The following is a 54,789-nucleotide window of genomic DNA, read 5'->3' as shown; positions in this document are numbered from 1 at the left end:
AGACCTGGGACATCACGGTGGAAACCGATGCGGGAACGCTGCGCCTTTCCAAGGGCGGATCCGAACTCTTCATTGACGGCGTGGAAAAGTCTTCTGGACCCGACCGTGAATATGCCGGTATCTACGAGCGCTTCGCCACGTTGATCCGCAATCGCGAGAGCGACGTGGACTACCAGCCGCTCCGCATCGTCGCGGACGCCTTCCTGTGCGGTGAGCGCCGGGAAGTCGAGGCGTTCGAAGACTGAAAGAAACAGCAAGGATACGCGTCATGGCTTATGAATTCACCGGCAAACACCTGATCGCCGGCCGCTGGGTAGCGGGCGACGAAAACTTCGCCTCCTCGCCCGCCGAAGGCCCGGTCCGGCACTATTCGATGGGTTCGGCAGCCTTGGTGGACGAGGCCGTGCGTGCCGCGGAAGAGGCTTTCGAGACCTATGGCTATTCCAGCCGGGCCGAACGCGCCGCCTTCCTCGAAGCCATCGCCGAGGAAATCGACGCACGCGGCGACGACATCACCGAGATCGGCTCCGGCGAGACCGGCCTGCCCAAGGCCCGCCTCGTCGGCGAGCGTGGTCGCACCGTCGGCCAGTTGCGCCTGTTCGCCTCGCACATCCTCAAGGGCGAGTATCTCGACCGCCGCCACGACCCGGCGCTGCCGGACCGCCAGCCGATGCCGCGGCCAGACCTCAAGCTGATCCAGCGGCCGATCGGCCCGGTCGGCGTGTTCGGCGCGTCCAATTTCCCGCTGGCCTTCTCCACCGCCGGCGGCGACACCGCATCCGCCCTTGCGGCCGGCTGCCCGGTCGTGGTCAAGGGCCATGAGGCGCATCCCGGCACCGCCGAAATCGTCGCGGCCGCCATCGATGCGGCGATCAAGCGTTGCGGCATCCACCCCGGCGTCTTCTCGCTGGTCCACGGCGGACGCCGCGAGGTCGGCACCGCGCTGGTCGAGCATCCGCTGATCCGCGCTGTCGGCTTCACCGGCTCGCTCGGCGGTGGCCGCGCGCTCTTCGATCTCTGCACCCGCCGTCCGGAACCGATCCCGTTCTTCGGTGAACTGGGTTCGGTCAACCCGATGTTCATGCTGCCCGAGGCAATGGCCAAGCGCGGTGAAGCGATCGCCAAGGGCTGGGTCGGCTCCCTCACCATGGGTGCCGGCCAGTTCTGCACCAATCCCGGCATCGTCGTTCTGATCGCCGGTCCTGAGGCCGATGCCTTTGGCGCCGCCGCCGAGCAGGCGCTGGGCGCCGTCGGGCCGCAAACCATGCTGACCGAGGGTATGGCCAATGCCTATCGCTCCGGTGCGACGAAGATCGCCGCGGCCGATGGCGTGCGTGCCGTTCTCACTTCCACCTGCGACCTGCGCAATGCGACGCCCTATCTCTTCGTCACCACCGGCAAGGATTGGCTCGCCAACCATGCGCTGGGCGAGGAAGTGTTCGGCCCGCTCGGCATGATCGTGACCGTTTCCGACGGGGATGAAATGCTGGCCGTCGCCCGCAGTCTTGCCGGGCAGCTGACGACCTCGCTTCATCTCGAAGCCGGCGACGCGGCGCTTGCCGCGAAGCTCCTGCCGATCCTGGAGCGCAAGGCCGGCCGACTGCTGGCCAACGGCTTCCCGACCGGCGTCGAAGTGGCTGATGCCATGGTGCATGGCGGTCCCTATCCGGCCTCGACGAATTTCGGCGCGACCTCCGTCGGCACGATGGCCATCCGCCGCTTCTTGCGGCCAGTCTGCTACCAGGACATTCCGGTGGCGCTGCTGCCTGAAGACCTGCGTTAAGGGGCAAGCCAAATGAGCATGCAGGCCGTGGCACTGGTCGACTGGGGAACGAGCAATCTGCGCGTCTGGCTGGTCGATGCCGCGGCGAACGTGCTTGGCGAGCGACAATCGCCGGAGGGCATGGGCACGCTGTCGCCGGATCGTTTCGCCGGCGTTCTGGAGAGCCATCTGGCCGCGCTCGGTGCCGATCGCGATCTGCCGGCGGTCGTCGCCGGCATGGCCGGTGCCCGGGCCGGCTGGATCGAGGCGCCCTATACTGAGACGCCGGCCGGCCTGACGGATCTGCATCTCAAGGCCGTATCCGCCCCTGGCATCGACCGCGACGTCCGGATCCTGCCCGGCGTGTGCCAGCGCACTCCCGGCGCCGAAGACGTCATGCGCGGCGAGGAGACACAGCTTCTCGGCGCCGTCGCGTCCGGGCTCTCCGATGCACTCTTCTGCCTGCCCGGCACCCATTCCAAATGGGTATCGCTCGAGGGCGGGCGGATCAGCCGTTTCACCACGGTGATGACGGGCGAACTCTTCCAGTTGATTAGCCGGCAATCGATCCTGCGGCTGTCGATCGGCGAAGGCCGTGCGACCGCTGACCACCCGGCCTTCGGGCAGGCGGTCGAGGAGGCGCTGGCCGGTGATTTCAGCCTGACCGCCCGGCTGTTCTCGGTCCGCGCCCAGTCCCTGCTCTCCGGCGCCGACGAGGCGAGTGCTGCTTCGCGCCTGTCCGGCCTGCTGCTCGGCGCAGAGATCGCCGCCATGCGGCCGCGTCTCGGCGAAGGCCGGCGCGTGCAGCTGATCGGCAGCGGTGCGCTCACAGAACTCTATGCCGCAGCTCTCAGGCTTGCCGGTGTCCAGACCGTGTCGCTCGATGGCGGCGAACTCGTCCGCAAGGGTCTGTTCAGCGCCGCCAGAGCCCTCTTCCCCCACCGTTTCGCGGAGATCGCGCCATGACCACCTCTCGCATTGCCTGGCCGAAGCTCAAGCGCAACCTCGTCGCCATCCTGCGCGGTATCAAGCCGGAGGAGATCGAGGGCGTGGTCGAGGTCCTGGTCGAAGCCGGATTCGAAGCGATCGAAGTGCCTCTCAACTCGCCGGAACCCTTCGTTTCGATCGAGAAGGCACGGCGGCTCGCGCCGGCCTCCTGCCTCATCGGAGCGGGGACCGTGCTTGAGGTGGACCAGGTCGACCGCCTGAAGGGCGTCGGCGGCAATCTGCTGGTAACGCCGAATGTCGAGCCGGCCGTGATCCAGCGCGCCGTGGCGCACGGCATGGTGACCATGCCCGGCGTCTTCACCGCGACGGAAGCCCTGCTGGCCGCAAAATCCGGGGCAGCCGCCCTGAAATTCTTCCCTGCCAGCGCGCTCGGGCCGGCCGGCATCAGCGCCATCAGCGCCATCCTGCCCAAGGGCCTGCCGATCGGCGCCGTCGGCGGCGTGTCGGACGCTGATTTTGCCGCCTATCTCAAGGTTGGCGTGACCTGTTTCGGTCTCGGCTCCAGCCTCTACAAGCCAGGTGACAGCGCGGCCGCTGTGGCGGAAAAGGCGAAGCGCACAATCGCCGTCTACGATGCCGCCGTATCGGCTTGATCGTTACCCCTTGAAATAGGGCGGCCGCGTTCTCGTCCAGTCCCGGACCGGCAACGGCTTGGCCGTTCAGGTCCACATGCCGCGCATGCGGGCCCCGACATCGAGCCGGATCTGTCGCGCGTCCCGTGTGCCGGGAGCGCTCGGCTGGGCCACCGGCCAGGCGGTCGATTCGAAGAATTGCAGCAGGGTCGCGGGGATGAAGCGCGTGCGCGCGGCATAGACATGCCGGTCGCCCTGCGCGTTCTGCCCGTGGGTGAAGAAGCGCTGCGGCACGGTCAGGTGCAGGCTGTCCTTGGCCCGCGTCATCGCCACGTAGAGCAACCGCCGTTCCTCCTCGATCTCCGCCGTGGTGCCGACCGCCAGATCGGACGGAATGCAGCCGTCGACGCAGTTCAGCACGAAGACCGACTTCCATTCCTGGCCCTTGGCCGAGTGAATGGTCGAGAGGATCAGATAGTCCTCGTCGAGCAGCGGCACGCCCGCCTGGTCGCTGGTGGCGTCCGGCGGATCGAGCGTCAGTTCGGTGAGGAACCGTTCGCGCGAGCCGTAGCCCGAGGCGATCTGACCGAGCTGCAGCAGGTCCGCCTTTCGCGTATCGGCGTCCTCGTGGATGCGGTCTAGGTGCGGCTCGTACCACAGCCTGGCGATCTCGATCTCGCCCGGCCATCCGGCCCGGCCCTTGCCCATCTCGCTCAGCATGTCGACGAACCGGCCCCAGTCCTCGCCGGTGCGCGGTGGTGGCGGGATTTCGGCGAGCGCTGCCAGCGGATGCGGGTCGGCGGCAATCGCGTCGAGGATCTTCGAGGCGGTCTGCGGACCGACGCCGGGCAGGAGCTGCATCAGCCGGAAGCCGGCGACCCTGTCGCGCGGATTCTGGGCAAAGCGCAGCGCCGCCAGCAGATCCTTCACATGCGCCGCGTCGAGGAATTTCAGCCCGCCGAACTTGACGAAGGGGATGTTGCGCCGGGTGAGCTCGATTTCCAGCGGGCCGGAATGGTTGGAGGCGCGAAACAGCACGGCCTGGTCCTTCAGCGTCAGGCCGCGCTCGCGGTTCTCCAGGATCTGCTCGACGATGTAGTTGGCCTGCTCGGCCTCGTCGCGCACGCTGACCAGCCGCGGCCGTTCCTCGGACTGGCGCTCGGTCCACAGGTTCTTGGTGAAGCGCTCGCGGGCAAGGTCGATCACGCCGTTGGCGGCGGCCAGGATCGGCTGGGTCGAGCGGTAGTTGCGGTCGAGCGTTATGATGTCCGCCGGCGGATCGAAGCTCGCCGGAAAGTCGAGGATGTTGCGGATCGTCGCGGCGCGGAAGGAATAGATCGACTGGGCGTCGTCGCCGACCACGGTCAGCCCGCGTCCGCCCGGCTTCATCGCCGTGAGGATCGACGACTGCAGCCGGTTGGTGTCCTGATATTCGTCGACCAGCACATGATCGAAGCGCCCGCCGATCTCGGCCGCCAGGTCCGGGTCACTCATCGTCTGCGCCCAGTAGAGCAGCAGGTCGTCGTAATCGAGCACGTTCTGCGCCTGCTTGGCCTCGACATAGGCGGCAAACAGCGCCTTCAGCTCCTTCTCCCAGGTGCCGCACCAGGGATAGGCGGTGCGCAGCACGTCGGCCAGCGGCGTCTGCGAATTGACGGCGCGGGAATAGATGGCGAGGCAGGTGCCCTTGGTCGGAAATCGGCTCTCCGTCTTGGACAGGCCGAGATCGTGCCGCATCAGGTTCATCAGGTCGGCGGAATCTTCCCGGTCGTGGATGGTGAAGCCGGGGTCGAGGCCGATCTCATAGGCATAGTCGCGCAGGATGCGCGCGCCGATGCCGTGGAAGGTGCCGGCCCAGGTCAGGGCGTCGGTCAGCACGCCGGCATCGTTGCCCAGCACCTTGCGGCAGATGCGCTCGACACGGCGTCCCATCTCGTTCGCGGCGCGGCGCGAAAAGGTCATCAGCAGGATACGGCGCGGATCGGCACCGTTGAGGATGAGGTGGGCGACCCGGTGGGCGAGCGTATTGGTCTTGCCCGAGCCGGCGCCGGCGATGATCAGCAGCGGCCCGTCCGCGGTTGCGCCCCCGGGTCCGATGCCGTGCACGACGGCGCTACGCTGCCGGTCGTTCAGCGCCTCGAGGTGTGTTGCGTTCATCCGCTCCCGAAATCCTTGCTCGTTCTCTCATCCGGTTTGCCCGACATTGCCCGATTTGGCAAGAACAGAGAGTGAACTTGATATTCGTCAAACGGCGAGGTCGCAGAGGAATAACCGTGCGCGCTAAACCGGTTACGGCCGGCGCCGGCAAATCTCCGCACACGCCGCATTTTGGACAAAACAGCGCCCAATTTCAGGGCGAGATTGACGGCTCTTGATTGGCGTCTAGCACGCCAAGAGGGTCCGGTCTGGCGCATTGACCCCTTACCCCCAGCCCCCCAATGCTTTCGGGCCGGACCCGCCAAGATTTCAGGATTTCGTTTCCGTCGTCAGCATCGTTGCGCCGAGGATGGCTGCAGGCTCGCCCTGCGGCCCGCTGGACTGCAGCAGTATGGCAAAGCCGTCCGTCCCCTTGGTCCCGATCATCTTCGCCGGCAGGACGAGGTCGAGCGCGCCGCCGTCCCACATGCCGACAGTCTGCACGTCGGTGACGCTGTTGACGTAGTCGATGGTCTTGCCGGTGTTCTCTCCGTCCAGTACCTCGACCGTCTGCCGCTGACGGAAATAGACGATCACCACATCGGCCTTGCCCTCACCAGCCCCGATCCGGATCGCCAGCTCGTCGCCCTTGCGGCTGGCCTCGACCGGCACGGTCATGCCCTGACCCTTGGCATGCAGCGCCTCCAGGCGGCCGTCGAGCGTTTCGGCGTCGGTGCCTTTCAGGTGATCGCGGCCGTTCAGAACCGCCTGCGGGGTATAGACGCCGCTTCGACGGAGACTGCGGGCATAGGCATATTGCCGGGCGGTGTTCTCCGGCGAGGCCAGCGTGTCGGCCCAGCCGCGATAGTTCCAGTAATCGACATGGTAGGAGAGCGCGACGATGCTGCCCTGGTGGGCGAGCGTCTCCAGCGCCCGGTCGGCGGGCGGGCAGGAGCTGCAGCCTTGCGAGGTGAAGAGCTCCACCACGCCCTTCGGCACGGTCGCTTCGTCGGCTCGTGCCGCGAAGGCGATCGTGCAGCAGAGAGCCAGGCCGGTAACGATCCTCGAGATCATGGAGCTAAACCCGTTCAACGCTTCCCGGAGCACGCTGCGAGGCGGATTTTCCGGGGTCGGTTCCTGAATGACGTACAGAAATAGCCCGTCATCGGTGTCTGTCAAAGTCACGATGGGGTGAAGCCCGCGTCAACGCCGCCGCGGCCCGTCCCCCCATGAAAAAGGCCGCCGGGTTTGTCGCCCGGCGGCCCTGTTTCTAAGCGTGTGCGCTTAAGCCGCGAGATCGCGCAGAACGGTCTGCAGGATGCCGCCATTGTTGACGTAGGTCACCTCGTCGAGCGTATCGATACGGCAGATCAGCGGGATCTCCTTCACCGTACCGTCGGCATAGGCGATCTTGGCGATCTTCTTCTCGCGCGGCTTGATCTCGCCGTCGAGGCCTTCGATCGTCACGGTCTCGTCACCCTTGAGGTTGAGCGAGGCCCAGGTGGTGCCTTCCTCGAAGCAGAAGGGGATGACGCCCATGCCGACCAGGTTCGAGCGGTGGATACGCTCGAAGGACTGGGCGACCACGGCGCGTACGCCGAGCAGGTTGGTGCCCTTGGCAGCCCAGTCACGCGACGAACCATTGCCGTATTCGACGCCGGCGAAGATGACCAGCGGCGTGCCCTCGGCCTTGTACTTCATGGCCGCGTCGTAGATCGACATCTCGTCCTTGGACGGATAGTGGATGGTGTAGCCACCTTCCTTGCCGTTCGGGCCGAGCATGTGGTTGCGGATGCGGATGTTGGCGAACGTGCCGCGCATCATCACCTCGTGGTTGCCACGACGCGTGCCGTACTGGTTGAAGTCGGCGACACCGACGCCGTTCTCCATGAGGTAGGCCCCGGCCGGGGAAGCGGCCTTGATCGAACCAGCCGGCGAAATGTGGTCGGTGGTGATCTTGTCGCCGAACAGGCCGAGCACGCGGGCGTTGACGATGTTCGTCACGCCGGCGCCGGTCTTGCCCATGCCGACGAAGTAGGGCGGGTTCTGCACATAGGTCGACTTGTCGTCCCAGGCATAGGTCTGGCCTGCCGGGATCTGCACGGCCTGCCAGTTGGCGTCGCCCTTGAACACGTCGGCGTACTTCGATTCGTAAAGTTCGCGGGTGACGTATTTCAGGATGAATTCCTGGATCTCGTGCGAGGTCGGCCAGATGTCCTTGAGGAAGACCGGGTTGCCGTTCTGGTCTTCGCCGAGCGGTTCGGTGGTCAGGTCCTTCTGGACGGAGCCGGCCAGCGCGTAAGCGACGACGAGCGGCGGGGAAGCCAGGTAGTTGGCCTGAACGTCCGGCGAGATGCGGCCTTCGAAGTTGCGGTTGCCCGACAGCACGCCCGCGGTGATCAGGCCCTTGTCGTTGATCGTCTTCGAGATCGGTGCCGGCAGCGGGCCGGAATTGCCGATGCAGGTCGTGCAGCCGAAGCCGACGAGGTTGAAGCCCAGGGCATCCAGCGAGGTCTGCAGGCCGGACTTGGCGAGATATTCGCCGACGACCTGGGATCCCGGTGCGAGCGAGGTCTTCACCCACGGCTTGGACTTCAGACCCTTGGCAACCGCGTTGCGGGCGAGAAGGCCGGCAGCGATCAGGACGCTCGGGTTCGACGTGTTGGTGCACGAGGTGATCGCGGCGATCGCGACGTCGCCATGACCGATGTCATAGTCGGTGCCTTCGACCGCATAGCGGTTCGAGAGCTGGCCCGGCTTCTTGTAGTCGTTCTCAAGGGCGACCGCGAAGTTCGAAGCGATCGTTTCGAGCGGCAAACGGCCTTCCGGACGCTTCGGGCCGGCCATCGACGGCACGACGTCGCCGAGGTCGAGTTCGAGCGTGTCGGTGAAGACGAGTTCGGCGCCGTCGCCGTCACGCCACATGCCCTGAGCCTTCGAATAGGCTTCAACCAGCGCGATGCGGTCCTTGGTGCGGCCCGACATCGTCAGGTAGTTGATGGTTTCGCCGTCGACCGGGAAGAAGCCGCAGGTCGCGCCGTATTCCGGACCCATGTTGCCGATGGTGGCGCGGTCGGCGAGCGACATCGAATCAAGGCCGGGGCCGAAGAATTCGACGAACTTCGACACGACGCCCTTCTTGCGCAGCATCTGCACGACGGTGAGCACGAGGTCGGTCGCGGTGACGCCTTCCTTGACCTTGCCGGTCAGCTTGAAGCCGATGACTTCCGGCAGCAGCATGGAGACCGGCTGGCCGAGCATGGCTGCTTCGGCTTCGATACCGCCGACGCCCCAGCCGAGAACGCCGAGACCGTTGATCATCGTGGTGTGGCTGTCGGTGCCGACGCAGGTGTCCGGATAGGCAACCGTTTCGCCATCCTCATCCTTGGTCCAGACGGTCTGGCCGAGGTATTCCAGGTTGACCTGGTGACAGATGCCGGTGCCCGGGGGAACGACGCGGAAGTTCTTGAACGCCTGCTGGCCCCATTTCAGGAAGCGGTAGCGTTCGCCGTTGCGCTCGTATTCGAGCTCGACGTTGCGGGCAAAGGCGGTCGGCGTGCCGAATTCGTCGACGATGACCGAGTGGTCGATGACGAGGTCGACGGGAACCAGCGGGTTGATCTTTTCCGGATCGCCGCCGAGCGACACCATGGCGTCGCGCATGGCGGCCAGGTCGACCACGGCGGGAACGCCGGTGAAGTCCTGCATCAGCACGCGGGCCGGGCGGTAGGCGATTTCGGCTTCAGCCGTGCCCTTGTCGACGAGCCAGGCGGCGATCGCCTCGATGTCCTTCTTGGTGACCGAACGGTCATCTTCGTTGCGCAGCAGGTTCTCGAGCAGAACCTTCATCGAATAGGGAAGCTTCGATACGCCGTTCAGGCCGTTGGCCTCGGCCTTGGGAAGGCTGTAGTAGACATAGTCTTTGCCGTTGACGGAAAGAGTCGAACGGCAATTGAAGCTGTCGATGGATTTTGACACGGATAAAGCCCCGCTTATTCTGATAGCCTACACTTGTCGTGCGGACGCCTATGCACTTCATGCACATCAGGATGCGGGTACGGCCATTTCCGCTGTCCGCACGTGGGTGACGCTTTCGCAACCCCAGGTTCGGCACAAGGATGATATTCACGCCGACCGCTGGCGTGGTTGCAGGTCTTATAGATAATTTCTAAGAAAGGTGCCAGACCAACGAACGGCGAATTCGGACAATTTTTTGGAAGGGCGATGAGGGTATCGCCGGAAGGTTCAAGACCATGCGGCTGATCGCCGAAGACGTTGCCGCCAGGCGCGGCGAAGACCTGATTTTCGTTAATGTTTCCTTTCAGTTGGCGCCTGGCGAGGCGATGGTGCTGACGGGGCGCAACGGGTCGGGAAAATCGACGCTTCTGCGCGTCGTGGCGGGTCTGCTGAGACCCGAGACGGGACGGGTGGAAGCGGTGTTCCGCGACGGTCGCGAACGGCGTCCCGCCCGCGAGGTCAGCCATTATCTCGGCCACCGCAACGCGATGAAGCAGGAACTCACCGTCATCGAAAATCTCGCCTTCTGGCAGGCCTATCTCGGCGACTTCGAAGGCGGCGAGGGCCGCTCGATCGAGGCCGCGGCCGATTCGGTCGGCCTTGGGGGCATCACCCACCTGCCCTTCGGTTATCTCTCGGCCGGCCAGCAGCGTCGATTCGCCATGGCCAAGCTGCTCGTCGCCCACCGGCCGGTGTGGATCCTCGATGAGCCGACGGCCGCGCTCGATGCGAGTGCCGACCAGATGTTCGCCGGCCTGGTGCATGAACACCTGGCCCGAGGCGGCATCGCCATCGCCGCCACCCACCAGCCCCTCGGCCTCAGGGATGCGAAGACCCTGGTGATGAAGGGGTTCGAGTATCGCGAGACGGGGGAAATGGCGTGATGCGGCTTACCCCCCTCTGCCCTGCCGGGCATCTCCCCCTCAAGGGGGGAGATTGGATAAGCGGCACGCGCGGTCTCTCATTCAGCATGCCTCTCTTGGATGACCTCCTGCGGCAGTCAATCGTTCCCGGGCAATCGAACGCCGAGAGGGCCCCCTTGATCGACCACGAGGTTCCGATCTCCCCCCTTGAGGGGGAGATGTCGCGAAGCGACAGAGGGGGGTGTCCCGACACGATTGCCAATCCGAACTTGCCCCTCATCCGCCTGCCGGCACCTTCTCCCCGCAGGCGGGGAGAAGGTCGGTCGCCGCAACGTCTCCGCTTCCCTCTCCCCGCTCGCGGAAAGAGGGCCAGGGTGAGGGGCAATTCCCAAGGTGTTTCCGCATGATTGCCCTCTTCCTCCGCGACCTGAAGCTCTCCGTGCGCGCTGGCGGCGGGGCGCTGATCGGGGTTCTGTTCTTCATGACGGTGGTCGCCGTCATTCCGTTCGGCGTCGGGCCCGACCTCAACCTGTTGTCGCGAATCGGCCCGGCGATCGTCTGGATCGGCGCGCTGCTGGCGGCCCTTCTCGGCCTCGACCGGCTGTTTCAGGCGGAGCGCGACGATGGGTCGCTGGACCTGATCCTGATGCAGGAGACGCCGCTGGTGCTGACCGTCTTCGTCAAGTGTCTGGCGCACTGGGTAGCGACCAGCCTGCCGCTGGTCATCGCCTCGCCGCTGCTCGGCCTGTTCATGAACATGAACGAGGTGGCGATCGGCGCGGTCATGCTGACGCTCTTCGTCGGCTCGCCGGCGATCACGTTCATCGGTGCGGCGGGTGCCGCAGTCGCGGTCGCCCTGCCGCGCGGCGGGCTTTTAGTCTCGATCCTCGTTCTGCCGCTCGCCATTCCCGTGCTGATCTTCGGCGTCAGCGCATCCTACGCAGCCGTCGAAGACCCCGCCCCATTCATGCCGCCCTTCCTGTTCCTGATTGCCATCACGCTGTTCTTCGCGGTGATCGGTCCGCTGGCTGCGGCGCTGGCGCTGCGCAGCGCCTCGGATTGACCGGGATCAATTGCAGAGCGGCTGCTCTCAGGTTAGAAGCATTCCATGAACACCACGAGCCTTGTCCTCTCGAAATTCAGCGAACTCGCCAATCCGACCCGGTTTCTGGCGCTGTCCGGCCGCATCCTGCCGTGGCTATCAACCATCACCACGCTGCTCTTTGCCGTCGGGCTCTACATGAGCTTCAACACCGAAGGCGATTACCAGCAGGGCGAGACGGTGCGCATCATGTATATCCATGTGCCGGCGGCCTGGCTGTCGATGATGTGCTATTCGGTGATGGCCATTTCGGCGATCGGCACGCTGGTCTGGCGCCATCCGCTGGCCGATGTCAGCCACAAGGCCGCCGCCCCGCTGGGCGCTGCCTTCACGCTGATCGCGCTGATCACCGGTTCGCTCTGGGGCAAGCCGATGTGGGGCACCTGGTGGGTCTGGGACGCGCGGCTCACCTCGGTCTTCGTGCTCTTCCTCATGTATCTCGGGCTGATCGCGCTCAATCGCGCCATGGACGACGCCTCCAAGGCCGCCCGTCTCAGCGCCGTGCTGATCCTCGTCGGCTTCGTCAACATTCCGATCATCAAGTTCTCGGTCGAGTGGTGGAACACGCTGCACCAGCCGGCCAGCGTGATGCGCATGGACGGCCCGACCATCGATCCGGAATTCCTCTGGCCGCTGCTGGTCATGGCGATCGCGTTCACGCTGCTGTTTTTCACGCTGCACCTGATGGCGATGCGCAACGAGATCTGGCGCCGCCGGATCGCCACGCAGCGCCGCATGGCGGCCCGCATGGCCGGCCGGGAGGTTGCCTCGTGAGCCACGCTTTCTATATCTACCTTTCTTATGGCATCAGCGCCGTGATCGTGCTTGCCCTGATCGGCTGGACCTGGCTCGACGGCCGCGCCCGCCAGGCGGAACTGAAGGCGCTGGAAGCCTCCGGCGTCCGCCGACGCTCGGCAGCGCCCGCATCCGGGGCTTCCGAATGAGCGAGATCGAAACGAAGGACGGCCCCCGCCGCGGCATCGGCCGCTACCTGCTGGCGATCATACCCCTGGCGATCTTCGCGGTGTTTGCCGCAACCGCCGGCAAGATGCTCTACGAGCAGGAGGTCAACGGCAAGGACGTTTCCGCCCTGCCTTCGGCGCTGATCGGCACCCGGGCCCCTGTGCTTGCCATGCCGGCACTTGACGGCTCGAACACGCAGGCGCTCACCTCCGAGGCGATCGCCGGCAAGCTGACGCTCGTCAATGTCTTCGCCTCCTGGTGCGTGCCGTGCCGGCAGGAACACCCGCTCCTGAAAGAGCTGTCCAAGGATCCGCGGCTTATTGTCGTCGGCATCAACTACAAGGACAGGCAGGACAACGCGCTGCGTTTCCTCGGCGAGCTCGGCAATCCCTACAAGGCCATCGGCGTCGATCCGAACGGCAAGGCGGCTATCGACTGGGGCGTCTACGGTATCCCGGAAAGCTATCTCGTCGCCGCCGACGGCACGATTCTCTACAAGAAGGTCGGCCCCTTCGATCCGCAATCGCTGGAGACCGGTCTTTATCCGGCGATCGAAAAGGCACTCGCGGGATCGTGAGCCCCGGCGCAGTATCATTTGCAGATACGTCCGAATTGACTTTGATTGGTATCTTCGTATGATACGAAATCGGAGGTCGGGTCGATGATCCGTTCGTTCAGGGACAAATTGACCCGTTCGATTGACGACGGATCCGTGCGGAAGGGCTTTCCTGCGGATCTCGTTCGGCGGGCTCAGCAGCTTCTCGTGCTACTCGACGCAGCCAAGGACCTGAACGACCTTCGCTCGCCTCCCGGCAACCGCCTCGAGAAGCTGTCGGGCGATCGGCAGGGGCAGCATTCGATACGGATCAACAGCCAGTGGCGCATCTGTTTTGTCTGGACAGAGGCGGGGCCGCAGGACGTCGAAATCACGGATTATCATTGAGCCGATCATTGATCGGCCGGGAGATCGAAGATGACCATCAGCAAGGCACCTGCCATCCATCCCGGTGAAATCCTGCGCGAGCTTTATCTTGAACCGCTCGACATGACCGCCTATGCGCTGGCCAAGAAGCTGCGGGTGCCGCGGACACGGCTTGAGCGGATCGTCGCCGAGAAGATCGGCATCAGCGCCGATACGGCGCTGCGCCTGGCGAAGTTCTTCAAGACCAGCCCGGAATATTGGCTCAATCTGCAGGCCAACTATGATCTGAAGCGCGAGGCCCTGGTGCTGGAGACGGAACTGGCTCAGATTCCGGAGATGGAAGCGGCCTGAGCTTTTACAGCGCCGCCTGCCATGCCTTGACCGCCTCGACCGGCCAGACCAGCATCAGCACGTTGAGCGTCAGGTTGTCGCGGATGACGATGGCGGTTGCGACCTCGAAGCCGATGGCAAGTGTGACCGTCAGCCAGACCGGGGTACGGGCGGCGAACAGGAAGCCGAGAACCATGGCCACCGTGTCCATCGCCGAATTGAGGATGCTGTCGCCGGTATAGCCGACCGCCATGGTCGCGGTGCGGTAGCGGTCGATGATGATCGGCGAGTTCTCCAGCAGTTCCCAGGCCGCCTCGATGACGACGGCAAGCGTGAGCCGGGCGCCGAACGAGGCGCGGGGCAGGACGACAACCGCCAACCAGTAGAACAGGAAGCCGTGGATGATGTGCGACGGCGTGTACCAGTCGGAAATGTGCTGCGAATTGCCGGCCGTGTTGACGCCCGGCTCGAACAGCTTGACGTAACCGCATTCGCAGATCGGAATGCGGCCCATCAGCGCCAGCGTGACGATCTGCACGACGAGGAAGGCGGCTGCCGCTGCGAACCAGAAGCGCGTCGCGCGATCGTCGGCGGCAAGCGTGATGGGACGGTCGCTCATTCGCCCTTGCCTCCGTTTTTCGTTTCCGTCTCCGCTTCGAGCGAATGGCGCATGATCAGCGGCATCTGGGCAAGGGTGAACAGGATGGTGATCGGCATGGTACCCCAGACCTTGAAGTTGACCCAGACGACGTCGGAGAAATTGCGCCACACCACCTCGTTCAGGACGGCGAGGAACAGGAAGAAGATGCCCCAGCGCAGCGTCAGCTTGCGCCAGCCCTCGGCATCGAGCTGGAAGGCGGCGTTGAAGACGTAGCCGAGCAAGGACTTACCGAAGAACAGGCCGCCGAGCAGCACCACGCCGAACAGCGTGTTGACGATGGTCGGCTTCATTTTGATGAAGGTCTCGTCCTGCAGCCAGATCGACAGCGAGCCGAATACCATGACGACGATGCCCGAGACGAAGGGCATGATCGGCAGGTGCTTGAAGACGATCTTCGAGACGATCAGCGAGACAACCGTCGCCACCATGAAGAGGGCGGTGGCGATGAGCAGCGGTCCGCCGACGGCGGTCAGCGCCGGGAAGGTCTTGGCCAGCCACTCGCCGCGCAGGTTGCCGAAGAAGAAGACCATGAGCGGCCCGATCTCCAGCGCCATCTTCAGCAGCGGATGGTGGCGCTCCTCGGTCGTCGGCTTGGTATCGCTTTCGATATTGCTCATCGTAAGTCTCTCGATTCGTTGTGCTGCGGCGCTTGCCGCTCAAGGCTGCGGCTCAGTGGGGAAGGCCGGCGATGGCATTGGCGAAATCCTCGGCCTCGAAGGGCTCAAGGTCGTCGATGCCTTCGCCCACGCCGATGAAATAGACCGGCAGTTTGTGCTTGGCGGCGATGGCGACGAGGATGCCGCCGCGCGCCGTGCCGTCGAGCTTGGTCATGATCAGGCCGTTGACGCCGGCAATGTTGCGGAAGATCTCGACCTGGTTCATGGCGTTCTGGCCGGTGGTCGCGTCGAGCGTCTGCAGCACGGTATGCGGCGCATCCGGATCGAGCTTGCCGAGCACGCGGACGATCTTTTCCAGCTCCGCCATCAGCTCCGTCTTGTTCTGCAGCCGCCCGGCGGTGTCGATGATCAGCACGTCTGCCTTGTCGGCCCGGGCCTTCTCGAAGGCGTCATAGGCGAGGCCGGCGGCGTCGGCGCCGAGCTTGGTGCCGAGGAAGGTCGAGCCGGTGCGGTCGGCCCAGATCTTCAGCTGCTCGATCGCGGCGGCGCGGAAGGTATCGCCGGCGGCCAACATAACTTTCAGACCGGAGCCGGAGAGCTTGGCGGCGAGCTTGCCGATCGTGGTGGTCTTGCCAGTGCCGTTGACGCCGACGACGAGGATGACGTGCGGCTTGTGGGAGAGGTCGAGCGCCAGCGGCTTTGCCACCGGCTTCAGCACCTTGGTGATCTCGGCCGCCATGATGCGCGAGACGTCCTCGCCGGTCACGTCCTTGCCGTAGCGCTCCGACGAGAGCGTGCCGGTGACGCGCATCGCCGTCTCGACGCCGAGATCGGCCTGGATCAGCAGGTCTTCGAGCTCTTCCAGCGTGTCCTCGTCCAGCTTGCGCTTGGTGAAGAGCGCGGCGATCTGGCCGGTGAGCTGCGATGAGGTGCGGGCCAGGCCCTGGCGCAGGCGCTGGAACCAGGAAAGCTTGACGGCCGGGGTCTCGGGCTCCGGCTCGGGCCGGGATGCCGTTGTGGCGAAGCCCTTGGGCAGGGCGATGTCGACGGGTTGCACCGGGGCTTCGATCGGGTTCTCGGCGGTGCGGGCCGCGACCGGGTCGCCGGACTGGTCATCCTCGGTCTCAGAATGGGTGGTACCCCCCTCTGTCCTGCCGGACATCTCCCCCTCAAGGGGGGAGATCGGTGCGCGGTCGGCGCCTGCAACCCTTTCGATCACAGGATCTGGGGCAGGCCGGCCTGATGACTCCGCAACGGTGGTGCTGGCAGGTTGGGCATCTTCCGTTCTGGCTGGCTCCTTGTCCGAACCGCTCGAAATGCCGGCGGTGTCGGTCCGATCTCCCCCCTTGAGGGGGAGATGGTCCGAAGGACCAGAGGGGGGTGAAGCCTCAGGCTCGGCCCCGGCTTCATCCGCCGCAGGGCCGCCGGCCGTGCCGATTACCTCCGGCGCGACCGGGTCGGCTGCCTCAGGCAGCGCCTCGATCGTTTCACCGGCATCGACCTTTTCGGCGTCGTCCACCAGGTTGGCGAAGGCCTCGCTCTCGGCAGGCTTGTCGGCCGCCGGCTTGTCCTTGCCGAAGGTGAAGACTTTCTTGATGAAGCCGAGCGCCATGAAGCTGTTGTCCGTTCTGTCAGGCGGCCGAGGCGGTCGCCGGTTGCATGTCGAGATGCCGGCCGTTGTGGCCGGTGATCGTCACCGTAACGAGGCTGCGGGGGATAAGGTCCGGTGCCGCGACGAGGGTGAAGTTTTCCGTATGGGCCATCCCGGTCATTTCGACAAGGATGGTCTGGCGCGTGCCGACCATGGAAGCCAGATGGCGCGCCTGCAGCCGCTCCGCGGTTTCGCGCAGGCGTGCGGCGCGCTCCTTGACGAGGCGGCGGTCGAGTTGCGGCATGCGGGCAGCCGGCGTGCCGGGGCGCGGGCTGTAGGGGAAAACATGCAGCTGGGCGATGCCGATCGCGTCCGCGAGACTTGCGGAGTTCTCCGCCATGGCCTCGGTCTCGGTCGGGAAGCCGGCGATCATGTCGGCGCCGAAACTGATCTGCGGTCTCAGGCGCCGGACCTGTTCGGCGAAGGCCAGCGCGTCGGCGCGCGAATGGCGGCGCTTCATACGCTTCAGGATCATGTCGTCGCCATGCTGCAGCGAGAGATGCAGATGCGGCATGAAACGCGGCTCGTCGGCGATCAGGTCGAACAGATGACGGTCGGCCTCGATGCCGTCGATCGAGGAGAGGCGCAGGCGGGCGATCTCCGGGATCTGCTTCAGCAGCGTCTTGGCGAGCAGGCCGAGGGTCGGGCGGCCGGGCAGGTCGGCGCCGTAGCTGGTGGCGTCGACGCCGGTCAGCACCACCTCGCGATAGCCGTTCTCGACCAGTCTGCGGGCCTGCTCGACGACCGCACCCATCGGCACGGAGCGGGAATTGCCGCGGCCGAAGGGTATGATGCAGAAGGTGCAGCGGTGGTCGCAGCCGTTCTGCACCTGCAGGAAGGCGCGCACATGGCCGTCGATATGTCCGACGAGCTGCGGCGCGGTTTCGGTCACGCTCATGATGTCGTTGACGCGCAGCTTTTCGTCCGCCGCGACGCCGAAATCGGGAAGGGCCCGATAATTCTCGGCCTTCAGCTTTTCCTCGTTGCCGAGCACGGCATCGACCTCCGGCATGGCGGCAAAGCCCGCCGCGTCGGTCTGGGCGGCGCAGCCGGTGACGATGATGCGGGTCTTGGGATTCTCGCGCCTTGCGCGGCGGATCGCCTGGCGGGCCTGGCGCACGGCCTCGCCGGTCACGGCACAGGTGTTGACGAGAATGGCGTCGTCGAGGCCGGCCTTGGCCGCCTCGGCCTTCATCACTTCGGACTCGTAGGTGTTGAGCCGGCAGCCGAAGGTGATGACGTCGATGCCGCTCACGAAGCCTGGGCTCCGGTCTCGCTTGCCGGATCGCGCGCGAAGGCGCCGGTGGCCGGGTCGAGCCGGCCGGACCATTCCCACTCGGCGGGACCGGTCATGACGACGCGGTCATTGTGCTCGCGCCATTCGATGATCAGCGGCTGGCGGCTGGGGCTCGAGGCGACGTCGATCGTCACCTTGCGGCCGGTGCGTCCGGTGCGGGCCGCCGAGACGCCGGTAGCGCAGGCGGCCGAGCCGCAGGCAAGCGTCAACCCGGCGCCGCGCTCCCAGGTGCGGGTGCGCAGGCGGTCCTTGCCGGTCACCTGGGCCAGCGTGATATTGGCCCTTTCCGGGAACATCGGATGGTTCTCCAGGAGCGGGCCGAAGCGTTCCAGTTCGTAGTCCATCGGATCGCGGTCGACCCAGAAGATGGCGTGCGGATTGCCCATCGAGGCGACCGAGGGCGAATGCAGGATCGGCGCGTCGATCGGGCCGATCTGCAGCTCGATGCGGCTGGTGTCGTGGAATTCCTCCGCCAGCGGAATGCGGTTCCATTCGAAGACCGGCTTGCCCATGTCGACCGAGATCAGGCCGTCCTCGTGTTCGATGGCATTGAGGATGCCGGCGAGCGTCTGGAAGGTGAAGGTCTTGCGGCCGGTTTCGGCCGACAGCGCCTGCACGACGCAGCGCGTGCCGTTGCCGCAGGCCTGGGCGAGCGTGCCGTCGCAATTGATGATGTCGATCCAGGCATCGGTGCCTTCGGCCCGCGGGTCATGGATCGCCATGATCTGGTCGAAGGCGGTCATCGGATCGGCGGCGAGCGCGATGGCGGCTTCCGGCGTCACCTTGTCCTTGCGGCCGCGCATGTCGACAACGAGAATCTTGTTGCCAAGCCCGTTCATCTTCGCGAATTCGACCATGTCTGCCATTTGACCATTCCTCGACATCTTCGGGCTTATATGGCGGAAACCGGCGGAAATTACCAGTGTGAAGGCATGCGGGTGAGGCCGCGAGGCCGGCATGCAATCTCCCCCCTTGAGGGGGAGATGTCGGCGTCGCCGACAGAGGGGGTGTCTACGAACGCGACGGGAGGGTTTTGGCCGAGTTTGGGGCCCTTCATTTTTCAATGTCAGCGCGAGCTCGCCCCCCTCTGTCCTGCCGGACATCTCCCCCACAAGGGGGGAGATCGGCGTGGGGCAGGCCCTTTGCCCGACCGAATACGCCGGCCGGGCTATCGCCCTCCGGTTCCGCTGCAGTCTCGATGTGTCCCGGCAGGCCGGGACGGACGGGGCGCCTCTGGCTGCCGCGTAAGGTAAAATATTCAAATGACACCCGGAGGCGCCCCGTTCGGCGGTTTTTGCCCCGCGACTTCGGCCTCTCTGCGGCGCCGGCCCTTGCCGGGGAAATTTTAAGGCGGGCCCGGCTTTTGACCGGCGGACGCCCGCACACCCTCGACAACCCGGTCTTACCACCATGCCACGCCACACAGGCGCTCCCGGCGCGCTGTCAGGGCCGGCAAGGTCTTGGGCCGTCCAAAGCCCAAAAACCTTGCCCCCACGTCGCCAGGGGGAGACCATTTTCCGCGGACCCCGGGGAAAGGCTCTCGCGTCCTTCCTCTTCCCCCGGCGCCGGCTCCGCCTCGCCACAACGCCTTGTGGTGTATCCGCGACGGAACGGGGTCAGTTTAGGGCGAGGCGAGGGGGTGGGGAAATGCGCGCGGTGGTGATATTGAATTCGTTAGAGAATTACTGGAGTTCGTCCCCCGTTTCTGGTCTCGCGACCAAGGTGCAGCCTTCTTCCTCTGGTCAGTCGGGTCCTCGCAGAGCCGGCGCCGGCTTCGGTGGCGCCACCTCTCCCCCTGTGGGAGAGGTTACAAAATCAACAGCTTAGCCGAAGGCTAAATGTTAGATTTTGTTGGTGAGGGGGTGTCGTAGGGTGCAACGAAATACCCCCTCACCAAGTTCGCCGCGCCAATCGGCTACGCCTCTTGGGGCGAACTATCCTCTCCCACAAGGGGAGAGGAGCGGTTGCGTATCGCGGCGGAAATGGTGCAGTCGCTCAGATCTCCGGCACGTCAAAAACCTCGCCGGGGCGCAAAGCGCGGAAGCGGGTGGGGGGGATGGCGGCGGCGGAGAGGGCCTGTGACAGGTCCTCGACCGGGGCCTCGATCGCCTCGTCGGTCAGCTGGAAGGTGCCGAAATGGTGGCCGACGGCGTGGGCGGTGTTGCAGAGGCGAAAGCCTTCGACGGCTTCTGCCGGGTTCTGGTGCTGGCCCTTCATGAACCAGCGCGGCTCGTAGGCGCCGATCGGCAGGTTGGCGAGGCGGAAGGCGCCGTGCCGGTCGGCGGCGGCGCGGTAGTTGATGCCGTCGTGAAAGCCGGTGTCGCCGATGTGGTAGATCTTGCCTGCCGGGGTGGACAGCACGAAGGCGGCCCAGAGCGCCATGCGCCGGTCCCTCATCCCCCGCGCCGACCAGTGGTGGCAGGGCTCGGCATGGATCGACAGGCTGTCCCAGTATTGCAGGTGGTCGCCCCAGTCCATGTCGGAGATTTTTGCCTCGGGCAGGGCGCGGTGGATGATCGTGTCATTGCCGAGCGGGGTGACGATATGAGGCCCGTGCTCCTCGACGAGCCGGGCGAGTGTCGGCAGGTCGAGATGGTCGTAGTGATTGTGGGTGACCAGCACGATGTCGATCGGCGGCAGGTCCTCGAAGGCGATACCCGGCTTTGCCACCCGCTTCGGGCCGGCGAAGGAGAAGGGGCTGGCGCGCTTCGACCAGACCGGATCGGTCAGGATGTTGAGGCCGGCCACCTGGATCAACAGCGTGGCGTGGCCGATCATCGTGACGCGCAGGTCGGCGCCGTCGACCCGCTCGCGCAGCGGCGTCGAAGCGGGGCCATGCGCCACGCGTTTCGGCCAGCGGGCGCGCTTGCCGTTGGTCTGCCATTTGAGAAGGTCGCGCATGCCGCCGGGCTCGACGCCCTCCGGGTTGAAAAAGCGCTTGCCGTCGAAATGGTCGGAGACGGGGCCGGTATAGTAGGGATTGGCGGGCTTGGCTGACATGGACGACCGTGACCGTTGCGGGAGAGGTCAATTTGGGGACGCGCGCGGCACTTGGGAAGGTGCGGGCCCGCCGAATCCGTGCTTTTGCCCGCCAGCCTTGACTTTTCCGGCCCTTTGCTGTTAATCGCCCCCAATCTGCGAAGAGACAAGCACTCCGAGCCGCCGACCGGGACCCGTCAAGGTATAAAGAGATCCCGGAGGTCAACACCCGACAGCGCGATGCGCCCTCGGGTGCATTTTGGCTTTGCGTCTTGTTTTCAGCGCGGGAAAGACCAACGTTTCGGGGATCCGAAACGATAAGGAAGAGCCGATGTTTGATAACCTCCAGGACCGCCTTGGTTCCATTCTGAATGGACTGACCGGCCGTGGCGCCTTGTCGGAAGCCGATGTTTCCGCCGCGCTGCGCGAGGTGCGCCGTGCGCTTCTGGAAGCCGACGTGGCGCTCGAGGTCGTGCGCAACTTCACCGACCGGGTCCGCGAGAAGGCCGTCGGCGCGGCGGTGCTGAAATCGATCAAGCCCGGGCAGATGGTCGTCAAGATCGTCCATGACGAGCTGGTCGAAATGCTGGGTTCCGAAGGCGTCGGCGTCGATCTGAATGCCGTGGCCCCGGTCGTCATCATGATGGTCGGCCTGCAGGGCTCGGGCAAGACCACCACCACCGGCAAGATCGCCAAGCGGCTGACCGACCGCGAGCGCAAGAAGGTCCTGATGGCCTCGCTCGACACGCGTCGTCCGGCCGCCCAGGAACAGCTGCGCCAGCTCGGGGTCCAGACCGGCATCGACGTGCTGCCGATCATCGCCGGCCAGTCGCCGACCGACATTGCAAGCCGCGCCGTGCAGGCCGCCAAGCTCGGCGGCCATGACGTGGTCATCCTCGACACCGCCGGCCGTACGCATATCGACGAGCCCTTGATGGTCGAGATGGCCGACATCAAGAAGAATGCGAAGCCGCATGAAATCCTGCTGGTCGCCGATGCGCTGACCGGTCAGGACGCCGTCAACCTCGCCCGCAATTTCGACGAACGCGTCGGCATTACCGGTCTCGTCCTGACCCGCATGGACGGCGACGGCCGCGGCGGTGCGGCGCTGTCGATGCGCGCCGTCACCGGCAAGCCGATCAAGCTGATCGGCGTCGGCGAGAAGATGACGGAACTCGAGGAGTTCCATCCACGGCGCATCGCCGACCGCATTCTCGGCATGGGCGACATCGTCAGCCTCGTCGAGAAGGCGGCGGAGAACATCGACGCCGAAAAGGCGGCTGCCATGGCCGCCAAGATGGCCAAGGGCAAGTTCGACCTCGACGACCTCGCAGACCAGCTGCGCCAGATGCAGAAGATGGGCGGCATGGGCGGCATCATGGGCCTGATGCCCGGCATGGGCGGCATGAAGGACAAGATGGCCGCCGCCGGCCTGAACGACAAGCTGTTCGGCCGCCAGATCGCCATCATCCAGTCGATGACCAAGGCCGAGCGGACCAATCCCGATATTCTGAAGCATTCCCGCAAGAAGCGCATTGCGGCCGGCTCCGGCACGGACGCCGCCGAGATCAACAAGCTGCTGAAGATGCATCGCCAGATGGCCGACATGATGAAGGCCATGGGCGGCAAGAAGGGCGGCGGCATGATGAAGCAGATGATGGGCGGCCTTGCCGGCAAGATGGGTCTTGGTGGCATGGGCGGAATGGGCGGCATGCCGGACCTGTCCAGCCTCGACCCGAAGCAGCTCGAAGCGTTGGCCAAGCAGGCCGAAGCCGCCGGCCTCAAGCCGCCGCCGGGCATGGGCGGCCTGCCCGGCCTCAGCGGCGGCCTGCCGGGTCTCGGCGGCGCGAAACTCCCCGGTCTCGGCGGCCTGCCGGGCCTGCCGAAGAAGAAGTGAGGAAGCTGTGATGACCGATGCATCCGTCAAGGAACAGCTTTCCGGCTATCGCCAGTCGATCGACAATATCGATGCGGCGCTGGTCCACATGCTGGCCGAACGCTTCCGCTGCACCAAGGCGGTCGGCGTGCTGAAGGCCAAGTACGATCTGCCGCCGGCCGACCCGGCGCGCGAGGAATACCAGATCGCCCGTCTGCGCCACCTGGCCCAGGATGCGCATCTGGACCCGGATTTCGCCGAGAAGTTCCTGAACTTCATCATCACCGAAGTCATCCGGCATCATGAAGCCATTGCTGCCGAACACGGCGGCGTTACCGAAAAGACCGCCTGACGGCGATCCCGACCAACCCGGACCGCCTGAAGGGCGGCCCGACCAGACCGCGGACCGCCGGAAGGCGGCTCTGACAAGAACCCCCGGACCGCCGGAAGGCGGCCCTAACAAGAACCAAGGAGTAAACCCATGTCCCTCAAGATTCGTCTCGCCCGTGGCGGTTCCAAGAAGCGCCCCTACTACCAGATCGTCATCGCCGACGCCCGTTCGCCGCGCGACGGCCGCTTCCTGGAAAAGGTCGGTTCGTGGAACCCGATGCTCGGCAAGGACAATGAAAAGCGCGTCGAACTGAATGCCGAGCGCATCCAGGAATGGCTCGTCAAGGGCGCACAGCCGACCGACCGCGTTCTGCGCTTCCTCGCTGAAGCCGGCATCACCACCCGCGACGCCCGCAGCAACCCGGAAAAGGCAAAGCCGGGCAAGAAGGCTGTCGAGCGCATCAAGGAACGCGAAATGAAGGCTGCCGCTGCCGCTGCCGCCGCTGCCGAAGCTGCCGCAGAATAAGCCTCGACCTTTCCGATGATCGACGGGCGGCGGGTTTCCTGCCGCCCGTTTTCCGTTTCCATTTGCCGCACTTCGCCGTAAAAGGGCGAGGACAAACCTTGCCGACCGGAAAAGACCGAAGCGATGAGCAAACTCGAAAATCCTGTATTGATGGCCGTGGTCGGTGCGGCGCAGGGCCTGCGCGGCGAGGTCAGGGTCAAGACCTTCACCGCCGACCCGATGGCGCTCGGCGAATACGGCCATCTGCGCAGCGCCGACGGACGCGTGTTCGAGATCCTCGACATCCGCGAGGCGAAGAATGTCGTGGTGGTGCGCTTTCGCGGCATCAACGACCGCAATGCGGCCGAAGCGCTGAACGGGCTGGAACTCTATGTCGAGCGCGATGCGCTGCCCGACGACGAGCTCGACGAGGACGAATTCTACTATGCCGATCTCGAGGGGCTGGAGGTCTATGACGCCGAAGGCCAGCATTACGGCGCGGTGACCGGGGTCTATGATTTCGGCGCCGGCGACCTCCTGGAGCTCAAAGGACCGGGCAAGCGGCCGGTGCTGATCCCGTTCTCGGAGGCCGCCGTGCTGGAGATCGACCTTGAGGGTGGCCGCATCCTGATCGACCCGACCGCAGCCGGTCTGAAGGACGAGGACGAGGGCAAGCCCTATGGCGCCGGGGCCAAGGGAAAGCCGCCGCGGGACAATTCGTGAGCCCGGCCGCGATGGCGTTCAAGGCAAGCATTCTGACCCTCTATCCCGACATGTTTCCGGGCCATCTCGGCCAGGCGCTGGCCGGCCGGGCGCTGGAGCGCGGCGACTGGTCGCTGGAGGCGGTGCAGATCCGCGATTTCGCCCTGGACAAGCACAGGAGCGTCGACGACACGCCGTCGGGCGGCGGGGCCGGCATGGTGCTCAGGCCCGACGTGCTCGCCCGCGCCATCGATTCGATCGCCGATGACGGGCGCCCGCGCCTGCTGATGAGTCCGCGCGGCCGGCCGCTCACCCAGCAGAGGGTGCGCGAACTTGCCGAAGGCGAGGGGGTCGTCATCGTCTGCGGCCGCTTCGAAGGCGTCGACCAGCGGGTGATCGAGGCGCGCCGGCTCGAGGAAGTTTCCATCGGCGACTATATTCTCTCCGGCGGCGAGCCGGCAGCCCTCACCCTGCTCGATGCCGTGGTGCGCATCCTGCCGGGCGTGATGGGCAACCAGTTGTCCGGCGTGCACGAAAGCTTCGAGGGCGGGCTCTTGGAGCATCCGCACTATACCCGGCCGCAGGTGTTCGAGGATCGCGAGATCCCGGCGGTGCTGACCTCGGGCAATCACGCGGCGATCGAGGCCTGGCGCCATGAGGAGGCGAAAAAACTGACCGCCGAGCGGCGGCCGGACCTGCTGAAGTAGGTCACCGCGGCGACCTTGCGGTTACCCAGCCCTGCCCTTCGCTTGGGCTTAAGGGCGTTCGTCATTCGAAACGATTCGCTGGATCGTTTCGCCGGCTTCGCCGACCATTCCTCACCCCGTGACGAAATAGTAGATCGCAAGGCCGAGGCCGGCTGCCACGACCAGCCAGCGCAGCAGGGCCTGGGGCACGCGGCGGGCGATCGCCACGCCGGCATAGCCGCCGAGCGCCACGGCCGGCACCATGATCGCCGCATGCAGCCAGGAGACCGCGCCGGCGGTCGAGAAGACGATGATGGCGACGGCGGCAATGACGATCGACAGGAAATTCTTGAGCGCGTTGAGCCGGTGATAGTCGCCGCCGCTGGCAAGCCCGAGCGAGGCGAGCATCATGATGCCCATGCCGGCGCCGAAGAATCCGCCGTAGAACGAGGTCACGGCCTGCAGGGTCAGGCCGAGCGGGGTGGCCGGATGGCTCTGGCCGGCCTGTTTCGGGCGGAGCTTCGGCCCGGCGGCGAAGACGGCGGTGGCGGCGATCAGAAGCCAGGGCACCATGGCGCGGAAGGCCGGATTGGACAGGGAGATGAGGAACAGCGCGCCGCCGAGCGCACCGAGCGCCGATACCAGCCCGAGGACCAGGGCGCTCTTCCACAGACCGGAAAATTCGCGGCGGTAGGCGAGCGTCGAGGTGATGTAGCCGGGGAACTGGGTGATCGACGAGGTGGCGTTGGCGGCGATCGGCGGCAGGCCGGCCAGCGTCATGGCACCGAAGGTCAGAAAGGTGCCCCCGCCGGCGATGGCATTGACGACGCCGGAGAGGAAGCCGGCGATGAACAGCAGGAGAATGGTGGCGATCGACATCTTGAAGCTTTCCTCCGTGGTCGAGAACGGTTATTCGCTCATGGCCGGGACCGCAATGGCGGGGATCGGAGAAAAATGCGCGGCAAGGGATGACAAACACCAGGCTTTGGTGTATTGGCCGCGTCGGAAATGGGCCAAGCCCGTCTGCCACAAACAAAGAGCATGCGTATCCGCTCGCGCCTTACAAGGCAAAATCCGGAGGCTTTGACCGATGGATGCAAGAGCGCTCTGGCTGTTTCAGAAGAACTAGAGGTTAGACATGAACATCATTCAGCAACTGGAAGCCGAACAGGCCGCCAAGATCGAAGCCAAGCGCGGCGCGCCGCTGCCGAAGTTCGAAGCCGGCGATACCGTGCGCGTCAACGTCCGCGTCACGGAAGGCACCCGTACCCGCGTGCAGGCCTATGAAGGCGTCTGCATCGCCCGTTCGGGCGGCGGTATCAACGAGAGCTTCACCGTTCGCAAGATCTCCTACGGCGAAGGCGTCGAGCGCGTATTCCCGGTCTACTCGCCGCTGGTCGAAAGCGTCGAAATCGTTCGCCGCGGTAAGGTCCGTCGCGCCAAGCTCTATTACCTGCGCGATCGTCGCGGCAAGTCGGCTCGTATCGTCGAGAACACCAGCACCCGCGCCCGCAAGCTGAACGACGCCGAGCGCGCCGCTGTTGCCGAGGAAAAGGCACGCCTGGAAGCTGAAAAGGTCGCAGCAGCACAGGCTCTGGCCGCCGAAAAGGCAGCCGCCGAAGCCGCTGAAGCCAAGGCCGCTGCCGAAGCTGCGGCTGCAGCCGAAGCTGCTCCTGCCGAAGGCTCTGCCGAATAAGACATTCCCGTTCACGGGATTTTTGGACGAGGCGGCCTTCGGGCCGCCTTTTTCGTTTCTTGCCCCCAGCTGCGGCCCGGGTGCGGCGCTGGGGCGCGGCGGCCGGTCTTGCGAGGCTTTGCGTGGACTGCTACCACTTGCCTCGTTGAGGGGACTTCGAATGCGCCGTTCGGGATCGACATTGCAGGTCGTGGTGCGCGCCTTGTGCGTGATCGCGCTGCTTGCCGTCGGTTTCTCCCATCGCGCCCCGTCCTTCGCCTCTCCTGCTCTTTCCGCCGCGGAAGTCGCGGCCATGACCCTGCCCGACGGCAGCGTGCCGGAGCTCTGCCTGCCCGGCGACATGGACGACGGCAAGGCGCAATCGGGCTTCAACCATTGCGAGGCCTGCCTTATCTCCGCGTCGGTGCTGTTGCCGGCGCCTGCGGATGTCACCGGCAAGCGTCTTCCCGCAGTCGTCGAAGTCCTGCTTCCGCCGCGCGTGGAAGCCTTCTATCGCCAGCTCTTCCCTCCCAATGCCGCGCCCCGCGCGCCGCCCCATCCGGCCTTTGCCTGAGCCCGGTTGCGTGAGCGAGACATCGCTTGCGTCCGGAATCATTCATCGAGGCCGGTAGAGACGCATTCCGCATGCGCAACCGGTCGAAACGCCGGATTTCGTCATGCTGCAATTCACCCTCAAGGCCGCGGACGCACGCGCCCTGCCGCCACACCTGCTTTCCGACAAGACCGGGCGGCGCCACGGCGCCAATGCCCTGCACCTCCCGCCCCGCAGCACCGTCTTTCTCCAGGGTTACGGTCGTGCGCCGCAATACCGGGTGCTCGACGGCTGCGTCGCCCTTTCCCAGTCGCTGCCCGACGGACGGCGGCAGATCATCGACATGGTCGGACCCGGGCGCCTGCTCGGCATCGGCGCGGGTGAGCGCAACCGCTGCTCCGCCGACACGCTGAGCTATGTCACGCTCGAGCCGGTCGGCGAGGTCGATCACCGCGATCTCGAGCAGGCGCTCGAAGAGATGGTGCTGCGGGCGCAGGCGCATGCGACGCTGCTCGGCCGCAAGACCGCGCCCGAGCGGGTCGCTTCCGCCATCCTCGACCTGGCCGGCCAGTTCGTCCGCCCCTCGCGCAGCAAGCGCGAGGCCGTTTGTTTCAACCTTCACCCGACGCGCGGCGAACTCGCCGACTGGCTCGGCCTGACGGTGGAAACCGTCAGCCGCTGTTTCACCCGTCTCAAGCGTGCCGGCCTGATCGAATTCAGCCATCCTGAAATCGTCACCCTGCTGCAGCCCGCTGCCCTTGCCGACATTGCCGCCGGAACACGGACGCTCACCCAGGCGTGAAGCCGCCGTATGCCGCACGTTCCAGAGAATTTTCCCTGAAGGACCATAGGAAACACAGTTCATGAAGAAGATCCTGATTGCCATTGCCGCCGGGCTCATCGCATCCGCAAGCCAGGCGCTTGCCGAAATCAAGGTCACCGACGTCAAGGGCCGCGAAGTAACGCTGGAAAAACCGGCCGAGCGCGTCGTGCTCGGCTTCTACTACGAGGATTTCCTCGCCGTCGCCGGCCCGGGGGCGCTGGACAAGGTCGTCGCCCTGTCGCTGTCGACCTGGAAGGACTGGCGTCCGAACCAGTTCGCCGCCTATGAGACGGCGCTGCCGAAGCTTTCCTCGATCCCGGATGTCGGCAATACCGAGGACGGGACCTTCTCCATTGAAAAGGTGATCGCCGCCAAGCCGGATCTCGTCATCCTCGCCGCCTGGTCCTATGACGCGCTCGGCGAAGGGGTGAAGCAGATCGAGGCCGCCGGCATTCCGGTCGTCACGCTCGACTACAATGCCCAGACGGTCGAGAAGCATGTGCTCTCCACCGAAGTGCTCGGCAAGGTGATGGGGGCGGAAGACCGCGCCACCAGGCTCGCCGACAACTACAAGACAGCCATGGCCGACATCGACGCGCGCATCAAGGCGGCCGGACCGACGACCAAGAAGGTCTATGTCGAGCTTGCCCAGAAGGGCGCATCCGAGGTCGGCAATTCCTATGGCAACGGCATGTGGGGTTCGCTGATCGACAGGCTCGGCGGCATCAACATCGCCAAGGGGCAGGTGGAAAACTGGGGTCCGCTCAGCCCCGAATACGTGCTGGCGCAGAAGCCCGACCTGATCTTCCTGGCCGGCTCCGAATGGGTCAACAAGCCGTTGTCCGTGCAGGTCGGCTTCGGCGCCGATCCGAAGCTGACGCGCGAGCGCATGGCCGGCTATCTCGGCCGTCCGGGCTGGTCGGAGCTTCCGGCCGTACAGCATGGCGGCGTACACGCGATCTATCACGGCGGTGCCCGCACCCTGTCGGACTATGTCTATGCGCAGTACATTGCCAAGCAGCTCTATCCGGAGGCGTTCAAGGACGTCGACCCGGCCGCCAACATCCGCAACTACTACGACACCTGGCTGCCGATCAAGGCGGACGGCGTTTTCGTGCTGCCGTATGAAGCCGCGGGCCAATGACCGCGATCACCAGCGATATGGAGAGCCTGCGCGACGGTTATCGTCGCGCAGCATCGCGTCGGGTGGCCGCCCTGCTGGCCGCCGCGGCCTGCCTTCTCGCCCTCATGCTGCTCGATCTCACGACCGGCCCGTCCGGCATGCCGCTCGCGGACGTCTGGCAGGGATTGCGAGCCGGGCCGAACGGCGATGACAGGATGACGGCGACAATCCTCTGGCAGCTGCGCATGCCGCAGACCGTGATGGGTATGCTGGTCGGCGCCTGCCTCGGCCTTGCCGGCCTGCAGATGCAGACGATCCTGGCCAATCCGCTGGCAAGCCCGTTCACGTTCGGCTTTTCCGCCGCGGCCGGCTTCGGCGCGGCCCTCGGCATCATGTTCGGCGAGCTGATCCCGCTGCCGTCCTTTGTCGTCGTGCCGGCCATGGCCTTTGCCATGACGCTTGTCGCCTGCGGGCTTGTCTACTTCATCGCCCGCCTGCGCGGGGCGAGCCCGGAAATCCTCGTTCTCGGCGGCATCGCCGTGCTGTTCTTCTTCCAGTCTCTGCAGTCGCTGCTGCAGTTCCTCGCCTCGCCCGAAGTGCTGCAGCAGATCGTCTTCTGGCTGTTCGGCAGCCTCTTGAAGGCGAGCTGGACCAGCGTCGCGGTCACCGGCTCGATCCTCGTTTTCTGCCTGCCGCTGGTGCTTCGCAGCTGCTGGGCGCTGACGACGCTTCGCCTCGGTGACGCCAATGCGCGGAGCCTCGGCCTGTCGGTCGAACATGTTCGCCGCGAGGCCTTCCTGATCGTCGCCGTGCTGACGGCGGCTGCCGTATGCTTCGTCGGCACGATCGGTTTCGTCGGCCTGATCGCGCCGCATGTGGCGCGCACGCTGGTCGGCGAGGATCACCGCTACGCCTTGCCGCTGTCGGCGGTGACCGGCGCGATCATCCTGGTCGGTGCCTCGGTGTTCGGCAAGTTCATCTCGCCCGCGGCCGTCATTCCGGTCGGCATCATCACGGCCGTGGCCGGCGTGCCCATGTTGTTTGCGGTGATCGCCCGGCGTGGCGGAAAGGGGATCGCATGAGCGACCAACTCACTCTTGCCGATGTCGGCGTGCGGCGGGGCGGCACCCGCATTCTTCATGACGTCAGCGCTTCGCTCGCGCCAGGGCAGATCGTCGGGCTGGTGGGACCGAACGGCGCCGGCAAGTCGACGCTGCTCAATGCCATTGCCGGCCTTGCGCCCTATGATGGCGATATCGCCTGGGGCGGACGGCGGGTCGACATCCGCGCGATCGGCTTCATGCCGCAGCAGTGCCAGGTCCGGGCCGAGCTATCGGTGCTCGAAGTCGTGCTGCTCGGGCGCCATGAGCGGCTGGGCTGGCGGGTCGGCGACGCGGTGCTGCAGGCGGCATCGGACATGCTGGAGCGCTTCGGCATTGCCGAGCTTGCCGGACGGGCGATCCAGACGCTTTCCGGCGGCCAGCAGCAGCTCGTGCTGCTGGCGCAGCGGCTGTTGCGCGAGCCGAGGCTGTTGCTGCTCGACGAGGCGACGAGCGCGCTCGACATCCGCCACCAGATGCGGGTGTTCGACCTGCTCAGCGACTATGCCGCTCGCACCGGCGCGCTGGTGCTGATCGCCATCCACGATCTCAACCTCGCCGCCCGGCACAGCGACAGCATCCTTCTGCTGAACGGCGGAAGGCTGGAGGGAATGGGTGTCTTCGAGGAGATCGTCACGCCGCAGGCGCTGCGCACCGTCTACGGCATCGAGGCGGAGGTGCTGTCCTGCCGCAACGGCCGGCCCGTCGTCGTGCCGCATTCGAGCGCCGATCGGTAGACGCGGAGGATGAACGCGTCCCGGAGCCCGGCGCCGGGCCTCGGGAGAAGATTCTCCGAGCCGTCACATCGGCTGCGCTTTCGTTCCGGTCGCGCCGGCGGATTAGCACGCGCCATCCCTTGCCAGCGTCGAACAAATTGTGACACTCTCAGCGGTCACATTTTCAGGAGATTACCGATGCCGTCCAGACGCGCTCTTCTCGCCGGGCTCGCAGCCCTCGCTATCGCGCCCTTGTCCGCCCTTTCCGCCGACCTGCCGGATCTCGGCGGAAAGACGGTCGTCGTCGTCACCGAAAACGCCTATCCGCCGCTGCAGTTCGTCGACCCGAAGAGCGGCAAGGCGATCGGCTGGGAATATGACGCGATGAACGAAATCGCCACGCGGCTGAACTTCAAGGTCGAATACCAGAACACCTCGTGGGATGCGATGATCCAGGCGGTGTCCGACGGCCAGTACAATATCGGCATGACCGGGATCACCATCAAGGACGACCGCAAGGAGAAGGTCGACTTCTCCGAGCCCTATATGCGCTCGGAACAGTTCATGCTGGTGCGCGGCGACGAGACCCGTTTTGCCGACGGCAAGAGCTTCGCCGCAGTCGAGGACGCGCTGGTCGGCGCGCAGCCGGGCACCACGCCGTTCTACACTGCCGTCTACGAGGTACTGGACGGCAACGAGGCCAATCCGCGCATCAAGCTGTTCGAAACCTTCGGCGCCACCGTGCAGGCCCTGAAAGCCGGTGACGTCGACGTCGTGCTCACCGACGGCACGGCCGGCAAGGGCTATGTCGACGCTTCGAACGGCGGGCTGAAGCTCGTCGGCGGGCCGCTCGGCTCGGAGGATTTCGGCTTCATCTTCACCAAGGGTTCCGACCTGGTGGCCCCGGTCAATGCGGCGATCGCCGCGATGAAGGCCGACGGCTCGCTCGACGCGCTGAACAAGAAATGGTTCCTCGACTACAAGATGGGCGAGTGAGCCTTGATGCATGCTGATGCCGGCGCGAGGCGCTGATGGGTTTCCAGACGCTTCCGTCCAGTGACGACAAGGGCGACCGGCCGTGGTGGCTGGCCGCCCTCGTCCTGATCGGTCTGGTGCTTGCCGCCGTCATCGCCTTCAACGATCTCTATGCCCAGGTCTTCACGGTGGTCGGCAAGGGCGTGTTCGTCACCGTCTTCGTGACGCTTGTCGCCTTTTTTCTCGCGACGCTGCTCGGGCTCGGCATCGCCCTGCTCGGCCTGTCGAACAGTCTGGTGCTGCGCCAGACGGCGCGCTTCTATGTCGAGGTGATCCGCGGCATTCCGATCCTGGTCCTTCTCTTCTACATCGCGTTTGTCGGCGCACCGGCTTTCGTCGCGCTCTACAATCTGGCGATCTCGCCGCTCGTTTCGCTCGGCTGGCTCGAGCCAATGGTGGTGCGGGACCTCTCGCTGATGTGGCGGGCGATCATCGCGCTGATGATCGGCTATTCCTCCTTCATCGCCGAGATCTTCCGCGCCGGCTTCCAGTCGGTCGAGAAGGGTCAGATCGAGGCGGCGATGTCGCTTGGGCTCAACCGCTATCAACGTTTCCGGCTGATCGTCTTTCCCCAGGCGATCCGGGTGATCTTTCCGCCGCTGTCGAACGATTTCGTGGCGATGGTGAAGGATTCCTCGCTCGTCTCGGTGCTGGGTGTCGCCGACGTGACGCAGATGGCCAAGGTCTATGCGGCGGGCTCCTTTCGCTTCTTCGAGACCTATTCGATCGTCACCTATGTCTATCTGGTGCTGACCATCGGCCTGTCGCTGGTGCTCAGGCGCCTGGAGATGCGGATGCGCGAGCACGGCAGCGGTCGCCGATGACGGGTGAGGCCTGGGGATACGCCCCGTTTCGCCGGACGCTTCGCTTTTGGCAAAATCATTGCCGGGCGGGGGCAAAACTGCTATGAGGCCGGCCATGGGATCGAAATTCGGATGTCTCGCGCCTGATATCTTCGTGCTGCAGGACCACAAGCGTCTGCCGGCACGCTTTTTCGCGCGCGTCTCCGGGGCGCTCATTAGCTTGCTAGGCTAAGCGTCCGTCATCGGCGCCGCCCCCGCGGCGTCCTGCCCGCATTCCATTTTCAAAACTCAGACGGATCTTCAGCCATGAGCGCACCCCGGACCCTCTACGACAAGATTTTCGACGACCACCTGGTCGACCGCCAGGAAGACGGCACCTGTCTTCTCTACATCGACCGCCACCTCGTCCACGAAGTGACGAGCCCGCAGGCGTTCGAAGGCCTGCGCATGGCGCAGCGCACCGTGCATGCGCCGCAGAAGACGCTTGCCGTCGTCGACCACAACGTGCCGACCACGCTCGATCGCTACGAGGGTATCAAGAACGAGGAAAGCCGCATCCAGGTCGAGGCGCTGGCGACCAACGCCGCCGAATTCGGCGTGGAATACTATTCCGAGCATGACAAGCGCCAGGGCATCGTCCACATCGTCGGCCCCGAACAGGGCTTCACCCTGCCCGGCATGACGATCGTCTGCGGTGACAGCCACACCTCGACGCACGGCGCCTTCGGGGCGCTGGCGCACGGCATCGGCACGTCGGAAGTCGAGCACGTGCTCGCCACCCAGACGCTGATCCAGTCGAAGGCGAAGAACATGCTGGTGCGCGTCGACGGGAAGCTGCCGGACGGCGTCACCGCCAAGGACATCATTCTCGCCATCATCGGCGAGATCGGCACGGCCGGCGGCACCGGCCACGTTATCGAATTCGCCGGCGAGGCGATCCGTGCGCTCTCCATGGAAGGCCGCATGACGGTCTGCAACATGACGATCGAGGGCGGCGCCCGCGCCGGCCTGATCGCCCCGGACGAAAAGACCTTCGCATACATCAAGGACAAGCCGCGCGCGCCGAAGGGCGAGGCATGGGACCAGGCGGTCGCCTACTGGAAGACGCTGCACACCGACGAGGGCGCGCATTTCGACAAGGTCGTCGTGCTTGACGCCGCCAACCTGCCGCCGATCGTCTCCTGGGGTTCCTCGCCGGAAGACGTCGTGTCGATCGAGGGCGTCGTGCCGAACCCGGACGAGATCGCCGACGAGAACAAGCGGGTTTCGAAGTGGCGGGCGCTCGACTACATGGGCCTGAAGCCGGGCACGAAGATGACCGACATCGCCATCGACCGCGTGTTCATCGGCTCGTGCACCAATGGCCGCATCGAGGACCTGCGCGCTGCTGCGGCCGTCATCGAAGGCAAGACGGTTGCCTCGACCGTCTCGGCCATGGTCGTGCCGGGCTCGGGTCTGGTCAAGGAACAGGCGGAAGCCGAAGGCCTCGACAAGATCTTCAAGGATGCCGGCTTCGAATGGCGCGAGCCGGGCTGCTCGATGTGCCTCGCGATGAACGACGACCGGCTGAAGCCGGGCGAACGCTGCGCCTCGACCTCGAACCGCAACTTCGAAGGCCGCCAGGGTTACAAGGGCCGCACCCATCTGGTGTCGCCGGCCATGGCTGCGGCGGCTGCCGTCGCCGGCCACTTCGTCGACATCCGCGACTGGAAGTAAGCGCCGTTCGCGCCACAGCCTGAAACGACCAAGCCGCCGGCCTTCCTGCCGGCGGTTTTTTGTTGGGATTCCCGCTGGGAGATGCCGCGCGTCTGGGTGATTGCGCGCCTGGATCTGGATCCTCGGGTCAAGCCCGAGGATGACGGAGTGTGGGTTAGGCCGGAAACCAGCCTCAGACGTCGGTGCTCGGCGAATCAGATGGTCCCTTGCTTCGAGGAAAAGTCGTCGCCCAAGGGGAAGGGTCGTCATCCTCGGGCTTGACCCGAGGATCCATGCCACAGGCTGCGGCGCGATCCTCTCCTGCTGAGGTGCCCGAGCAAAGCGAGGGCCTCGAAGCATCCGGTTGCTGGCGCTGACGTTCACCCCACCCGCCCTCGCCCTTCGAGGGTCGCTGGCGCTCCCACCTCAGGGTGAGGGCTAACCGTCTTGTGGTCGCCTCGAAGTGAGAGCTACCGTTTTGTGCTCGCTTCTGGGGGAGGGTTAACCGAGTGCGGCTTGAGGGCTGACCGTGGGCCGCGTTTTCGACGTGCCGCGTGGAGGCTGCCCGCGTGATCGGTGATTGCAAAGCGCGGCAAAGTGGCTATCGTCCGGCCGTCACAAAACCGTCATAAAAGTTCCGCGACGATGCCCTCTCCCTTCCAAGCCGCCCTGCCCCGGCATCCTTCCCATCGACCGCAGGCGGTGCAGCGTTGAGTACGATCGCCGTCGGGCTGGCGCTGGTCGCGGCCATTCTGCATGCCAGCTGGAACGCCTTCCTGCGCAACGGCGCCGACCGGCTGTGGTCGGTCACGGTGATGAGCTTGGCCGGCACGCTGATCGCCCTGCCCTTCGTGCTCTACTTTCCGCTGCCGGGGGCAGACGCGTGGGTCTACATCCTCCTGTCGTCGCTGCTGCAGGTGGGCTACAGCCTGTTCCTCGTCGCCGCCTACCGGCATGGCGAACTGGGCCAGGTCTATCCGATCGTGCGCGGCACGGTGCCGCTGCTGGTGACGCTCGGCGGCTTCCTGTTCTTTGGCGAGATCCTCGGGCCCTTCCAGACGCTCGGCGTCGTGCTGGTGGCTGCCGGCATCATGAGCCTTTCGCTCGGCAAGGCGAGGGCGGGCAACGCCTCGCTGCTCTTTGCGCTCGCCACCGGGCTGATCATAGCCTGCTATTCAACGGTCGATTCCAAGGGCGTGCGGCTGGTGGCGCAGCCGGTGGCCTATGCCATGTGGGTGCTCTTCCTCTATGGCCTGCTGCTCACCGTGACCTATGCCGTGATCCGGCGCGGCCTCGTCATCGACATGCGCTCGCCGACGACCTGGAAGGCCTTCAGCGGCGGGGTGGTGGCGCTTGTGGCCTATGGGCTGGTGGTGGTCGCCTATTCCTTTGCGCCGGCGGGCCTTGTGACGGCGGTGCGCGAGACGAGCGTGGTCTTTGCCGTCCTCATCGGCGCCTTCTTCCTCGGCGAGCGACTGACGTTTCGCCGGCTTGCAGCCTGCGTCATCGTCGCTGTTGGCGCGATCTGCGTTAGCCTCTAGAGTGGCACCGCACCGTCGGTCCTGGTTGACGGTAACCCTTTGTTTCATGTGAATCATCGCCTGGGAGGCTGCCGCCATGCCGTCGAAACAGCAGTTTACCGGCGAGGCCGGGGGATTGCGTCTCCTCCTGCTCCGGCACGCCAAGTCGGCCTGGCCGGAGGGTGTCGCCGACGAACAACGCCCGCTCAACGGGCGGGGCCGGACTGCAGCCCAACAGATAGGCGATTATCTCACCGAGGCGAAGCTGATCCCGGACCTCGCCCTCGTCTCCACGGCGCGTCGCACGCAGGAAACCTGGGCGCTGGTGCGCGAGCGACTGCCGCTGAAACCCGAGATGCGCGGGCTCGCCGAGCTCTATGCCGCAAGCCCCGGGCAGATCCTTGACGTGTTGCAGGCGGTCGAACCGGCCGCCAGAACGGTGCTGATCCTTGCCCACAATCCGGGCATGCAGGATCTGGCCCTGGCGCTGACGGGCGGCGGCGATGCGGCTTCGCGGGAAAGCATGGCGGCGAAATATCCGACCGCCGGGCTGGCGGTCATCGATTTTCCGGCGGCGCAGTGGGGCGATGTCGGCCGGGGCATGGGGCGGCTCGAACGCTTCGTCACGCCAAAGGCGCTGTAATAGCGGCTCAACGCCTGAGCAGCAGTCCCTTCATCAGGGAACTGTCATTGTGGAAGGCGAGAACGAGATCCATCTCGGCCGGCGTGCAGGCGACGAGCAGCTTCAGCTCGGTGTCCCGTTTCAGCAGATCGACGGTCGCGACCGCGCCGACGACGCGCAAGCCGGCCAGCGAGCCACGCCAGACATCGACACCTGCGCCGTCGATCGCGGTCGTGCCTTCGAGGTAACCGTAGTCGAGCGGGTAGACCAGGGCCGGATAGCGCGGATGGGCCGAATGCTTCGGCCGGTCTATGACCAGTCGGGCGCCAGCGAGCAGTTCATCCATGGCGCGCCAGAAGGCGGCATCCGCAGGCTCGTCCATCAGAGCACCGTGAGCACGGTCTGGTCAGTCAGGTATGGCAGGAGCCGGCGCATGTCGGTGGGCGAAAGCGCCACGCAGCCCTCGGTCGGCGCATAGTCTGCCCGGGCAATGTGGAAGAAGATCGCCGAGCCGCAGCCGCGACGCCGCGAACGGACGTTCCAGTCCATGACGATGCAGACGTCGTAGAGCCGGTCCTTGCGCATGAGTGTCTCATGACTGGCGGCAAAGGGGGCGGAGACCGGGCGGTTGTAGGCGGGGTGGCCCGGCGCGTCGCACCAGAGCATGTCTTTCCGGATGCGCTGCATGGGTAGGCCGGTCGCCACGGCGCCCATGCGGTCGCCGCGGCGATAGGCGGAGATCAGCCGCATCGGGGCGCGCGGCGTCGCGCCGTCGCCCTCGCGCTTGAAGCTGGTGATGCCGGAACGGCCGATTGCGGCGCGCAGGCGCAGCGGCCCGTATTGCAGGATCGCCTCGGTCGCCTTGCCCGGCGCCCGGCGCACGACGATTTGGCCGTGCTTCCTGTGGGATTTGTCGGTTGTTTTTCGCAAGTGGGTCACGAGATTTTGCTTTGCCTGTGAAGTTCGGTGTATTCATAGCACTTCGAACCGGCGCGCCAAGACGAGCGGCACGAACGAAAACAGGAAGATCTCATGACAGTGCGGACCATTCTCCTGGTGGATGACGACAACGACCTGCGCGAGACGCTGGTCGAGCAGCTGTCGCTCTACGAGGAATTCACGCTCACCGAGGCTGACAGCGCGGCAAAGGGCCTGCAGGCGGCGCGCAGCGGCCAGGTGGACCTGTTGATCATGGATGTCGGGCTTCCCGACATGGATGGGCGCGAGGCGGTCAAGCTGCTGCGCAAGGGCGGCTTCAAGGCACCGGTGATCATGCTGACCGGCCACGATACCGATTCGGACACGATTCTCGGGCTGGAAGCCGGCGCCAACGACTATGTCACGAAGCCCTTCCGCTTCGCCGTGCTGCTCGCCCGCATCCGCGCGCAGCTGCGTCAGCACGAGCAGAGCGAGGACGCGACTTTCGGCGTCGGGCCCTATCTGTTCAAGCCGAGCCAGAAGCTCCTGACCACGGAAGACGGAAAGAAGATCCGGCTGACCGAGAAGGAAGCGGCGATCATCCGCTATCTCTATCGCGCCGGGCAGAAGGTGGTGACGCGCGACGTGCTGCTGGAAGAGGTCTGGGGCTATAATTCCGGGGTCACCACCCACACGCTCGAGACCCATGTCTATCGCCTGCGCCAGAAGATCGAGCGCGATCCGTCCAATGCCGAGATCCTGGTCACCGAAAACGGCGGCTACAAGATCATTCCCTGATTTCCGGAGTCCCTCCATGGCGCTTGCCGACGACATCGACCTTCTGGCCAAGGTGCCCCTGTTTGCCGGGCTTTCGCCCGACCAGCTGCGGCTGATCGCGTTTGGCGCCGAGCACCGGCCCGTGGGCAAGGGCCAGGCGCTGTTTCGCGAGAAGTCGCCGGCCGAATGCGCCTATGTCGTCACACGGGGTGCGTTCGAGCTTTCGACGCTGGCGCGCGGCGGCAAGGCCAAGGTCGAGGGCGTGGCTGGACCAGGCGTGATGCTGTCCGAGCTGGCGCTGGTCACCATGGTCGAGCGCAAGTATACGGCGGTGGCGCTGGAGGACGGCGACGTGATCCGCATCACGCGGGCGCTGTTCCACCGGCTGCTCGAGGAATATCCGGACATGGCCGTGGTGGTCGAGGGCCGCATCCGCGCGGCGATCGGCAGCCTGATCGACGGTGCAGCCGCGATGGCCAGCCGTTTCGAATAGGATCTGGCCTCTTTCCTTAGAGCGAGAAGCGGGCGGTGACCGGCACGTGGTCCGACGGACGTTCCCAGCCGCGCGCGTCCTTGAGGATCTCGATGGCGCGCAGGTGTTCGGTCAGGTCCGGCGAGGACCAGACATGGTCGAGGCGGCGGCCGCGGTCGGCGGCGGCCCAGTCCTTGGCGCGATAGCTCCACCAGGTATAGAGCTTCTGGTCGGCCGGCACGTGATGGCGCATCAGGTCGACCCAGCCGCCCTCGCGCATGACGTCCAGCAGGCCTTCGGTCTCGACCGGCGTATGGCTGATGATCTTCAGCATCTGCTTGTGCGACCAGACGTCGTTTTCCAGCGGCGCGATGTTGAGGTCGCCGACCAGGATGGCCGAGACGCCGGGTTCGGCGCCGGCCTTCAGGTCGCGCATCTCGCGGATGAAATCGAGCTTGTGGCCGAATTTTGGATTGATCGTGCGGTCCGGCTCGTCGCCGCCGGCCGGCACGTAGAAGTTATGGATGCGGATGCGTCGGCCGCCCCATTCGAAGATCGCCGAGATGTGGCGCGAATCGCCGACGCCGCAATAGTCCTGGCGATGGTCCTCGGTCAGGGGGAAGCGCGAGGCGATGGCCACGCCGTGATAGCCCTTCTGGCCGTGCAGGATGATGTTGTCGTAGCCGAGCGCCCTCAGCGCATCGGCCGGGAACTCGTCGTTCTGGCACTTGATCTCCTGCAGGCAGAGGATGTCCGGCCTCACGCTCTTCAGGAAATCCTCGACCAGCGGCAGGCGCAGCCTGACCGAGTTGATGTTCCAGGTGGTGATCGAAAGGTCCATGCCGTCTGCTCCCGCTTTCCTGCAGGCTTAGGCAATTTCCCGGGGCCTGAACAGCCAAAGGGCGCCACTGCTGTCAGCGGGGCGCCCTTTCTCCACAGGGGAGGCTTCTATCAGCGCTTCTGGCCGTGCACGTCGGCGTAGGGGATCTCGAAGACGCTCGGGTCGAGCTGGACGCCGTTCTGGACGTTGAAGATCATCACGGAGGTGTCCTTGGCCTGGACGTCGGTGATCGTCCACTGGCGCAGGTCGAAGGTTTTCGGATCGAACATCAGGGTGATCGTCGAATCGCCGAAGATGGTCCTGTCGCCGAGCACGATCGTCGTCAGGTCGGCCTCCTGCTTGACGTCGCGCACCATCTTGTTGCCGAGGTCGATCTTTTCCGACAGGAGCAGGCTGAGCGGCGTCTTCGACAGCGGATAGAGATCCCAGGTCTTCAGCTTCACATTGCCGATGACGACATTCTTGCCGTCGGCGATGACGCGCATCGGCGAGGGCTTGTCATAGTTGAAGCGCAGCTTGCCGGGGCGCTGGATGAAGAACTTGCCGCCGGTCTGTTCGCCGCGCGGGCCGAACTGGACGAATTCGCCCATCATCGTCTTCACCGAGGAGAAATGGTCGGCGATCTTCTGCGCCGCGACGGGATCGGCCGCGGCCATGGCTGCCTGGGGCAGGGCTGCGAGCGCGAGGCCGGCAGCGGCGCCAGCAACGAACCGGCGGCGCGTGGTGGACGCCGGAAGGCCCGCCAGGCGTTCGATAGTGTGTTCAGTCATCCGGAACTCCTTCATATGGTGCCCTGCATCGCCGAAGAAGACGGCGTCTTCATGGCCGAGCGGGCGAAACGCGGTGCGGCCATCGGGCGCGTCACGAAAGGCAACGCCCGGCGGGCCGCTTGGTTCACCGCTCGATGATGTCGGCTTCGGTCGGCACGAGGATCTCGCGCTTGCCGGCATGGTTCGCCGCACTGATGATCCCTTCCTTCTCCATGCGTTCGATCAGCGAGGCGGCACGGTTGTAGCCGATGCCGAGACGGCGCTGGACGTAGGAGGTCGAGGCCTTGCCGTCGCGCAGCACGATGGCCACGGCCTGGTCGTAAGGGTCTTCCGAGTCGGAGAGGTTGGACGTGCCGACGGGGCCGCCGCCGTCCTCGTCGTCATCCTCGTCGACGGTGATCGCTTCCAGATATTGGGGCGATCCTTGCGTTTTCAAGTAGGCGACGATCTCCTCCACCTCGGTGTCGGAGACGAAGGGGCCGTGGACACGCTGGATGCGGCCGCCGCCGGCCATGTAGAGCATGTCGCCCATGCCGAGCAGCTGTTCGGCGCCCTGCTCGCCGAGAATGGTGCGGCTGTCGATCTTGGACGTGACCTGGAAGGAGATGCGGGTCGGGAAGTTGGCCTTGATCGTGCCGGTGATGACGTCGACCGAGGGACGCTGGGTCGCCATGATGACGTGGATGCCGGCGGCGCGGGCCATCTGGGCCAGCCGCTGCACGGCGCCTTCGATGTCCTTGCCGGCGACCATCATCAGGTCGGCCATTTCGTCGATGATGACGACGATATAGGGGATCGGCTGGAGGTCGAATTCCTCCGTCTCGTAGATCGCCTCGCCTGTCTGGCGGTCGAAGCCGGTCTGCACGGTGCGGGTGAGGATCTCGCCCTTGGCCAGCGCCTGCTCGACGCGGCTGTTGAAGCCATCAATGTTGCGTACACCGATCTTCGACATCTTCTTGTAGCGCTCTTCCATCTCGCGCACGGTCCACTTCAGCGCGACGACGGCCTTCTTCGGGTCGGTGACGACCGGCGACAAGAGGTGGGGGATGCCGTCATAGACGGAGAGTTCGAGCATTTTCGGGTCGATCATGATCAGCCGGCATTTCTCCGGCGACAGCCGGTAGAGCAGCGACAGGATCATGGTGTTGATGGCGACCGACTTGCCCGAACCGGTGGTGCCGGCGACGAGCAGGTGCGGCATCTTGGCGAGGTCGGCGATGACAGGCTCGCCGCCGATGGTTTTGCCGAGCGCCATGGCGAGCTTGGCCTTGTTGCCGTCGAAGTCGCGGCTGCCGATCAGTTCGCGCAGATAGACGGTCTCGCGCGTCTGGTTCGGCAGTTCGATGCCGATGGCGTTGCGGCCGGGCACGACGGCGACGCGGGCGGCGATCGCGCTCATCGAGCGGGCGATGTCGTCGGCAAGGCCGATGACGCGCGACGATTTGATGCCGGGCGCCGGCTCCAGTTCGTAGAGCGTGACGACGGGGCCGGGACGGACCTGGATGATCTCGCCCTTGACGCCGAAATCCTCCAGCACGCCTTCCAGCATGCGGGCATTCTGTTCCAGCGCGTCGGCCGAGAGGGTGGCGTCGCGCGCGATCGCCTTGGGTTCGGTCAGCAGGTGGACCGAGGGGAGCTGGAAGCCGTCGGGCTTCAGCAGCATGCCCTGGGCATCGCGCTCGACGCGTGCGCCGGGCTTCGGACGCGCAGCGGGTGCGACCACCCGCGGCGAGGCGGCAGCGCGGGGCGAGGCGGTGACCGGCTGAGGCGTCCAGTCGCCGTCGTCGGGCAGGATGCCGGCGGGGCGGGGCATGCCGTCGAGGTCGAAGGGCTGGTCGTCGTCGAAGTCGTCGTCCAGATCGCCGGTGATCGGCGGCGGCGAGACGACATGGCGGGAAGGCGGGGCGACCCGCGATGCGGCAAAGGGTGCCGCGTCGAGCGAGGGCTCGCGGCGTTCGAGCGCGGTCGGGACTTTCGGCCGCACCGGCTCGTTCAGCGTGCCGAACTCGTCCTCGTTGAAATCATAGGGCTGTTCGAAGCGGCGGCTGCGCTCCTTCGGCTTCAGGCCGAGTAGGCGGCGGGCGCGGGCTCTGAGCGTATACCAGTTGTGGGCGAAGGCGCCCAGCGCAAGGGCGATCGGGCCCTCGCGGTCGTCCTCTTCGTCGTCCTCCACCGGACGGGCTGCGGGCTTGCGACGCTCGGCCGGGGCGATCTCGTCCGCATCGCCGTCGACGATGTCGCGGCCGATCAGGCCGGAGGCGAACAACAGCAGCCAGGCGGCCGGCAGGGCGAGCAGCGCTCCCAGCACCATGGAGAAGGTGCCGGTGGGATAGGAGCCGATGAACAGGCCGGGGAAACGCAGGATCATGTCGCCGAAAACCCCGCCGATGCCGTTGGGGATCGGCCAGGTGGTGGGCGGCGGGAAGCAGCCGACCACCGCCGAGGCGACGATCGAGCCGACGGCCCAGGCGCCGAGGCGCGCGGGAATACGCGACAGCGGACGCCCGGTGATCAGCGCCAGCGACCAGGCGAGCACCGGCAGCAGCGCCAGCAGGCTGGAAAGACCAAAGAACTGCAGCATGATGTCGGAAAAGACCGCGCCGCCATAGCCGAGAATGTTGGTCGGTTCGTTGGCGGTAGCGTAGGAGAGGCTCGGATCGGCGACGTTCCAGCTGGCGAGCGCCGCGACCGCCAGCACGAGCCCGAGGAAAAGCGCGAAGCCGAGCAACGCCAGCAATTGGCGGACCACGAACGCGCTGAGCGCGAAGCGGCTGGACTGTTCCTCCATCGCGGCCGAATTGCCTCTGTTCATCTGTCTGCCCATCCGTGTGCCTGCATGCTGCCCGAAGTCGGCCGGACGCGCGGGTGCGCCCGACCATGGCTCTTCGGCACAGTACATGCGCGAGGGTTAATGGCCCATTAACCATGGCGCCCAGCGAGCAGGCTGGCGCGAGGCATAAAAAAACCCGGACCGTGAGGTCCGGGCAAGTACGGCACACCTTTCGGCGGCCGCAACGGGTGGAGGTGCCGCGCCGGCGAACCGGCGCGGCAAAGGGCTTAGGAGTGGTAGGCTGCTTCGCCGTGCGAGGCGAGGTCGAGACCTTCGCGCTCGGCTTCGACCGGAACGCGCAGGCCGACGATCACGTCGACGATCTTGTAGAGGATCGCCGAGCCGACGCCCGACCAGACCAGGGTGACGAGAACGCCCTTGAACTGGTTGAAGACCTGGGTGGCGGTGCCGGCGTAGGTAGCAGCGAAGTCGGCGGTCGAGTAGTCGACAATGCCTGCGCCACCGAGCGCCGGATTGACGAATACGCCGGTCAGGAGAGCACCGATGATGCCGCCGATGCAGTGAACGCCGAAAACGTCGGCGGTGTCGTCATAGCCGAACTTGTTCTTCACCGTGGAGACGAAGAAGTAGCAGGCCGGCGAGACGATCAGGCCCATGACGATCGCGCCCATCGGGCCGACGAAGCCGGCGGCAGGGGTGATGACGACGAGGCCGGCGACGGCGCCCGATGCGGCACCCAGCATCGATGCCTTGCCACGGGTGAAGGTCTCGATGATGGCCCAGGAGACGATCGCGGCGGCGGTGGCGACGAAGGTGTTGATCATGGCGAGAGCGGCATAGCCGTTCGATTCCAGGTTGGAACCGGCGTTGAAGCCGAACCAGCCGACCCACAGCAAGGAAGCGCCGACCATGGTGAGCGTCATCGAGTGCGGAGCCATCATGTCCTTGCCGTAACCGGTGCGCTTGCCGACCATGAGGGCGCCGACCAGACCAGCGATGCCTGCATTGATGTGAACGACGGTGCCGCCGGCGAAGTCGATCGCGCCGAAGCCGAAGATCAGGCCAGCCGGGTCAGCATAGGCGCTCGGACCACCCCAGAACCAGACCATGTGCGCGATCGGGAAGTAGATGAAGGTGAGCCACAGGATGGTGAAGAGAATCACGGCGGAGAACTTCACGCGCTCGGCGAAGGCGCCGATGATGAGGCCGGGGGTGATGGCTGCAAAGGTCATCTGGAAGATGACGAATGTCAGTTCCGGAATGACGACGCCCTTCGAGAAGGTCTCAACAGTCGTCGAGGTCGTGACGCCAGCGAGGAAGAGCTTGGAAAAGCCGCCGAAATAGGCGTTCATCCCGCCGCCGGCGGTGAAGGAGACGGTGTAGCCATAGGTCACCCACAAGAGCATGGCGACGGCCGCGATCATCATCACCTGCATGGCGACCGAGAGCATGTTCTTGCTGCGGACGAGGCCGCCGTAGAACAGGGCAAGGCCCGGGACAGTCATCAACAAGACCAGGGCCGACGAGATCAGCATCCAGGTGGTGTCGCCCTTGTCCGGAACCGGAACAGCGGCAACAGCTTCGGCAGCGGCCGGGGCGGCTTCCTGCGCGAAGGCGACGACCGGCGCCAGCAACGCTGCCGACGCGGCGCCAAGGCGCGCGAAATGTGAATTCAACTTAGAAAGTGACATCAGTAACAACTCCCCTAACAGCCGTTCTTACAGAGCTTCAGAATTGGTTTCGCCGGTGCGGATGCGCACGGCCTGGTCGATCGAGTAGACAAAGATCTTGCCGTCGCCGATCTGGCCGGTCTTGGCCGACGCGGCGATCGCCTCGACGGCCTTGTCCGCGAGCTCGGACGAGACGGCGATCTCGATCTTCAATTTCGGCAGAAAGCTCACCGCGTATTCGGTGCCGCGATAGATTTCGGTGTGCCCCTTCTGGCGGCCGTAACCCTTCACTTCAGTCACGGTCAGGCCCTGAATGCCAACAGCTGTGAGGGCTTCACGCACCTCATCCAGCTTGAACGGCTTGATGATGGCCATCACAATCTTCATCTGTTTCCCATCCTTTGCTTGTCCTCGGCCCCGAGCCGACTCTCCTGCCGCTGGCCAGAGAATGGCCGGGCGACTGGTGAGTTACATTCAAAGTATGTGCCAGTTTGAAGTGGTCGAATAAGTTATTGAAATCTAAAGACTATAGGATGCCGCTCTAATAAACGGGCATTTGATTGGCGCATAAGCGCATAAAAAATAGGCAAAATAGTCAAAATGTTCAAGTTTTAGGCGTCTGCCCTTTTGCGGATCAGCCCTTCCTGGGCGACCGAGGCGATAAGGGTGCCGTCGCGGCCATAGATGCTGCCGCGGGTCATGCCGCGGGCCCCCGACGCGCTCGGGCTGTCCTGGGTATAGAGCAGCCAGTCGTCGAGTTTCGAGGGGCGGTGGAACCACATGGCGTGGTCGAGGCTGGCGGGCTGGATTTCCGGATTGAAGATCGATGTCCCGTGGGGATAGAGCGAGGTATCGAGCAGCGTCATGTCGGACAGATAGGCCAGAACCGCCGACTGGTAGTGGTGATCGTCGGGAACCGGGCCGGTGGTGCGAACCCAGATATGGGCGTTGGGCTCGAGCTTCTCGTCGGTGATGTAGTGGGTGAGCGATACCGGCCGGATCTCGATCGGGCGTTCGCGGCCCCAGTAGCGCTTTACCGTGTCGGGAGCCTGGGCGAGGAAGACCTCGCGGAATTCGCTCTCGCCCATCAGTTCCTCGGGCTGCGGCACCTTCGGGATCGTCATCTGGTGGTCGTATCCCGGCTCATCGATCTGGAAGGAACAGGACATGGCGAAGATGGTCTTGCCGTGCTGGACGGCGGCGACGCGGCGAGTGGTGAAGCTCGAGCCGTCGCGGGTGCGCTCGACCTGGAAGACGATCGGCACCGAGGGGTCGCCGGGACGGACGAAATAGGCGTGCAGGGAGTGGACGCGCCGGTCGCTTTCGACGCAGCGCTGCGCCGCCATCAGCGCCTGGGCAATCACCTGGCCGCCGAAAACCCGCTGCCAGCCGTTCTGCGGGCTCATGCCGCGAAACAGGTTCTCCTCAAGCTTCTCGACGTTCAGCGTCTCGATCAGCCGATCCATGGTGCTCGGTTTTTCGCTCGATTTCGACATGATTGCACGGCTCCGCCTGTAGGAACTAGTTCAAGGCTGATCTATATAGGAGCAAGGATATGCACAAGGGCAAAGGAAGTTCGCCATGCTGGATTTGCTGATCGTCGGTGGTGGCTATGTCGGCCTGTCGGTCGCCGTTGCAGTCAAGCAGGCAGCGCCGCATCTCAGCGTCGAGGTGATCGAGGCGGCACCGGAAAATGCCTGGAAGAAGGATCCGCGCGCCTCGGCGATCATCGCCGCGGCGACCAAGATGCTGGAGGTTTTTGGCATCTGGGACCGCATCGAACCCGAAGCGCAGCCGATCACGAAGATGATCGTCACCGATTCGAAGACTTCCGATCCGGTTCGCCCGGTCTTCCTCACCTTCGACGGTGCGGTCGAGGAGGGTCGCCCCTTCGCCCACATGATCCCCAATGTCGCCATGGTCGGCGCGCTGCGCGAGGTCTGCGAGGCGTCGGGCATCCGGATCCGCCACGGCGTGCGGGCGACGGGGTTCAAGAACATCGGGCCGGCGGCCGAGCTGGCACTGTCCGACGGCAGCGTTCTGTCGACGCGCCTGGTCGTCGCCTGCGACGGCGTGCGCTCGAAGCTGCGCGACATGGCGGGTATCAAGACGGTCACCTGGGACTACGGCCAGTCGGGCATCGTCACCACGGTCGAGCACGAGCGGCCGCACGAGGGCTGCGCCGAGGAGCATTTCCTTCCCTCCGGCCCCTTCGCCATCCTGCCGCTCAAGGGCAACCGCTCGTCGCTGGTGTGGACCGAGCGCACGGCGGATGCCGACCGGCTGGTGGCCTCGGACGACCTGGTCTTCGAAGAGGAACTGGAACGTCGCTTCGGCCACAAGCTGGGTCCGATCCGCGCGACCGGCGATCGGCGCGCCTTTCCGCTCGGCCTGACGCTGGCGCGCGCCTTCGTCGCGCCGCGCATCGCGCTCACCGGCGACGCGGCGCACGGCATTCATCCGATCTCCGGCCAAGGCCTCAATCTCGGCTTCAAGGACGTCGCGGCGCTGGCCGAAACGATCGTCGAGGCCGACCGGCTGGGGCTCGACATCGGCGACCTCAATGTCCTGGAGCGTTACCAGACCTGGCGGCGCTTCGACACGTTCCGCATGGGCGTGACCACCGACGTGCTGAACCGGCTGTTCTCCAACGATTTTACGCCGCTCCGGGTGATGCGCGACGTCGGCCTCGGCCTGGTCGACCGGCTGCCGGGGCTGAAGTCCTATTTCATCCGCGAGGCGGCGGGCACCGGCGACGGCGGCCGACCGAAGCTTCTGGCCGGCGAGACGATCTGAGCGACGGTGCTGTGATGCCCCTCATCGGCCTGGCGGCACCTTCTTCCCGTTCTGACCAAGGTAATCGCATATGGGATGCCTGTGGCGGCTCCGGCCTCCCTCTTCTCCCCAGCGGGGAGAAGTGCCGAGCGTATGCGAGGCGATGAGGGGGCTGCCCGGCACACCTTGTGCGCTTCGCGCCCCCCCTCATCCGGCCCTGCGGGCCACCTTCTCCCCGCGGGGGAGAAGAGGGGGCCTGCTTCGGGCGCTGCTCAAAATCCATATGCGATTGCCCCGGCGTTCTGACGGGGAGAATGCACAAGTGGCGCCACTTTGCCCGCCGCTGGACGCGCTACTCCTCGATCTTGCGGGCTTCCGACACCAGCATGATGGGAATGCCGTCGCGGATCGGGTAGGCGAGACGGGCGCGTTCGGAGATCAGTTCGTTGCGCTCCCGGTCGTAGCTCAGCCGACCTTGCGTCAGCGGACAGACGAGCAGTTCCAGAAGCTTGACGTCGACCTTGCTCATCCGCGCGTCCATGCCGGGGCCCTTCCTATTGGAGCCGCGTGTCAGCGTCGCCGAAGGAGCGGGCGAGCACGATCTCGGTGATGGCGACCAGCGTCTCGGCGCGGGCCTTGAGGTCGGGGGCTTCCAGCAGGGCCTGTTTTTCCGCCGGGCCGAAGGGCGACATCATCGACAGGGAATTGACCAGGGTGAGGTTGCTGGCGCGCTCCACGCTCTCCCAGTCGGCCTCGAGCTTGTTGGCGTCGAGATAGGCGCGGAAGGCGGCCAGCAGGCCGGGGCGGTCGACGCTCGCCTCTTCCTCCGGCCCGCCCTTGAGGTCGGTCATGAAGGGGGCGATGTGGAAGCTGCGATAGGGCTTGGTGCTGGCCACTTCCTCGAGCAGGCGGAAACGGCAGACGCCGCCGAGCGAGGTGATGTAGCGGCCGTCGCCGGTTTCGGTAAGCGAGGTGATGCGGCCGATGCAGCCGACCTGACAGAGCGCCGGGCGCTCGGGCAGGATGTCGCCGGTCAGGCCTTCGGTGAGCGAGGGCTGGATCATGCCGATCAGCCTGTTACCGGCCATGGCCGCGTCGAACAGGGCAAGATAGCGCGGCTCGAAGACGTTGAGCGGCAGCTGGCCGCCGGGCAGGAGCAGAACGCCGGCGATGGGAAACACCGGCAATATCTCCGGCAGGTCGTTTGCGGTCAGATATCTGGCATTGCCGACTTGCATGGAAACCCCACTCCTGCACGGCCCGAAACGGGCCGTCGCATGTCTTTCTAATGTGGTTCACCGCGCTCGAAACTCAAGGGCGCAGGCGCCTTCGAGCGTCACGAAAACAGGATCGACGACAGCTTGCGGCGCGCCATGATGGTTGCCGGGTCCTTCGGCCCCCAGGCTTCGAAGAATTCGAGCAGCTGGCGGCGCGCGCCGTCGTCGTCGAAGGTGCGGTCGCGTTTCATCACCAGCAGCAGATGCTCGGCGGCCTCTTCCCGCTTGCCGCTGACATTGAGGATCTTGGCGAGCTTCAGTCGCGCTTCGTGGTCGTCCGGGTTGAGCGCCAGCGCATGCTCGAGCGCGGTCGGATCGCCGAGCTTGCGAGCCTCTTCCATCTGCTCGATCTTCTTCGAGACCGCCTGGATCTCGGGGGTCTTCTGGTGTTCGTCCGGCATGCCGGTGACAAGCTCGCGGGCACGCTCGTGCTGGCCGGCGGCGAGCATGCATTCGCCCATGCCGGCGGCGGCCTTGGCATTGTCCGGATCGGCCTGCAGCACGGCGCCGTAGAGCTGGGCGGCTCCCTGCAGATCGCCGCTCGACAAAAGGGTCGCGGCTTCCGCCAGCACGGCTTCGATCTCGGCCGCCTCGTCGGCACCGGCGGGGCCTGCAACCTTGTCGATGAATTGGCGGATCTGGCTTTCCGGAACGGCGCCCATGAAGCCATCGACCGGACGGCCGTTGACGAAGGCGACGACGGCCGGGATCGACTGAATGCCGAGCTGGCCGGGGATGGACGGATGGTCATCGATGTTGAGCTTGACCAGCTTGACCCGGCCCTTCTCCTCGGCGACCACCTTCTCGATCACCGGCGCGAGCTGCTTGCAGGGACCGCACCAGGGCGCCCAGAAATCGACCAGGACCGGCTGGTTGCGCGATTCCTCCAGCACGTCCTTGGCAAAGCCCGCTGTCGTGGTGTCCTTGACGAGCGCGACAGGGGCTGCAGGCGTGGCCGGGGCTCCGCCGAAATGCGCCTGGGCCGTCATCTGGCCGCCGTAGCCGCCATAGGGATTGCTGTTGTCGCTCATCGATCGTCTCCCGCATCTTCAGGCCGCAACGGGCCAATTTTCCGCTTAAGATCGTATGTCAGGCCGTGACTTTCAAGACAAGCGGCGTGTGGCCTGTCGCGTCGAGAAAGCGCAGGAGGTCATCGCGGCCTATCGAGGTGGTCGCGTCGTTCGACAGCGGGTGGCCGTTGATGACGTCATGCTCCATCAGGTCCTTGTCGAGCACGAAGGTGACGTTGTGGCCGGTGTCGTTGATCGCGCCGAACACGGTGACGGAGCCGGGGATGACGCCGAGATATTCCATCAGCTTTTCCGGCTTGCCGAAGGAGACCTTGCTGGCCGCGCCGATCAGCGTGTGCACGGTCTTCAGGTCGACCACCGCATTCTCCTCGACGGTCAGCAGGAAGAACTGGTCCTTCTTGTCCTTGACGAACAGGTTCTTGGTATGGCCGCCCGGGATCTCGTCGCGCAGTGCCACCGATTCGGCCACCGTGAAGACCGGTTCGTGGTGCTTCGTCTCATGCTTGATGTGGAGTTCGTCGAGCATGCGGTAGAGGTCTTCGGCGGTCTTCGGCTCAGTGGTCATCAACGCTCTCTTCTGCGGATCGGGGCTGGGGGCGGGCGGGACGAACGCCCTTGCCGGGGAGTGATACGTCCGGGCTTCGGCCTTGGCAATCGGCGAGATTTCGCGAAAGCCCGCGTTTCATGGGCTTTGGTGCGACGGGGGTGGGTTTCGCAATTTTTTCTCGGAAAATTCGTCATTTCCCTGTTGCATTTGAAAAGTTGTTGGGCCATATAGCGCCCGTCGCCGCAACAAACGGACGACCCCCGATCCACTGTCTACCCCCGGATCGAGGTTATGAGCGGGTGTAGCTCAGGGGTAGAGCACAACCTTGCCAAGGTTGGGGTCGGGCGTTCGAATCGCCTCACCCGCTCCAGTTTCCCCAGACCTTCAAAGCCTCGGTTCGCCGGGGTTTTTGTGTTTTTCGCCGTGGTGGAAATCGCGAGGCGTGGAAGAGGTCAAAGAGGGCGCGGTTACCGCAGGGTTACAAGGTTGCGGACTCGAGGCGATATGAAGTCGCAGCATCGAAGTAGTGAACTACGATATCAGATGTAGGCATCATGGTTCCGCTTTGCGTCAATAGCGAACATCGCAATTGCATGTGCTATTCCTCTGCGGATTACGACCGGTGGAGTAGCTTGGATGTTGATGTGCACTGAGAGCTGACCCAGGTTTTAATCATCCCCTGAGTTGTTTCAGCGGGCAATCGGGAGTGATCGCCTCAATTGTGGCCTAGCGCCAAACCATATTCGCGAACCCCGAGAACAATATGGTCCCGCTGAAGGTCGGTGAGAACACGAACCACGATTGCATCCTGCGATTGACTGAGCAAGTATTGTGTCGGTTTGCGTCTGTGGGGGAATTCGATGATCGACGAAAATGCCACCATTGGAGAGCTGGTGAAATCAGGCTCTCTGCTTAACCGTGAGAAGTACGTCAGAAGTGTTCTATCGAACTGCTATCTTCAGTATCAGAAGCGGAAGTGGCCAATGAACAAGATCCTCGTACGGATCGGGCGTGTTGGAGATGGCAAGGCTCCGAACTATAGGATCGAACTGGTGACGGATGGGATAGCGACGCCAGAACAGTTCGCGGAACACATGAGCGACCAAGTACATCACGCAGCTGTCGACAACGCAGTAGAGTTCAACGGGTTGGGACACAAGTCGCGAGCATATGGCTTCGACAAAGAGACCTGGAGCAAATCGACACAGACCATTGCATCCCTTGAAGACCTAAGGGACCAACTTATGAAGAGAAGCGGAATTCGGTAGAAAATACTACCAAAATCGGCCTAGGTATCCGAATTAAGAGAGAAGTTTCAGCCAAACTTCCGGGTGATCACGCGAGGAAAAGCTCCGCCTGCGAACCGTCCTTCGGGCTTCGTCCGGACGGCGCCAGAAGCAAACTCAGTTTCATCGAAGGGACCCGCTCGGGAGTTTCAAGGCAGGGCAGCCACAAATAGACCCAAAGTGTTTTGGGCCGATTTGCTGCCTCTTCATCGGACGCATCGCTTGCCGTATGCTCCGCTGAGAACTGATGTCGGGCATCATCTGATGAAAATCATATTCAAATACTTCTCCGAGAGTGTTGTTGAGCACGTATTTGTTCGTGCCGGTCACATCGGTATCAAGTGCTCCCTGCCAGAAGAATACAACGACCCATTTGAACTATTTCTCGGAATCGACCTCGATCAAGGGTCCGAATTGTTGGCGACATATAGCGATGTTGTCCATGAAATCCCGTCGCAATTGACCACCTGCTTTTCAAAGTCGCCAGTTGTGTCCCCGATGTGGGCACACTACGGAAACAATCATAAAGGATTCGTCGTTGGATTTGATGTTTCCCACCTTGAAAAGCTTTTCCCGGAACTCCTGATCCGCGACATTTCGTATCTAGATCGCCCGAGTGAGGCGCTAATCTCATTTGCAGAAATGGCCGCACACCGTAAGAAACCAAGAGATGCCATGGCTCTGCGACGGGCAGTCCTGTACCACGGCTATTTTTCGAAGTACTCGGAATGGAGCTATGAGCAAGAGGTGCGGGCCGTCAATCTTGAGGATTATGTTGAAGATGTCAGTGGCAGCAAGATCCTCTACATCCCGATACAATGTGTTGCAGCGATAATCTCAGGAGCAAAGTCTTCCGTGCAAACGAAAGAATTTCTTCAGAAGGCTGCATATGAGCTTGATGCTGACTTCTACATCGAAAACATAGGTCGGAGCTACCCAACGCCTTACTTATTGAATGACATTGGGAAGCCCAGTGTGTTTTCAGATGGAGAGATAGCTCGTCCCGTCGGGGTATGCGGAGAATGCTCGGAGCCGCTAAGAGCGGAGGGAGATTTGTGTCCGTGGTGTTCAATCGATCAAACGCATCGGGCCACAGCCGCCGCGAACAACCCATTTAGAATACTTGATCATTTTGGGTTGCTTGAGCAGTATATAGAGAAATATCCAAATGGGCCACGGAAGCCTTACAAAAAGACCGATCACCGGCGGCATTTGCGAAGACCAACATGATCAGCGGACTTGAGCTCAAGCTGCATTTCGCACCAATGGCAGCAATGGGCCGGAAACGGACTACGCGCCATCCTCCGCCCGCTTTATCAAGCCGCACGCGTCTACACCAATCGCGTGGCATACAGTCACAAACTCTGCCACATCTAGTCTTCGCTCGCCGAGTTCGAATTTCGACACGAAGGTCTGACGCTGGCCAAGTCTCTTACCTAGTTCGACCTGGGTAACGCCCGCATCCTTGCGAGCCTGCACCAGCAGTTCGATCGTACGTCTGTAGAGGTCTGAACGGATGGAAGACACGGGGTGCGCCAGTCGATGAACCAGCACTTCAATAGGACCCGAATTCAGAGTACCCCAAATCGGGGTATTTCCTATACTGCCTCCGACACGCGATTCGGGGGCAGGCATGAAGCATCAGTATGTCGGGGACATAAACGACTACCGGAAGTACGCGTTGATACGCGCCTTATCAGCGGGCGGCGCGATCCGTATCGGCGTGTGCTGGATGTTGACCCCAGATGATGGCGGGGTGGATGGAGGCAAGCTGGCTTACCTGAAGCAGCCCGAGCGTCACCGTCCCTTGGATCCGGAATTGTTCGACATCCTTGAGCACGCCGCCTCCACACCTGAACGCCGCCGGTTGGCGACAATAGAGGAAAGTGGGGCCATTCCGGGGGCAGTCTACCACAACGACCAGCTTCCTGATGACCTCGCCGCACGGCGCGTTTTCATGAGCAGGTGCGCCAATGCGTTTCGCGAAGTCGATCTGCTCTTCTTCGATCCGGACAACGGCCTGGAGGTCTCGCTGCCTAAGGGGCGCAAGAACTCTTCTAAATATCTCTATTTGGACGAGGTGGCCGCGTTTTATGGCGCGGGGAAGTCCCTCCTTATTTACCAGCACTTCCCGAGGGTCGAGCGGACGGTGTTCCTGGCCCGGTGTGCTGAGCGCCTGCGGGCCGTAGCGCCCGGTGCGGGGCTATGGGCATTCTCCACTGCCCACGTCGTCTTCTTCCTGCTTGTTCGCCCTAGCAGCGGCCCTCGCTTGGCAAACGCCGCAAACACTGTCTGTGGGCGGTGGGGTCCAAATTTCATCGCCGGGCAGTTCCTGGGTTAGAGATCGTCGACCCATAATTGACGCTGATTTTCACTCGTGTTTTTTAAAAAGCTTTTTTGTCTGAATAGGATAGCTCAAATGAAGAAGGCTGCTTCGGCCACTGTTCTGCTCGCCACGGCATGTCTCGCCTCGTGCGCGCCCGTCGAAACCAAGACCCGTTTGATGAGCCCGGCCAGCAGCCGGATACGCTCTGCCGGCCCCGGCGACGTCGTGATGTCGTTCCAGTCCCGCAAGGCCCTACCGAATATCGTTGGCGGCGCGGACATCTGGGGTCGGACCACCAATGCCGGCGGTACGACTGTGCGCTTCGTTGGAACACGTTGACCTTGCCCCCAAGTTTTATCCAGTTTTGAGTTCGCTCCGGCGGTTTTGTGTTGCTGTATTAGGGGCGGTAGCGGCGGGTTGCGGTGCGGCGCCGTTCCGGCTGCGCAGTACCGCATCACGTCGCGGGTTGATGGTCTGAGCAAACTCGGCTGGTGTGAGCCAGCCGAGGCCGGAGTGTGGTCGATGATCGTTGTAGTCGTTGCACCAGGTTGAGAGCGTTGATCGGGCCTGGTTCAAGGACGAGAAGAGCGTCTCGTTCAGGAGCTCATCCCGCAGTCTGCCATTGAAGCTTTCGATGAAGGCGTTCTGGATCGGCTTGCCCGGC

57 protein-coding genes, 1 tRNA gene and 1 pseudogene (1 of these 59 only partly in view) are annotated in these 54,789 nt (G+C 64.6%); 35 read left to right on the top strand and 24 right to left on the bottom strand.

Annotated features, from left to right (window positions below):
• The 4 genes in view from L867_RS0116105 to L867_RS0116090 are tightly spaced (at most 23 nt apart) and all read left to right on the top strand, a layout consistent with a single transcriptional unit that may run on beyond the window.
• Positions 1-245: the 3' end of a Gfo/Idh/MocA family protein gene (locus tag L867_RS0116105; protein ID WP_028737832.1), read on the top strand. The gene continues 691 nt to the left of window position 1, outside the view; the window shows 245 of its 936 coding nt (coding positions 692-936); the start codon falls outside the window, past its left edge; the stop codon is at positions 243-245.
• Positions 246-268: 23 nt separating this feature from the next.
• Positions 269-1,783 carry an aldehyde dehydrogenase (NADP(+)) gene (locus tag L867_RS0116100; protein ID WP_028737831.1) on the top strand — a complete coding sequence of 505 codons (1,515 nt, stop codon included), beginning with the start codon at positions 269-271 and terminating at the stop codon, positions 1,781-1,783.
• Between the two features lie 12 nt (positions 1,784-1,795).
• The gene (locus L867_RS0116095) at positions 1,796-2,728 is read left to right on the top strand and encodes a 2-dehydro-3-deoxygalactonokinase (protein ID WP_028737830.1); all 933 of its coding nucleotides are present in this window, start codon (positions 1,796-1,798) and stop codon (positions 2,726-2,728) included.
• A complete protein-coding gene (locus L867_RS0116090) occupies positions 2,725-3,363 on the top strand; it encodes a 2-dehydro-3-deoxy-6-phosphogalactonate aldolase (RefSeq protein ID WP_028737829.1) in 639 nt (212 codons plus the stop codon). Before L867_RS0116095 ends, L867_RS0116090 begins: the two co-directional genes overlap by 4 nt.
• Positions 3,364-3,429: 66 nt before the next feature.
• On the opposite strand, the gene L867_RS0116085 is transcribed toward L867_RS0116090, so the two are convergent.
• The 3 genes from L867_RS0116085 to acnA all read right to left on the bottom strand — a co-directional run bounded on the left by L867_RS0116085 (position 3,430) and on the right by acnA (position 9,456).
• Positions 3,430-5,499 (bottom strand): ATP-dependent helicase, encoded by a 2,070-nt coding sequence (locus L867_RS0116085; RefSeq protein WP_028737828.1) that lies wholly within the window; start codon positions 5,497-5,499, stop codon positions 3,430-3,432.
• 309 nt (positions 5,500-5,808) lie between these two features.
• Entirely contained in the window at positions 5,809-6,552 is a 744-nt protein-coding gene (locus tag L867_RS0116080; protein WP_051439041.1) for a DUF1223 domain-containing protein, read from the bottom strand.
• A gap of 210 nt (positions 6,553-6,762) precedes the next feature.
• Positions 6,763-9,456 carry an aconitate hydratase AcnA gene (gene acnA / locus L867_RS0116075; protein WP_028737826.1) on the bottom strand — a complete coding sequence of 898 codons (2,694 nt, stop codon included), beginning with the start codon at positions 9,454-9,456 and terminating at the stop codon, positions 6,763-6,765.
• Between the two features lie 275 nt (positions 9,457-9,731).
• Between acnA and ccmA the strand changes: the two genes are divergently transcribed.
• From ccmA to L867_RS0116040, 7 genes are all read left to right on the top strand, one after another.
• Complete coding sequence (gene ccmA / locus L867_RS0116070; protein WP_028737825.1) at positions 9,732-10,379, top strand: heme ABC exporter ATP-binding protein CcmA; 648 nt, start codon at positions 9,732-9,734, stop codon at positions 10,377-10,379.
• A gap of 382 nt (positions 10,380-10,761) precedes the next feature.
• Positions 10,762-11,421 (top strand): heme exporter protein CcmB, encoded by a 660-nt coding sequence (gene ccmB, locus L867_RS0116065; RefSeq protein ID WP_028737824.1) that lies wholly within the window; start codon positions 10,762-10,764, stop codon positions 11,419-11,421.
• Between the two features lie 45 nt (positions 11,422-11,466).
• Positions 11,467-12,234, top strand: coding sequence for a heme ABC transporter permease (locus tag L867_RS0116060; RefSeq protein ID WP_028737823.1), 768 nt, complete (start codon positions 11,467-11,469; stop codon positions 12,232-12,234).
• Positions 12,231-12,404, top strand: a complete 174-nt coding sequence (gene ccmD / locus L867_RS0116055; protein WP_028737822.1) for a heme exporter protein CcmD — start codon at positions 12,231-12,233, stop codon at positions 12,402-12,404. The genes L867_RS0116060 and ccmD overlap by 4 nt, the downstream gene beginning before the upstream one ends.
• The gene (locus tag L867_RS0116050) at positions 12,401-13,000 is read left to right on the top strand and encodes a DsbE family thiol:disulfide interchange protein (RefSeq protein WP_028737821.1); all 600 of its coding nucleotides are present in this window, start codon (positions 12,401-12,403) and stop codon (positions 12,998-13,000) included. The genes ccmD and L867_RS0116050 overlap by 4 nt, the downstream gene beginning before the upstream one ends.
• Before the next feature lie 84 nt (positions 13,001-13,084).
• Positions 13,085-13,366: a type II toxin-antitoxin system RelE/ParE family toxin gene (locus L867_RS0116045; RefSeq protein WP_028737820.1), complete on the top strand. Its 282-nt coding sequence runs from the start codon at positions 13,085-13,087 to the stop codon at positions 13,364-13,366.
• A 30-nt stretch (positions 13,367-13,396) separates the two neighbouring features.
• Positions 13,397-13,696: a HigA family addiction module antitoxin gene (locus L867_RS0116040; RefSeq protein WP_028737819.1), complete on the top strand. Its 300-nt coding sequence runs from the start codon at positions 13,397-13,399 to the stop codon at positions 13,694-13,696.
• 4 nt (positions 13,697-13,700) lie between these two features.
• Here L867_RS0116040 and L867_RS0116035 read toward each other — a convergent pair whose 3' ends face one another.
• From L867_RS0116035 to L867_RS0116010, 6 genes are all read right to left on the bottom strand, one after another.
• Positions 13,701-14,294, bottom strand: coding sequence for a DUF2585 domain-containing protein (locus L867_RS0116035; RefSeq protein WP_051439040.1), 594 nt, complete (start codon positions 14,292-14,294; stop codon positions 13,701-13,703).
• Positions 14,291-14,953: a septation protein A gene (locus L867_RS0116030; protein WP_028737817.1), complete on the bottom strand. Its 663-nt coding sequence runs from the start codon at positions 14,951-14,953 to the stop codon at positions 14,291-14,293. The genes L867_RS0116035 and L867_RS0116030 overlap by 4 nt, the downstream gene beginning before the upstream one ends.
• 52 nt (positions 14,954-15,005) lie before the next feature.
• Positions 15,006-16,565 carry a signal recognition particle-docking protein FtsY gene (ftsY, locus tag L867_RS0116025; RefSeq protein ID WP_028737816.1) on the bottom strand — a complete coding sequence of 520 codons (1,560 nt, stop codon included), beginning with the start codon at positions 16,563-16,565 and terminating at the stop codon, positions 15,006-15,008.
• Positions 16,566-16,584: 19 nt separating this feature from the next.
• Complete coding sequence (gene mtaB / locus L867_RS0116020; RefSeq protein ID WP_028737815.1) at positions 16,585-17,859, bottom strand: tRNA (N(6)-L-threonylcarbamoyladenosine(37)-C(2))-methylthiotransferase MtaB; 1,275 nt, start codon at positions 17,857-17,859, stop codon at positions 16,585-16,587.
• Positions 17,856-18,767 carry a diaminopimelate epimerase gene (gene dapF, locus L867_RS0116015; RefSeq protein WP_028737814.1) on the bottom strand — a complete coding sequence of 304 codons (912 nt, stop codon included), beginning with the start codon at positions 18,765-18,767 and terminating at the stop codon, positions 17,856-17,858. The genes mtaB and dapF overlap by 4 nt, the downstream gene beginning before the upstream one ends.
• Positions 18,768-19,896: 1,129 nt before the next feature.
• Complete coding sequence (locus L867_RS0116010) at positions 19,897-20,901, bottom strand: MBL fold metallo-hydrolase (protein WP_028737813.1); 1,005 nt, start codon at positions 20,899-20,901, stop codon at positions 19,897-19,899.
• A gap of 310 nt (positions 20,902-21,211) precedes the next feature.
• Here L867_RS0116010 and ffh point away from each other — a divergent pair, with 310 nt between their 5' ends.
• From ffh to trmD, 5 genes are all read left to right on the top strand, one after another.
• Positions 21,212-22,777, top strand: coding sequence for a signal recognition particle protein (gene ffh, locus L867_RS0116005; protein WP_028737812.1), 1,566 nt, complete (start codon positions 21,212-21,214; stop codon positions 22,775-22,777).
• Positions 22,778-22,787: 10 nt separating this feature from the next.
• Entirely contained in the window at positions 22,788-23,108 is a 321-nt protein-coding gene (locus L867_RS0116000; protein ID WP_028737811.1) for a chorismate mutase, read from the top strand.
• A gap of 129 nt (positions 23,109-23,237) precedes the next feature.
• A complete protein-coding gene (gene rpsP, locus L867_RS0115995) occupies positions 23,238-23,612 on the top strand; it encodes a 30S ribosomal protein S16 (protein WP_028737810.1) in 375 nt (124 codons plus the stop codon).
• Between the two features lie 123 nt (positions 23,613-23,735).
• A complete protein-coding gene (gene rimM / locus L867_RS0115990; RefSeq protein WP_028737809.1) occupies positions 23,736-24,314 on the top strand; it encodes a ribosome maturation factor RimM in 579 nt (192 codons plus the stop codon).
• 11 nt (positions 24,315-24,325) lie between these two features.
• Positions 24,326-25,000: a tRNA (guanosine(37)-N1)-methyltransferase TrmD gene (trmD, locus tag L867_RS0115985; protein WP_028737808.1), complete on the top strand. Its 675-nt coding sequence runs from the start codon at positions 24,326-24,328 to the stop codon at positions 24,998-25,000.
• A 111-nt stretch (positions 25,001-25,111) separates the two neighbouring features.
• Here trmD and L867_RS0115980 read toward each other — a convergent pair whose 3' ends face one another.
• Positions 25,112-25,858, bottom strand: a complete 747-nt coding sequence (locus L867_RS0115980; protein ID WP_028737807.1) for a sulfite exporter TauE/SafE family protein — start codon at positions 25,856-25,858, stop codon at positions 25,112-25,114.
• 259 nt (positions 25,859-26,117) lie between these two features.
• On the opposite strand from L867_RS0115980, the gene rplS reads away from it, so the two are divergent.
• The 11 genes from rplS to L867_RS0115925 all read left to right on the top strand — a co-directional run bounded on the left by rplS (position 26,118) and on the right by L867_RS0115925 (position 36,665).
• Positions 26,118-26,675: a 50S ribosomal protein L19 gene (gene rplS / locus L867_RS0115975; RefSeq protein ID WP_028737806.1), complete on the top strand. Its 558-nt coding sequence runs from the start codon at positions 26,118-26,120 to the stop codon at positions 26,673-26,675.
• A 160-nt stretch (positions 26,676-26,835) separates the two neighbouring features.
• Positions 26,836-27,228: a DUF2946 family protein gene (locus tag L867_RS0115970; RefSeq protein ID WP_028737805.1), complete on the top strand. Its 393-nt coding sequence runs from the start codon at positions 26,836-26,838 to the stop codon at positions 27,226-27,228.
• A gap of 103 nt (positions 27,229-27,331) precedes the next feature.
• Positions 27,332-28,009, top strand: a complete 678-nt coding sequence (locus L867_RS25535) for a Crp/Fnr family transcriptional regulator (RefSeq protein WP_051439039.1) — start codon at positions 27,332-27,334, stop codon at positions 28,007-28,009.
• 61 nt (positions 28,010-28,070) lie between these two features.
• Positions 28,071-29,174 carry an ABC transporter substrate-binding protein gene (locus L867_RS0115960; protein WP_028737804.1) on the top strand — a complete coding sequence of 368 codons (1,104 nt, stop codon included), beginning with the start codon at positions 28,071-28,073 and terminating at the stop codon, positions 29,172-29,174.
• Positions 29,171-30,235, top strand: a complete 1,065-nt coding sequence (locus L867_RS0115955; protein ID WP_028737803.1) for a FecCD family ABC transporter permease — start codon at positions 29,171-29,173, stop codon at positions 30,233-30,235. Before L867_RS0115960 ends, L867_RS0115955 begins: the two co-directional genes overlap by 4 nt.
• Positions 30,232-30,990, top strand: coding sequence for an ABC transporter ATP-binding protein (locus tag L867_RS0115950; RefSeq protein WP_028737802.1), 759 nt, complete (start codon positions 30,232-30,234; stop codon positions 30,988-30,990). Before L867_RS0115955 ends, L867_RS0115950 begins: the two co-directional genes overlap by 4 nt.
• A 177-nt stretch (positions 30,991-31,167) precedes the next feature.
• The gene (locus tag L867_RS0115945) at positions 31,168-31,965 is read left to right on the top strand and encodes a transporter substrate-binding domain-containing protein (protein WP_028737801.1); all 798 of its coding nucleotides are present in this window, start codon (positions 31,168-31,170) and stop codon (positions 31,963-31,965) included.
• A gap of 35 nt (positions 31,966-32,000) precedes the next feature.
• A complete protein-coding gene (locus L867_RS0115940) occupies positions 32,001-32,828 on the top strand; it encodes an amino acid ABC transporter permease (RefSeq protein ID WP_028737800.1) in 828 nt (275 codons plus the stop codon).
• Positions 32,829-33,113: 285 nt separating this feature from the next.
• A complete protein-coding gene (gene leuC, locus L867_RS0115935) occupies positions 33,114-34,523 on the top strand; it encodes a 3-isopropylmalate dehydratase large subunit (RefSeq protein WP_028737799.1) in 1,410 nt (469 codons plus the stop codon).
• 689 nt (positions 34,524-35,212) lie between these two features.
• Positions 35,213-36,043 carry a DMT family transporter gene (locus L867_RS0115930; RefSeq protein ID WP_028737798.1) on the top strand — a complete coding sequence of 277 codons (831 nt, stop codon included), beginning with the start codon at positions 35,213-35,215 and terminating at the stop codon, positions 36,041-36,043.
• A 76-nt stretch (positions 36,044-36,119) separates the two neighbouring features.
• A complete protein-coding gene (locus L867_RS0115925; protein ID WP_051439038.1) occupies positions 36,120-36,665 on the top strand; it encodes a SixA phosphatase family protein in 546 nt (181 codons plus the stop codon).
• Between the two features lie 7 nt (positions 36,666-36,672).
• Here the strand turns inward: L867_RS0115925 and L867_RS0115920 are convergent, their stop codons facing one another.
• Entirely contained in the window at positions 36,673-37,026 is a 354-nt protein-coding gene (locus L867_RS0115920; protein WP_028737796.1) for an inorganic pyrophosphatase, read from the bottom strand.
• Positions 37,026-37,574 (bottom strand): L,D-transpeptidase family protein, encoded by a 549-nt coding sequence (locus tag L867_RS0115915; protein WP_084638592.1) that lies wholly within the window; start codon positions 37,572-37,574, stop codon positions 37,026-37,028. The genes L867_RS0115920 and L867_RS0115915 overlap by 1 nt, the downstream gene beginning before the upstream one ends.
• A gap of 102 nt (positions 37,575-37,676) precedes the next feature.
• Between L867_RS0115915 and L867_RS0115910 the strand changes: the two genes are divergently transcribed.
• Complete coding sequence (locus L867_RS0115910; RefSeq protein WP_028737794.1) at positions 37,677-38,360, top strand: response regulator transcription factor; 684 nt, start codon at positions 37,677-37,679, stop codon at positions 38,358-38,360.
• A 16-nt stretch (positions 38,361-38,376) separates the two neighbouring features.
• Complete coding sequence (locus tag L867_RS0115905) at positions 38,377-38,832, top strand: Crp/Fnr family transcriptional regulator (protein ID WP_028737793.1); 456 nt, start codon at positions 38,377-38,379, stop codon at positions 38,830-38,832.
• Between the two features lie 16 nt (positions 38,833-38,848).
• Here L867_RS0115905 and L867_RS0115900 read toward each other — a convergent pair whose 3' ends face one another.
• The 6 genes from L867_RS0115900 to tesB form a co-directional block, all read right to left on the bottom strand.
• Positions 38,849-39,652 carry an exodeoxyribonuclease III gene (locus L867_RS0115900; RefSeq protein WP_028737792.1) on the bottom strand — a complete coding sequence of 268 codons (804 nt, stop codon included), beginning with the start codon at positions 39,650-39,652 and terminating at the stop codon, positions 38,849-38,851.
• Positions 39,653-39,762: 110 nt separating this feature from the next.
• Positions 39,763-40,437 carry an outer membrane lipoprotein carrier protein LolA gene (locus L867_RS0115895; RefSeq protein ID WP_028737791.1) on the bottom strand — a complete coding sequence of 225 codons (675 nt, stop codon included), beginning with the start codon at positions 40,435-40,437 and terminating at the stop codon, positions 39,763-39,765.
• Positions 40,438-40,546: 109 nt separating this feature from the next.
• Positions 40,547-43,234 (bottom strand): FtsK/SpoIIIE family DNA translocase, encoded by a 2,688-nt coding sequence (locus tag L867_RS0115885; RefSeq protein ID WP_028737790.1) that lies wholly within the window; start codon positions 43,232-43,234, stop codon positions 40,547-40,549.
• Positions 43,235-43,479: 245 nt separating this feature from the next.
• The gene (locus tag L867_RS0115880) at positions 43,480-44,904 is read right to left on the bottom strand and encodes an ammonium transporter (RefSeq protein ID WP_028737789.1); all 1,425 of its coding nucleotides are present in this window, start codon (positions 44,902-44,904) and stop codon (positions 43,480-43,482) included.
• A 27-nt stretch (positions 44,905-44,931) separates the two neighbouring features.
• Entirely contained in the window at positions 44,932-45,270 is a 339-nt protein-coding gene (locus tag L867_RS0115875; protein ID WP_028737788.1) for a P-II family nitrogen regulator, read from the bottom strand.
• A gap of 224 nt (positions 45,271-45,494) precedes the next feature.
• Entirely contained in the window at positions 45,495-46,379 is an 885-nt protein-coding gene (gene tesB / locus L867_RS0115870) for an acyl-CoA thioesterase II (RefSeq protein ID WP_028737787.1), read from the bottom strand.
• Positions 46,380-46,461: 82 nt separating this feature from the next.
• Between tesB and L867_RS0115865 the strand changes: the two are divergent.
• A pseudogene (locus L867_RS0115865) lies at positions 46,462-47,679 on the top strand (ubiquinone biosynthesis hydroxylase); the annotation flags it as partial.
• A 331-nt stretch (positions 47,680-48,010) separates the two neighbouring features.
• On the opposite strand, the gene L867_RS0115860 reads toward L867_RS0115865, so the two are convergent.
• The 4 genes from L867_RS0115860 to L867_RS0115845 all read right to left on the bottom strand — a co-directional run bounded on the left by L867_RS0115860 (position 48,011) and on the right by L867_RS0115845 (position 50,531).
• The gene (locus L867_RS0115860; protein ID WP_028737785.1) at positions 48,011-48,199 is read right to left on the bottom strand and encodes a Trm112 family protein; all 189 of its coding nucleotides are present in this window, start codon (positions 48,197-48,199) and stop codon (positions 48,011-48,013) included.
• Positions 48,200-48,212: 13 nt separating this feature from the next.
• On the bottom strand, positions 48,213-48,896 hold the full coding sequence (locus tag L867_RS0115855; protein ID WP_028737784.1) for an LON peptidase substrate-binding domain-containing protein: 684 nt from the start codon (positions 48,894-48,896) through the stop codon (positions 48,213-48,215).
• A gap of 98 nt (positions 48,897-48,994) precedes the next feature.
• The gene (trxA, locus tag L867_RS0115850; protein WP_028737783.1) at positions 48,995-49,966 is read right to left on the bottom strand and encodes a thioredoxin; all 972 of its coding nucleotides are present in this window, start codon (positions 49,964-49,966) and stop codon (positions 48,995-48,997) included.
• Between the two features lie 58 nt (positions 49,967-50,024).
• On the bottom strand, positions 50,025-50,531 hold the full coding sequence (locus L867_RS0115845; protein ID WP_028737782.1) for a prolyl-tRNA synthetase associated domain-containing protein: 507 nt from the start codon (positions 50,529-50,531) through the stop codon (positions 50,025-50,027).
• A gap of 277 nt (positions 50,532-50,808) precedes the next feature.
• Between L867_RS0115845 and L867_RS0115840 the strand changes: the two genes are divergently transcribed.
• The 3 genes from L867_RS0115840 (at position 50,809) to L867_RS27000 (ending at position 53,029) form a co-directional block, all read left to right on the top strand.
• Positions 50,809-50,883: transfer RNA gene (locus L867_RS0115840), tRNA-Gly, on the top strand.
• 490 nt (positions 50,884-51,373) lie between these two features.
• Positions 51,374-51,781, top strand: a complete 408-nt coding sequence (locus L867_RS0115835) for a hypothetical protein (RefSeq protein ID WP_028737781.1) — start codon at positions 51,374-51,376, stop codon at positions 51,779-51,781.
• A gap of 282 nt (positions 51,782-52,063) precedes the next feature.
• The gene (locus L867_RS27000; RefSeq protein ID WP_084638591.1) at positions 52,064-53,029 is read left to right on the top strand and encodes a DUF2971 domain-containing protein; all 966 of its coding nucleotides are present in this window, start codon (positions 52,064-52,066) and stop codon (positions 53,027-53,029) included.
• 60 nt (positions 53,030-53,089) lie between these two features.
• On the opposite strand, the gene L867_RS0115830 is transcribed toward L867_RS27000, so the two are convergent.
• Positions 53,090-53,434 (bottom strand): helix-turn-helix domain-containing protein, encoded by a 345-nt coding sequence (locus L867_RS0115830; RefSeq protein WP_210163646.1) that lies wholly within the window; start codon positions 53,432-53,434, stop codon positions 53,090-53,092.
• Between L867_RS0115830 and L867_RS0115825 the strand changes: the two genes are divergently transcribed.
• Positions 53,433-54,140: a hypothetical protein gene (locus L867_RS0115825; protein WP_028737779.1), complete on the top strand. Its 708-nt coding sequence runs from the start codon at positions 53,433-53,435 to the stop codon at positions 54,138-54,140. The genes L867_RS0115830 and L867_RS0115825 overlap by 2 nt on opposite strands.
• A gap of 78 nt (positions 54,141-54,218) precedes the next feature.
• Positions 54,219-54,464 (top strand): hypothetical protein, encoded by a 246-nt coding sequence (locus L867_RS27470; RefSeq protein WP_156951573.1) that lies wholly within the window; start codon positions 54,219-54,221, stop codon positions 54,462-54,464.
• A gap of 15 nt (positions 54,465-54,479) precedes the next feature.
• Here the strand turns inward: L867_RS27470 and L867_RS26995 are convergent.
• On the bottom strand, positions 54,480-54,789 hold a 310-nt coding region (locus L867_RS26995), incomplete at its 5' end, for an integrase core domain-containing protein (RefSeq protein WP_156951572.1).

The organism is Paenirhizobium selenitireducens ATCC BAA-1503, from assembly GCF_000518785.1.
Taxonomy (GTDB): Bacteria; Pseudomonadota; Alphaproteobacteria; order Rhizobiales; family Rhizobiaceae; genus Allorhizobium; species Allorhizobium selenitireducens.
Note: the sequence above shows the minus strand (reverse complement) of the source record. Positions and strands in the feature narration are given on the sequence as shown.

Excerpts from the sequence above, each read along its gene's own strand:
- L867_RS0116100 (WP_028737831.1), top strand. The coding sequence starts at position 269 with ATGGCTTATGAATTCACCGGCAAACACCTGATCGCCGGCCGCTGGGTA.
- L867_RS0116095 (WP_028737830.1), top strand. The coding sequence starts at position 1,796 with ATGAGCATGCAGGCCGTGGCACTGGTCGACTGGGGAACGAGCAATCTG.
- L867_RS0116090 (WP_028737829.1), top strand. The coding sequence starts at position 2,725 with ATGACCACCTCTCGCATTGCCTGGCCGAAGCTCAAGCGCAACCTCGTC.
- L867_RS0116085 (WP_028737828.1), bottom strand. The coding sequence starts at position 5,499 with ATGAACGCAACACACCTCGAGGCGCTGAACGACCGGCAGCGTAGCGCC.
- L867_RS0116080 (WP_051439041.1), bottom strand. The coding sequence starts at position 6,552 with ATGATCTCGAGGATCGTTACCGGCCTGGCTCTCTGCTGCACGATCGCC.
- ccmA (WP_028737825.1), top strand. The coding sequence starts at position 9,732 with ATGCGGCTGATCGCCGAAGACGTTGCCGCCAGGCGCGGCGAAGACCTG.
- ccmB (WP_028737824.1), top strand. The coding sequence starts at position 10,762 with ATGATTGCCCTCTTCCTCCGCGACCTGAAGCTCTCCGTGCGCGCTGGC.
- L867_RS0116060 (WP_028737823.1), top strand. The coding sequence starts at position 11,467 with ATGAACACCACGAGCCTTGTCCTCTCGAAATTCAGCGAACTCGCCAAT.
- L867_RS0116050 (WP_028737821.1), top strand. The coding sequence starts at position 12,401 with ATGAGCGAGATCGAAACGAAGGACGGCCCCCGCCGCGGCATCGGCCGC.
- L867_RS0116045 (WP_028737820.1), top strand. The coding sequence starts at position 13,085 with ATGATCCGTTCGTTCAGGGACAAATTGACCCGTTCGATTGACGACGGA.
- L867_RS0116040 (WP_028737819.1), top strand. The coding sequence starts at position 13,397 with ATGACCATCAGCAAGGCACCTGCCATCCATCCCGGTGAAATCCTGCGC.
- L867_RS0116035 (WP_051439040.1), bottom strand. The coding sequence starts at position 14,294 with ATGAGCGACCGTCCCATCACGCTTGCCGCCGACGATCGCGCGACGCGC.
- L867_RS0116030 (WP_028737817.1), bottom strand. The coding sequence starts at position 14,953 with ATGAGCAATATCGAAAGCGATACCAAGCCGACGACCGAGGAGCGCCAC.
- ftsY (WP_028737816.1), bottom strand. The coding sequence starts at position 16,565 with ATGGCGCTCGGCTTCATCAAGAAAGTCTTCACCTTCGGCAAGGACAAG.
- dapF (WP_028737814.1), bottom strand. The coding sequence starts at position 18,767 with ATGGCAGACATGGTCGAATTCGCGAAGATGAACGGGCTTGGCAACAAG.
- L867_RS0116010 (WP_028737813.1), bottom strand. The coding sequence starts at position 20,901 with ATGTCAGCCAAGCCCGCCAATCCCTACTATACCGGCCCCGTCTCCGAC.
- ffh (WP_028737812.1), top strand. The coding sequence starts at position 21,212 with ATGTTTGATAACCTCCAGGACCGCCTTGGTTCCATTCTGAATGGACTG.
- L867_RS0116000 (WP_028737811.1), top strand. The coding sequence starts at position 22,788 with ATGACCGATGCATCCGTCAAGGAACAGCTTTCCGGCTATCGCCAGTCG.
- rpsP (WP_028737810.1), top strand. The coding sequence starts at position 23,238 with ATGTCCCTCAAGATTCGTCTCGCCCGTGGCGGTTCCAAGAAGCGCCCC.
- rimM (WP_028737809.1), top strand. The coding sequence starts at position 23,736 with ATGAGCAAACTCGAAAATCCTGTATTGATGGCCGTGGTCGGTGCGGCG.
- trmD (WP_028737808.1), top strand. The coding sequence starts at position 24,326 with ATGGCGTTCAAGGCAAGCATTCTGACCCTCTATCCCGACATGTTTCCG.
- L867_RS0115980 (WP_028737807.1), bottom strand. The coding sequence starts at position 25,858 with ATGTCGATCGCCACCATTCTCCTGCTGTTCATCGCCGGCTTCCTCTCC.
- rplS (WP_028737806.1), top strand. The coding sequence starts at position 26,118 with ATGAACATCATTCAGCAACTGGAAGCCGAACAGGCCGCCAAGATCGAA.
- L867_RS0115970 (WP_028737805.1), top strand. The coding sequence starts at position 26,836 with ATGCGCCGTTCGGGATCGACATTGCAGGTCGTGGTGCGCGCCTTGTGC.
- L867_RS25535 (WP_051439039.1), top strand. The coding sequence starts at position 27,332 with ATGCTGCAATTCACCCTCAAGGCCGCGGACGCACGCGCCCTGCCGCCA.
- L867_RS0115960 (WP_028737804.1), top strand. The coding sequence starts at position 28,071 with ATGAAGAAGATCCTGATTGCCATTGCCGCCGGGCTCATCGCATCCGCA.
- L867_RS0115955 (WP_028737803.1), top strand. The coding sequence starts at position 29,171 with ATGACCGCGATCACCAGCGATATGGAGAGCCTGCGCGACGGTTATCGT.
- L867_RS0115950 (WP_028737802.1), top strand. The coding sequence starts at position 30,232 with ATGAGCGACCAACTCACTCTTGCCGATGTCGGCGTGCGGCGGGGCGGC.
- L867_RS0115945 (WP_028737801.1), top strand. The coding sequence starts at position 31,168 with ATGCCGTCCAGACGCGCTCTTCTCGCCGGGCTCGCAGCCCTCGCTATC.
- L867_RS0115940 (WP_028737800.1), top strand. The coding sequence starts at position 32,001 with ATGGGTTTCCAGACGCTTCCGTCCAGTGACGACAAGGGCGACCGGCCG.
- leuC (WP_028737799.1), top strand. The coding sequence starts at position 33,114 with ATGAGCGCACCCCGGACCCTCTACGACAAGATTTTCGACGACCACCTG.
- L867_RS0115925 (WP_051439038.1), top strand. The coding sequence starts at position 36,120 with ATGCCGTCGAAACAGCAGTTTACCGGCGAGGCCGGGGGATTGCGTCTC.
- L867_RS0115920 (WP_028737796.1), bottom strand. The coding sequence starts at position 37,026 with ATGGACGAGCCTGCGGATGCCGCCTTCTGGCGCGCCATGGATGAACTG.
- L867_RS0115910 (WP_028737794.1), top strand. The coding sequence starts at position 37,677 with ATGACAGTGCGGACCATTCTCCTGGTGGATGACGACAACGACCTGCGC.
- L867_RS0115905 (WP_028737793.1), top strand. The coding sequence starts at position 38,377 with ATGGCGCTTGCCGACGACATCGACCTTCTGGCCAAGGTGCCCCTGTTT.
- L867_RS0115900 (WP_028737792.1), bottom strand. The coding sequence starts at position 39,652 with ATGGACCTTTCGATCACCACCTGGAACATCAACTCGGTCAGGCTGCGC.
- L867_RS0115895 (WP_028737791.1), bottom strand. The coding sequence starts at position 40,437 with ATGAAGGAGTTCCGGATGACTGAACACACTATCGAACGCCTGGCGGGC.
- L867_RS0115885 (WP_028737790.1), bottom strand. The coding sequence starts at position 43,234 with ATGAACAGAGGCAATTCGGCCGCGATGGAGGAACAGTCCAGCCGCTTC.
- L867_RS0115880 (WP_028737789.1), bottom strand. The coding sequence starts at position 44,904 with ATGTCACTTTCTAAGTTGAATTCACATTTCGCGCGCCTTGGCGCCGCG.
- L867_RS0115875 (WP_028737788.1), bottom strand. The coding sequence starts at position 45,270 with ATGAAGATTGTGATGGCCATCATCAAGCCGTTCAAGCTGGATGAGGTG.
- tesB (WP_028737787.1), bottom strand. The coding sequence starts at position 46,379 with ATGTCGAAATCGAGCGAAAAACCGAGCACCATGGATCGGCTGATCGAG.
- L867_RS0115860 (WP_028737785.1), bottom strand. The coding sequence starts at position 48,199 with ATGGACGCGCGGATGAGCAAGGTCGACGTCAAGCTTCTGGAACTGCTC.
- L867_RS0115855 (WP_028737784.1), bottom strand. The coding sequence starts at position 48,896 with ATGCAAGTCGGCAATGCCAGATATCTGACCGCAAACGACCTGCCGGAG.
- trxA (WP_028737783.1), bottom strand. The coding sequence starts at position 49,966 with ATGAGCGACAACAGCAATCCCTATGGCGGCTACGGCGGCCAGATGACG.
- L867_RS0115845 (WP_028737782.1), bottom strand. The coding sequence starts at position 50,531 with ATGACCACTGAGCCGAAGACCGCCGAAGACCTCTACCGCATGCTCGAC.
- L867_RS0115835 (WP_028737781.1), top strand. The coding sequence starts at position 51,374 with ATGATCGACGAAAATGCCACCATTGGAGAGCTGGTGAAATCAGGCTCT.
- L867_RS27000 (WP_084638591.1), top strand. The coding sequence starts at position 52,064 with ATGAAAATCATATTCAAATACTTCTCCGAGAGTGTTGTTGAGCACGTA.
- L867_RS0115825 (WP_028737779.1), top strand. The coding sequence starts at position 53,433 with ATGAAGCATCAGTATGTCGGGGACATAAACGACTACCGGAAGTACGCG.
- L867_RS0115830 (WP_210163646.1), bottom strand. The coding sequence starts at position 53,434 with ATGCCTGCCCCCGAATCGCGTGTCGGAGGCAGTATAGGAAATACCCCG.
- L867_RS27470 (WP_156951573.1), top strand. The coding sequence starts at position 54,219 with ATGAAGAAGGCTGCTTCGGCCACTGTTCTGCTCGCCACGGCATGTCTC.